The following is a 57516-nucleotide window of genomic DNA, read 5'->3' as shown; positions in this document are numbered from 1 at the left end:
ACGACGATCGAGTTCTTGCCGCCCAGTTCCAGCGCCACCCGCTTGAGCCCGTCACCCGCGGCGCGGGCGACCGCCCGTCCCGCCTCGGTGGAGCCGGTGAAAACGACCATGGCGACATGGGGATCGGCCACCACGGCCTCACCGGTGCCGATGCCTCCGGGCAGGACGTGGAGCAACCCCTCGGGCAGTCCGGCCTCCTCGAACAGCCGCGCCACGACGACACCGCCGGACACCGGTGTGTGGGGGTCGGGCTTGAGCAGAACGGCGTTGCCCAGCACGAGTGCGGGCGCCAGGGCCCGCATGGCGAACAGCAGGGGGGCGTTCCAGGGGTTGATGACGCCGACCACCCCCAGGGGGACCCGCCATGCGTAACTGGTCCGGGCGGGTGCCGACGGGCTCAGGATCTCGCCGCGGGGCAGCGACGCGAGGCCGGCGGCCTGCGCAAGCTGACTGAGTCCGGCCGCGATCTCGTAGTCGCCCTTCGCCGGGACGCCTCCGGACTCCCTGACGATCCACTCGCGTATCGCCCCGCGGTGGTCGCGCAGTGCCCTGGCGGCGCGGAGCAGGACCTCGGCGCGCTCCTGGGGTGCCGTCCCGGCCCAGGCCCGCTGGGCTCGGGCGGCCTGGGTCCCGGCCCGGGCGACATCCGCGGGTGCTGCCACACCCACCTCGGCCAGCCGCTCCCCCGTGGCGGGTTCGTCCACCGGCTGAACGCCGCCCTCGGACCGCCGCCAGCCGCCGCTGTAGATCTTCCCGGTCCATTCGGCCGCGTCCGGCCACGTCTCCTCGTCGGTGACGGTCATGGCACGACCCTCCAGACCCGATACATTGGTCTATCTTTTAGGTTTATGCCCTTATCGAGCATATATGGCTGACCATTCCCCCTAGGTTGCTCGTGGCCGGGCCGGGACGCACGGTGGAAGGACCGAAGTGAGGGCCGATGAACGCGATGACGGGTTCTGGCGCCGTCGGCGACGACCGGGCGGCGTGGCGGCCGGACGATCCCATCGACGAGTCGGCCACGGCGGGAGCCGGCGTGGACTCGCACGGCATCGTGACCGGGTGGAGCGAGGGGGCGCGGCGGCTGCTCGGATACCGGTCCACGGAGGTCATCGGCCGGCCCGCGGCGTCGTTGCTCGCACGGGAGCCGCCCGGCGAGACGCTTCGTGCCCTGAGAACGCTGCCGAGGTGGAACGGCACGGCGACTCTCCTGCACCGGGACGGCCACCACCTCGCGGTGAACCTGCTGGCCCACCGCCGCGAACCCGACGGCGGGAGGGAAGAGGACGGCGAGTGGCTCCTGGTCTCCCCCCTGGCCCGGCCGGCGTCACCGCTCCACGACGACGGGCTGGTGATGTGGGCGTTCACCCGGTCCCCGTTCACGACGGCGCTCTACGACACCGGCCTGCGGCTGCGGCGGGCGAACGCGGACATGGAGCGGGTGATCGGGCTGCCCGAAGCGGCGATGCGGGGGCTGCGCGTGTCCGAGATCGTGCTCGACCCGGAGAGCGACCGGACGGAACGGTGCATGCGGCGGGCCCTGGAGACCGGCGAAGAGCAGCATCTGCAGCAGTCCCTGCACCTGTCGGGCCATGAGAGCGAGAGCGTCTGGACGACGTTGCTCACCCCCGTGCGGGACGCCGAGGGAACGATACGCGGAGTGCTCCTGTCCGCGTACGACGTGACCGAGGAGCACCTGGCCCGAGGGCGTCTGGCCCTGCTCAACGAGGCCAGCATCCGCATCGGCAGCACCCTGGACCTCGCCCGGACCGCGCAGGAACTCGCCGATGTGGCCATCCCCCAACTGGCGGACTTCGTCACCGTCGACCTGCTTCCCGCCATCGAGGGCGGCGACGACCCGCGCGCCGGCCCGCCGCCCAGCCCCGTCATGCTGCGCCGGGTCGCCTACCAGTCCGTCCTGGAGGGCTGCCCCGAGGTCGTGGTGGAGCGCGGAACAGTGGCCGCGTACCCGGACGATTCGACCGCGGCCAGGTGCCTGACCACCGGCCGGCCGCTGATCGAGAACGTGACGGCTTCCGCGATGGACCGGGTGGCGAGCCAGACCCCGGACCGGGCCGAGCGGATGCGACGCTACGGCTTCCACTCCGTGCTGGCCGTGCCGATGCGCGCCCGCGGCATCACCCTTGGCGTGGCCACGTTCTCCCGCCACCGGCACCCGGAACCCTTCGAGCAGGACGACCTGCTCCTGGGCGAGGAGATCACCGCCAGGGCCGCCGTCTGCATCGACAACGCCCGCCGCTACAGCCGCGAGCGCCGCACTTCCCTCACTCTGCAGAGCAGTCTCCTGCCGCAGCGGATGCCCCCGCAGGCCGCCGTGGACGTCGCCTCCCGCTATCTCCCCGCCAGCGCGCAAGCCGGCGTCGGCGGCGACTGGTTCGACGTGATCCCGCTGTCCGGCGCCCGGGTCGCGCTCGTCGTCGGCGACGTCGTCGGCCACGGCATCCAGGCCTCCGCCGCCATGGGCCGACTGCGTACCGCCGTACGCACCCTTGCCGATGTCGACCTCCCGCCCGACGAGCTGCTGACACACCTGGACGACATGGTCATCCACCTGTCCTCCGAGGCCGAAAGCGCGGACGGCATCGTCGGCGACATCGGCGCGACCTGTCTGTACGCCGTCTACGACCCGGTCTCCCGGCGCTGCGCCATGGCTCGCGCGGGCCACCCCGTACCCGCGCTGGCGACCCCGGACGGCGCCGTGGTGTTCCCCGACGTCCCCGCGGGCCCGCCGCTGGGGCTGGGCGGCCTGCCCTTCGAGGTCACCGAGATCGAGCTGCCCGAGGGAAGCGTCCTCGCGCTGTACACCGACGGCCTCATCGAGGCCCGCGGCCGCGACATCGACGAAGGTCTCGACGCACTGCGCAAGGTGCTGGCCCGACCGTCGCCGTCCTTGGAAAGCGCCTGCGACAGCGTGCTCCAGACCCTTCTGCCGGACCACCCCGCCGACGACGTGGCGCTGCTGATGGCCCGTACCCGCGCCCTGGACGCGGCCCATGTCGCCACCTGGGACGTGCCGCCCGATCCCGCGGCGGTCGCCGAGGCCCGTAAGAACGCCGTCCGGCAGCTGGTCGCCTGGGGCCTGGACGACGCCGCCTTCGTCACCGAACTCGTCGTCAGCGAACTGGTCACCAACGCCATCCGTTACGGCGGCGCCCCCATCCAGCTCCGGCTCATCCGCGACCGCCACCTCATCTGCGAAGTCTCCGACGGCAGCAACACCAGCCCCCATCTGCGCCGCGCGCGCACCTCCGACGAAGGCGGCCGCGGCCTGCTCCTCGTCGCTCAGCTCACCCAGGGCTGGGGCACCCGCCAGACGTACACCGGCAAGACGATCTGGGCCGAACAGGCCCTCTGACCTCCCTGACCGGCCGTCAGCCGTTCGCCGCGGCCTTCTTGATCGCTTCGCGGATCCGGGAGTACGTACCGCAGCGGCAGACGTTCTCGATGGCGTCGATGTCGGCGTCGCTCGGGTGGGGCGTCCTCTTCAGCAGGGCCACCGCGGCCATGATCTGGCCCGGCTGGCAGAAGCCGCACTGCGCGACATCCCGTTCGAGCCATGCCTGCTGCACGGGGTGCAGCCTGTCGCCGTCGGCCAGGCCTTCGATCGTGGTGACCTCGCGGTCCGCGCAGTCCGCGACCCGCACGACACAGGGCTGGATCTCCTCGCCGTCGAGATGGCTCGTACAGGCACGGCACACGCCCACGCCGCAGCCGTACTTGGGGCCCGTGACGTTCAGCAGGTCTCGCAGGACCCACAGCACCGGCATGTCGGACGGGGCCTCGACGGTGACCGGCTTCCCGTTGAGGAGGAAGGAGTAGGAGGGCATCGGCACCCTTTTCGGAGGTCGGGTTCTCGGAGGTCGGGTCAGAAGTTGAGCGGGAAGCGACGGGGCCTGGAACCGGTGGCCCTGGCATAGGCGTTGGCGACGGCGCCGGCCGCGGCCGGGACGCCGAGTTCGCCCGCCCCGCCCGGTTCCCGCCGGGAGGGCATGATGTGTGCCTCGAAACGCAACGGGGCGTGCCGCTGGCGGGCGTAGTGGAAGTCGGCGTAGCTGCTCTCGCGGACGGCGCCCCGGTCGATGTGCAGACCGGCCCTCAGGACGGTGGAGATGCCGTCGATCGCGGTGCCCATGAGCTGGGCCTCAAGTCCGCGTGGGTTGACGGCCGTTCCGACGTCGGCCGCCATCACGACCTTGGTCACCCGAGGGTCTTTCGGGTCGGTGGCGTCGATCTCGACCAGGCAGGCCACACAGGAGCCGTACTCCTCGTGGACGGCGACGCCCTGTGCCTGGCCCGCCGGCAGGGTCCGGCCCCAGTCACCGGCGTCCGCGACCTTGTCGAGCACGGCTTTGACGGCCTTGTTCCTGAGGGTGGTGCGCCGGAAGGCGACCGGGTCCTTTCCCAAGCTCCTCGCGACCTCGTCGACGACGATCTCCTCCGCGGTCCGCATCGTCCCCGAGTCCACCGACCGCCAGGCGCCGAGGGGTATCGCCAGTTCGACCGATCCCGTGTTCCCGGACACACGGCCGAAGTTGTACAGGCCGCTGTCGCTGGGGAGCGGGCCGGAAGCAGGTGCGACGGCCGGCGTCACCCCGTTGCCGGCGTGCCCCTGTGCGGACAGGCCCTGCCCTTCGTACGACTCGCTCACCGAGGCCATCGCGTGGGTGAACGCCACCACCCTGCCCCGTGCGTGGCTGGCCCGGATCCGGTGGTGGCTGGCCGGGCGCATCCGGCCGTGCCGGATGTCGTCGGCGCGGCTCCACATCAACTTGACCGGGCGGCGGGCCGCCTTCGAGATGAGGGCCGCCTCGATCGCGGCGTCGTAGTTCAGCCGCCGGCCGAAGGAACCGCCGCCTCGTACGACGTGCACCTTCACCTTCGCAGCGGGCAGTCCGACCGCCGAGGCGATGCTCTCCCGTGCGTCCGTCGGTGTCTGGGAGGAGAACCAGATCTCGGCGTGGCCCGCACGAACGTCCGCCACCGCTGTCAGCACCTCCATGGGGGCGTGACTGACGAAGGCGAACTCGAACTCGCCCTCCGTCTGCGCCGATCCGCGCGGCGGGTTGCCGAGCCGTGGGACGGCGGCCCGCAGCCGCGATCGGATCGCGGCATCGGAGAGCGACGCGAGCGGGCCCGGTGCCCAGGTGATCCGCAGGGCGTCCCTCGCCTGGAAAGCGTGGTGGAAGGACTCCGCCACCACGGCGACCCCACCGGCGACCTTGACGACGGCGTGCACGCCCGGCATCGCGCGTGCGGCCCGGGAGTCGACCGAGACGGGCTTCCCGCCGAGCGTCGGCGGCCGGGCCACCACGGTCGGCTTCGCTCCGGCCACCGCCAGGTCCCCGGCGTATTCGGCCTTGCCCGTGACGATGTCCCGGGCGTCGATCCGGGTCGTCGGTCGCCCGATCACCCGGTGCCGGGACGCGGGCTTGGGTCTGCTCGACACGGCAGGGCGGGTGATCCGGGCGGCGCTCGCGGTCAGTGAACCGAAGGTGGCCGAACGCCCGTCCGGTGCGATCACCCTCGTGTTGTGGGTGCGCAGGAACCTCGCGGGAAGGTGCCAGCGCCTGGCCGCCGCGGTCACCAGCTTGGCGCGCGCCAGGGCGGCCAGCTCACGGGCCGGACCGTACAGCGACCTCACCGAACTCGAACCGCCCGTGTACTGGTTGCCCTTGGCACGGGCGTCGGCGAGCGGGATGTCGACGTCGGCGAGACGGGCGTCCAGCTCCTCGGCGATCATCATGGCGACCGCGGTGGTGACGCCCTGACCGACCTCGACGCGCGGCAGTCGTACGACGACCTTGTTGGCCTCGGTGACTTCGAGGACCAGCATCTCCTCGTCGGCGCCGGTCACCAGGACGTCGGAGGGCGGGCGCGGCGCGGCCGCGGTGGGCTCGACGCCCTCCGCCGGCGCAGCGTCACAGCCGAGCGGCGCGGCGACGGTCAGCGTGGATGCAGCGAGCGAGTAGACCACGAACTTCCTGCGGGACCACTGACGGGCCAATGACCGCTCCTCTCCGAGTATCCCGGGGGTTCAACCGGTAGGAGGGAGCAGCGCTGTCCGGGGTTGTCTGCGGGAGCCGAGCTCCCTGGACGATCTCCATCGCCCTGGACACGACCGACCGACAGGCCGCCAGCGCTCAACCCGTCACCGCCACGCACCGCGGTCCTACGATCACGCCGACGATGACGGCAAGCCCGGACGGGGACACGGAGAACGCAAAAGGCCCCCGGCACAGCTGGGGCTCTCTCGGTTTTTGCTGGTCAGAAGGCTTCTCCTCGCGTAGCGAAGAGTGGGGCGGGTGGGACTCGAACCCACGGCCGATGGATTATGAGTCCTCTGGGGATCTTGGCGGCCTTTGCGTTTCTGAGTTGATCCGTGGGCTTTCTGCAGGTCAGATGGGGTGACCTGGGGAGCTGAGCTTGCGGTCCATGAGCGCGAGGCCGTGGCTCAGTTGCTCGCGCCCGGTGGGTCTGACACGAAAATGACTCGTGGTTGAGCCGTCAGGCTGGGATGGGGTCGAAGCGGATGGTCAGGCCGAGGCTGTTGGCTACCTTGAGCATGCGGCGCATGGCGCGTTCGGGGTCGCGGCGGTGAAGTGGTCAGCTCCGGGGTCTCGGTAGGGCTCGTGGTCGTGCAGGACGTGCCAGACGGCGATCACGAGTTTGCGCATCACGGCGACGAGTGCGCGTTTGCCGCCGCGTCTGGCTGTGAGACGGCGGAGGAAGACTCCGAGGCAGGAGCCTTGTTCCTGAGGAGGTACGTCGCAGCCTGCACGATCCAGTACTCAGGCGTGTTCGGGCTGAGCATGGTGACGCCCACCCCCAGGCCGACGCCGCGCCGACCGAGCGCACCCATGTACTGCGAGACCAGGTCCCGCACCTGGGCGTAGGTCAGTCGCCGGTCGCCCGCGACGAACGCCTCCGACGAGCTGTGCCGCGTCAGCGACTGGACGATGAGGTCGCTCAGCGTCGCACCGGCCGAGGCCGCCGATGCCGGCGAGGAGCTCTGGGTGATGGCGGAGGGAGTCACCCTTCCAGCGTGGGCTCCCACACCATTGGGCTGCCACCGATGTTCCGCCAGGAACTACGGCTCCCCCGCCAACCTCTCACCCATGGGAGCTGCGGGAGGACCGAGCCGACGAGCGATAGCCCCCCGGTGTCTGACCGACCAGCCCGGTGAAGGCGTAGATGAAGCTGCTGGGGTTCGACCAGCCCAGCCGGATCGCCGTGTCGGTGACCGAGGCGCCGTCGCTGAGCTCGATCAGCGCCCGTTGAATGCGCAGCAGGGTGCGCCACTGACGGAAGCTCATCGACAGCTCGCTGCCGAACAGTCGGCTCAGGGTGCGTTCGCCGGCGCCCGTGCGGTGGCCCAGCTCGGCCAGGGTCGCCGGGCTTGCCGGGTCCATGTGAAGCAGGTCGGTGACCGCCTTGAGACGCCGGTCGATCGGCTCCGGGAGGCGCAGCGGCTCCTGTGCGGCGCGGGCGAGCTCGGCGAGTACGACGTCGATCAGCAGCCGCGCACGGGGGCTCTCCAGCGGCTCGCCCTCGCTCATCAGCGCCAGATAGGCCTCGCGCAGCAACGCGCTCGCCACGAAGACCGACGGCTCGGCCGGCAGCTGTCCGGTCAGCGTCACGGGCAGCGACAGCACCCGGATGTCCGTCTCGCCGTACGCCTTGCTGCTGTGCACCGCGAAGGGCGGCACCCACATGATCCGACTGGCCGGCGCCACCCAGGTGCCCACCTGGGTCGCTGTGACCAGGGCCCCACGCGCGGCGTAGCGGAGCTGGCCGTAGTCGTGGAAGTGCGCGGCCACGTCGGCGCCATGGGCCAGCGGCGCCGACAACGGCGCATCGTCGGTGCAGAAGCTCGGCTCGCCGCTGGGGTCGGACACGCGATCGAGGCTACCCGACACTGGCGGGTTATCGGGAGAACCTGGCGGGATGCCGGTGGTGCGCCTGGCGCCCGCAGACGCATCGTGGAGACATGTCACAACAGATCAAGCTCGAGGACGCCGCGCCCGCGTCGTCCTCCCCCCACCGCCGAGGTCAACACCGGACTCGTGTTCACCTCGCTCACGCCCTGAGTGAAGGGTGGCAGCGATGAGCACACAGACGACCGGCACGATCGCGGTCTTCGGCGCGACGGGGCGACAGGGCGGGGCGGTGGTCGACGCGCTGCTGGACCACAAGGCCACGGTGCGGGCCCTGGTCCGCAACCCGCAGTCCGACCGGGCTCAGGCGCTGACCGCCCGCGGCGTCGAACCGGCGGCCATCCGGACCGACGACCCGGCGTCGCTGGCCGCCGCGCTGACGGCGGTCGAGGCGTTCTACTTCATGACCCCGGAGGCGAACAACCTCGAAGAGGTCGAGACGGAGATCCGCATCGGCACCGCGCTCGTCGACGCGGCGGTCGCGGCACGCGTCCCGCACGTCGTGTTCAACTCGGTCTTCGGCGCGGACCGGGAGCGGGGTGTGCCGCAGCATGACTCGAAGCACTCGATCGAGGAGCACCTGAGGAAGTCCGGCCTCAGGGCCGCGATGGTTCGCCCGACCCCCTTCATGGAGGAGATGGCACCGAGCCTGGAGCACGGAGAGATCGTGCTGAGGCTGCCGCTGCCGGAGGACGTCGCCCTGAAGATGATCTCGGTCAGGGATGTCGGCCGGGTCGCCGCCGCGCTCCTGCTCGACACCGCGGTGGCACCCGGCGGAGCCGTCGAGCTCGTCGGCGACGAGCTGACGGGCCCTCAGGTCGCCGCGGCGTTCGGCGCGCGCGCCGGGCTGCCGGCACGTTACGAGGCCCTCCCGTTGAGCGTGCTTCCCAGCGACCTCGACAGGGCGATGTTCCGCCAGTTCGCGAAGGCGGCGGAACACCCGTCGGATCTTGCGGTGGTGCGGGCGATCGAGCCGGCCACCCTCGACCTGGCCGAGTGGATCCGATCCACCGGCTGGACCGCGCCCACAGACGTGGCTGGTTCCTGAGCCTCCGAGCCGGAACCAGTCGAAGTGCCGGTGCGGCCGCCACCGGTCCCGGCCAAGTTGATCTTTCACCTAGAGCGACGAGCACTGGAGCAGGACATGAAGGCGATCACCTACACCGAGTTCGGCGGCCCGGAAGTCCTCCGCCTCGAAGAGGTCGACGAGCCGCACGCCGGACCCGGGCAGGTGCGGCTGAAGGTCGTGGCGGCAGGGGTCAACCCGCTCGACTCCAAGATCCGCAACGGGTGGAGGCCGCACATCGCCCCGCCGTTCCCGGTGATCCCCGGCGTGGAGGCGGCCGGCGTCGTCGACGAGGTCGGCGAAGGCGTGACCGGCGTCGCGGTGGGTGACGAGGTCCTGGGCTGGACCGTCACCGGCGCATACGCCGAGCACGCGCTGGCCGTCGACTTCGGCCCGAAGCCCGGGGACCTCGACTGGGACCTCGCCGCGGCACTGCCCGTCGCCGTCGAGACCTCGGTCCGCGTGCTCGACGCCCTCGGCGTCGGGGAAGGCGACACGCTCCTGCTGCACGGAGCCGCGGGTGTGGCCGGCGCCGTCGGTGTTCAGCTCGCGGTCACCCGCGGCGCCACGGTCATCGGCACCGCCTCCCCCGGCAACCACGACTACCTGCGCTCGCTGGGCGCGATCCCGGTCGCCTACGGCGCCGGCCTCGCCGACCGGGTCCGCGAGGCCGCACCGCAGGGCATCGACGCCGTGTACGACGCCGCGGGGGCAGGCGACCTGGAGGTGTCGATCGACCTGCGCGGCGGCACCGACCGGATCATCACCATCGCCGATCCGAAGGCCCCCGAGCTGGGCGTCACCTTCTCCGGCCCCGGCGCCCCGTTCGGTTCCCGCCTCGGCGAGTACGCCCGCCTCGCAGCCGACGGCAAGCTCACGGTGCGCATCGCGCAGAGCCTTCTGCTGGAGGACGCCGCGAAGGCGCAGGAGCTGAGCGCGAGCGGTCACGCCGCCGGGAAGCTCGTCCTGCGGCCGTAGCTCAGCGCCCGGCCGGCTGGGGAGGCACGACGGCAGCGCACCGGCCAGTCGCCACGGTCCTGGCGACTGGCCAGCCCGTCCGCCTCCACCGGTCCTGCCTGCCGCACGGCCTCGAACTGGACACGCCGCCCGCTGTAGTGCTCCTCCACATGCGCGACCAACGCGGTTAGCAGCGGCTGGCGTTGCCTGACCAGAACTCGCCCGCGATCGCCCTGGCCAGCCCTTCGCGGGTGACGTAGTCAGTGTCGCCTTCCCGGCGCACGATGACCGAGGGCCCGAACGTGATCTCTGACCTGCTGCTATTTACGCGTCAGAGGCACGCGTGGTGGGGCGGGTGGGACTCGAACCCACGGCCGACGGATTATGAGTCCTTTGAGGATCTTGGCGGTCCTTGCCGGTCAACGCCGATCCGTGGCGTTTTTGCAGGTCAGATGGGGTAAGCCAGGTCAGTTGCCCTTGATCATTGTCGGCCTGTTCCTCTCCTTGTGTCCCCAACGTGTCCTCAACACGCCCTGTGAGGACGACAACGGAGGCGGAAGCGGCCTGAGTCGCCGGCTCGGGGGCGGGGTGCGAAGCCGGCCGCAACGGATTGCTCTTCCGAGTCGATCTGGGCCTGCAGGTCGGCCTCGGTCGCGAAGGTGGTCAGCTGGCCGCGGCCGACGTGCCGGAACCCGTGATGTGCGGCACACCGGTCTTCTTGTCGCGGACGATCGACACGTCGCTGCGGCCGGCCGGGGGCAGAGGCTCTGCCTCGGAGATGGGGGGGCAGAGCCTCTGTAACGACAGTCACGAGCCACGCGCCTGCAAGCAGCGCATCCGGAGCAGCCAGCCGTTCCAGACGCCTCGCTCGGCAGGCCTCTCCGTCGGCTGCGCGCGGGGATGGCAGGTCCGAGCCACCTGCCGGTACCTGCAGGCTGGCAGACCGTTGGGCAGACGGCTCCCAGTTCCCCCGTACCCGCGCTGGCCACCCCGGACGGCGCCGTCGTGTTACCCGACATACCTGCGGGTCCGCCGCTGGGGCTGGGCGGCCTGCCCTCCGAGGTGACCGAGACCGAGCTGCCCGAGGGAAGCATCCGCGCGCCGGCGCGTCCGGACAGACGGCGCCAAGCTTCTCATCGGGCCCCCGGTGTGGGACCGCTCAGCCCAGTGGCTGAGGATCCGCCCGGTCGAAGGGAGGGACATTCTCCGCTCGGGCCGGGCGTGGAGGCTGCTGGGTGAAGTGGCGGGCCGCGGCCAGGACAAGAACCGCCAGGGCGGCCGGTGCCGCGTAGGCGAGACGGAACAGGCCGGTGGAGCCGAGGAGCCCACTCACTGCGCCACCTGTGATGACACCGGCGTAGTTGAAGAGGTTCAGGCGTGCCAGGACCGCCGCCGAGGCCGCAGGACGCAGCCACGCGGCGGAGGCCAGGCACAGCGGAGCCAGCACGGACGCCCCCAGGCCCACCACCCCGGCCGCGAGAACGGCGAACGGCCAGCTCGGTGCCGTGGCCATGCCTGCCAGGGCACCTGCGACGAGCAGGGCAGCGGTGCGTACGACGGCGACCCCTCCGAACCGTTGCACGAGTCTGTCCGTGGCGACGCGACCGATGACTGTGCCGACCTGGTAGGCCGCATACGCCAGCGGAGCGACTGTGAGGGACGCGGCGAGGGTCCGGCGCAGGTAGACCGCCGACCAGGCCGAGACGGTGGAGTCGACGACGTAGACGACCAGGAGGACCAGGCCGAACGGGATGAGCCGGATCCACAGGCGGCGTCCCAGCGGCGGCTGCGTGGGGCTGTCCGCCGGCCCCGCGGAGGAAGAGGGCAGGGCATGCGTGCGCACGCAGACGGCGAGGAGCAGCACGATGCCGGCCTGCACGCTCAGGCCGGCGGCCACGGGCCACTCCAGCCGGGCAGCCCCGGCCGTGAGCAGGGCCGCGACCACGCCGCCCACGCTCCATGCCATGTAGAAGGAGCCGAAGACGCTGCGGCCGTAGGCGCGCTCGATCGCTGCTGCCCGGGTGTTGGCACCGACGTCCAGGGCACCGACTGCAAGCCCGAAGATGACGTACGCGCAGATGACGGTCGCCTCGTCGGGGGCCCACCCGATCAGAACCAGCGTGGCGCCGGCCGTCAGCACGGCTCCGCGCATCGTGGCGACGGGACCGGCGTGGCGGATCGCGGCCAGCCCCAGGAAGCTGCCGCCCCCAGCCGTCAGCGCCACCGCGACCATCAGGGTGGTCGTCACGAGCGGAGCCAGTCTCAGGTGTTCGGTGACGGCTGGGACGGTCGTGTAGACGGCAGCGACGGACACACCTTGCGCGGCGAACGCGAGGGTCGCACCCCTTCGGGCGCCGGTCTTGGAGACCGGGTGCCCGGCCCTCACCCGGATTGGAGCAGTGCAGGACATGATGCAGTCTCGCCTTCGTTCCTTTGGGGGCCGGACTGAGCAGTCGGGGACCAGCGAGGCGAACGCCGTGCGGGTTGCGGAAACCGTAGTCAGGCGCCGGGGGCAGCCTCAGGACACGAGAGGCCGTACAGGGGACTTCGGGGGCCACAGCGCGCGACCGGTGACGTCGGCTGCCTACGGTGGTCGCCGAGGAGAAAGTGAGTGCGATGTCCCCTGCCCCCGGCCCGGCAGATCTGCCCGGGACCAGCCGCAGCACATCGGCGACGATCCAGCCGAACATCCTGCGCTACCTGGTCGTGGTCGCCGACGAGCACGGCGTCGATCTGCGGCCCCTGCTGAAGCGGATGGGACTGGACGAGACGGTCATGCGCTCCGCCGCGCTGCGGGTGTCGTACCGGCAGGGCAGCGCGGTGATCCGTCGTGCGCTGAACCTGACAGGGGACGAGCACCTGGGGCTGAAGGTCGGCGCGGCGCAGCACCTGACCGCGTGGGGCCTGCTCGGCTTCGCCCTGATGGCCGACGACACGCTCCGCCACGCCATCGAGACCGGGGTGAAGTACCAGAACCTGTCCGGCGCGATGGTGGTGTGGTCGGCCGCTGTGAGTGAGGAGGACGACGCCTTCGTGCTGCGCGCCGACCTTCCCGATCCCGCCATGGACCCGGCCGTGGCTTGCTTCCTGAGCGAGGAGGCGTTCGCCTCCGTGGTCACCCTGTCCCGGCTGTCCGTCGGTCCGCTCTTCGCGCCGAGGGCGGTGGAGTTCTCGTTTCCGCCCCCGCGCCAACTGGACATGTACGAGGCCTTGTTCGGCTGTCCGGTCCGTTTCGGCGCCGCCGTCAACCGCTTGGTCATCGACCCCACGTGGGCGCGTACCCGGATGCCCGGCCGGGATCCCGTGAGCTACGCGTCGACGCTGGAGATGCTCGACGCGCAGCTGGCTTCCCGCCGTGACCAGCAGGATCTGCTGGAGGTGCTGGAGATCTCCGTCGCGCAGGGCCTGCCGTTGGTGCCTTCGTTCAGTGAGCAGGCGCGGCGGCATGCGACGAGTGAGCGCACGCTGCGCCGTCGGCTGGCCGAGTGCGGCACGACGTACGAGGCACTCGTCGAGGGAGTGCGCCGGGAACGCGTCGAGCAGCTGTTGCTCCGCCCGGAACTGACCCTGCGCGACATCTCCCGCCGCGCGGGGTTCTCCGACGAACGGGCACTGCGCCGCGCGGTACGCCGCTGGCACGGCACTTCCCCGGTCCAGCTTCGGGAGCGGATGCGTACGGCTCGCCTCTGAGGCCGGGGTCAGCGGGTGCGGATCCAGACCGCCTTCTCCCGGGTCCACTGCTCGAAGGCGTTGGTGGACTTCTCCACGCCCCCGAATCCGGACTGCTTCCAGCCGCCGAAGGGGGTGGTGATGTCGCCCTCGCTGTAGGCGTTCACGGAGATCACACCGGCCTCGATGCCACGTGCCAGCCGGAACGCCCTGTCGAGGTCGCGTGTCCATACGGACGCGGCGAGCCCGTACTCGGTGGCATTGGCCATACGTACCGCCTCGTCCTCGGTGGTGAAGGTCTGGACGGTGACGACGGGACCGAACAGCTCCCTGGTGAGGACGTCACTGCCGGCGGGGGCCCGGGTGATCACGGTGGGCGGGTAGTAGGCGCCGCGCGGGGGCAATCCATGGGGCAGTCCCCCGGTGTGGATCTGGGCTCCCCCGTCCCGGGCGGCCTCCACGGCTCCCGCGACCCGGTCGAAGGCGGCGTGGTTGATGAGCGGCCCGATCTGCGTGCGCGGGTCGGCCGGATGGCCGATGACGAGCTCTCTCGCCGCGGCCGTGAACCGCTCCAGGACCTCCTCGGCGATACTGCGGTGGACCAGAACCCGGGAGCCGGCCGTGCAGTTCTGCCCCATGGTCAGGAACGCGGCCTCGATCATGTTGTGGATCAGCTCGTCCCCGTAGGCGAGCGCATCGGGCATCAGTACCTGGGGACTCTTGCCGCCCATCTCCAGTGAGACGCGCTTGAAGTTGCTGTCGGCCGCGTCCTTGAGAATACGGCGGCCGGTCGCGGTGGAGCCGGTGAAGGACAGCGCCCCCACGAGGGGATCACGGGCGAGGGCTGCCCCGGCTTCGGAACCGTACCCGGGCAACACCGTGAGCACCCCGTCGGGCAGGCCGGCCTCGGCTGCGAGCGCGGCCAGGTACAGGGCGGAGCGTGGGGTCGCCTCGGCGGGCTTGACCAGCAGACAGTTGCCTGCGGCCAGGGCCGGTCCGACCTTCCAGGCGGTCATGGCCAGCGGGTAGTTCCACGGCAGGATCGCCGCGCCGACCCCGACCGGTTCGCGGCTCATGAGACCGAGACCGTCGGGCACGCTCGGCGCGATGCGGCCGAAGACCTTGTCGGCCGCCTCGGCGAACCAGCGGATCGTCTCGATCGCGCCCGGTACGTCGCCCGTACGGCACTCCGTGATCGGCTTGCCCGCGTCCTCGCTGTCCAGCCGGGCGAGCATCTCGGCGTCGCGTTCCATCAGGTCGGCCAGCCGCAGCAGCACCGCGGCGCGCTCCCGGACCGGCCGCCGCGACCACACCCCGGCGTCGTGGGCCCGCCGGGCCTGCTCGGCGGCCTTGGCGACGTCGTCGGCGCTCGAGGCGGGCAGGGTGGTGATCGGCTCACCGGTGGCGGGGTTGACGACCAGCAGCGTCTCGTTCGTGGTCATGCCTCCTCCACCAGCTCCCAGCGCCCCTCTGTCCAGCGGACCAGTCCGCGTCGGCGGAGTTCCTCCAGATAACGGGCCATGCCGCGGTCACCGCGCTTGCGGAACAGCGGGAAGACCCGGGGCAGCAGGTTCGGCATGAGCATCGCGAACCGCACCAGACGGGACTCACCGGGCCGGGGGTAGGCCTCCAGCCGGGGCTTGTCCAGCAGGCTCACCACGGCCGCGACGACGTCGGCGGGCTGCTGGGGCCGGTCCTGGAACTGCATGGAGTTCCCGCCGTCCACGGCCTCCTGGCGCAGCATCCGGGTGTCGGTCGCCGACGGGAGCACCGACCCGGCCAGAATGCCTCTGCTCCTCAGATCGAGCCCGATGGCGAGCATCGCGCCACGCAGCCCGAACTTGGAAGCGGTGTAGATCGGGGTCTCGCCCAGCGGGAAGATCCCGCCGAGGGAGACCGTGGTGACCACCCGGGCGTCTCGTGAAGCCGTGAGAAGAGGAATGGCGATCCGGGTGGCGACCAGCGGTGAGATCAGGTTGAGGGTGATCTCCCGCTCGATGCTCTCGACGCTGCGGACGTCGAAGCGTTCCGCGCTGGTCATACCGACGTTGTTGACGAGAACGTCGAGGCGACCGTGGGCATCGGAGACCCGTTCGAAGAGGCGCTCCACCTGGGCGCGGTCCATCAGGTCGCATCCGATACCGGTGTGCCCGGCGCCTGAAAGCCCGGCGGCGACCTTCTCGGCCCGGGCCTCGTCGATGTCGACGACGACGCAGCGGGCGCCGCCGGAGGCGAAGCGACGGCACAGAGCACTCCCGATGCCGCCCGCACCGCCGGTCACCAGCATGACCTTGTCGGTGAAGTCGAACCCGCTCATGCCGCAGCCTCCGCGCGTCGCAGGGACCGTGCCGGGGGCGGTTGGCCCTCGGTACGCCAGCCCATGTCCCCCGCGACCTTGCCCAGGTACTTCACGAAGGCCCCGCTGTCGACGTAGCCGGTGTGGCGGGGCGAGTCGACGAACCGCAGCCCACCGGACAGATCCGGGCGGTCTGAGCGGATCATGCGGGCGAAACGCTCCGCGTTCGGCAACCGGTGCCGCGCGTCATGGACGTACCCGGCGATCAGTTGCGCCTGGGAGTCGAAGAGCTGGTACGCACCGGAGTTGGTCTCGACGAAGCCGATGCCGAACAAGCCCTCGTGCTCGCGCGAGAACGACGACAGGTACAGGTCCGGGTGCTGCTCGTCGCCGAAGTACCGCTGCGCGACCGGAACTTTGTGGACGTAGCCCGTGGCCAGGAGGATGAGATCGAAGTCGTCGCTCGTACCGTCGGTGAAGTGCACTGTTCGACCCTCGGTGCGGGCGATCCCGGGCTTGGCCGTGATGTCACCGTGCTGGAGGTGGTGGATCAGCATCGAGTTGATGGCCGGGTGGGTCTCGAACAGCTTGTGGTCCGGCTTCGGCAGTCCCAACCGCGTCGGGTCGCCGTTGAGGATCCGCAGGAGGGCGCCGAAGACGCGCTGCGCCAGCCACATCGGCAGGTGCGGCCCACTGTGGGCGAGGGTGTCCACCGGCCGGCCGAACAGGTGCTTGGGAATGAACCAGTACCCGCGCCGCATGCTGATCACCGCGTGGTCCGCGGTCCGGGCCGCGTCGCACGCGATGTCGCAGCCGGAGTTCCCGGCACCCACCACCAGGACACGCTTGCCCCGCAGTTCCTCCGCGCTGCGATAGCCGACGGTGTGCCGGACCTCCCCGCTGAACTCCCCCGGCAGTTCGGGGACGTTGGGGTGCCACTGCGAGCCCGTGCACACGACGACCTGCCCGTGCACGCTTTCCCGCCCGTCGGCCCGGGTGACCGTCCACGTTCCGTCGGCGTTCTTCTCGACGTTCTCCACCTCGACGCCGAACTCGACGCGGTCCGTCAACCCGTAGGCGTCGGCGAAGGTCCGCAGGTACGACAGGATCTGCCGGTGGGGCGGGTAGTCCGCGAAGTGGTCGGGCATCGGAAAGCCACCGAAGCCCGACAGCGTCCTGCTGGAAATGAAGTGGGCCGACTCGTACATGGGGCTGCCGGGATTGTCGATGTCCCAGATGCCGCCGGGCCCGGTGTGCCGCTCAAGGTGTGTGTACGGCAGATTCCGCTCCGCCAGGGCCCTGGCGACTGCCAGCCCAGCAGGTCCCGCCCCGATCACGCACGTGTCGAACTGGTTTTCCTTCACGGGCCCGCCTCCTCGTTCATCCCTCTTCACGGGTGTTGGAGGAAACGTATGCACCCGCCGCTCCACGGAAACTGACCCACGCGGCCACGGACCGGACCTCAGCGGCCGCACACGCCGGCCAAGCTTCTGCTGACGTTGCCGGCCGTCGCGGACGTCCTGGTGGCCGCGGGCTACTGGTCCTCGGTGAGCGGCAGTTCCAGATGTGTCCAGGCGGGCGTCTTCGCGTGGTACGGCCAGTGACAGCAGCAGTGCCTCGCTGCAGAGCGGGCCGGCGAACCGGACACCGAGCCGCGCTCATGGCGCAGACCACCCGCTGCTGCTGGGCGCCCGAGAGCTGGGAGGGGCGGTGGCCGAGGCGGTCGGCCAGACCGACGGTCGCCACCACCCGGTCCAGCCATGCCTGGTCGGGCTTTCGTCCGGCGATGGCCATAGGAAGAGTGATGTTCTCTAGCGGGCGAGCCCAAGGTCCACCAGAGGGCTCCTCGCTCCGACCGACCGCAGTCTGGTGGAGAGGGCCGCGCGGCCACCCTTCGCAATACCTGCGTCCTCACAGCGTCCTCAAATTCGCCTCCGGCTCCCTCCCGGAGGCCGTTGGCGCGACTCGACCACACCACGGTCCGACACATTCACGCAGGTCAGCGCAGTGTCGAACCATCGCCGACGCAGGGACCCTGAACTCATGAGCAGCGGATCCAATCCGTTGAGCCCGAGTTGGGGTTCCGGCACCTCAGATGGGACGTTCCCGCAGGTCGCAGCCCTGCACAGGTGGGGCGGGTGGGACTCGAACCCACGGCCGACGGATTATGAGTCCATTCAGGATCTTGGCGGTCCTTGCCATTTCCCGTCGATTCATGGCGTTCTTGCAGGTCACGCGAGTGCATCCCTGTCGGCCTTGCACGGTCCTTGTCGGTTGGTTCCGGTCCTTGTGGTCCCTATGTGGTCCCTGCGGTTCCTCTGAGATGCCTGTCCGGCACGGAATCCTCCGTGCCGGACAGGCATCTCAGTCATCTCTTCCGGTGCTCTCGCTCGGCAGGAAGGTATGCCGTGCCCAGAGGCCCAGCATTACTGTTCCACCGAGCAACAGCGATACCGGGTCGTAGGCAAGAGGAGTCAACGCATATCCGAGCGCCGTGACGGTGCAGACTGTCAGGACAATGAACTCGCTCCCCGACCGCAGCATCGGCCGACCTGCGACCAGTACGCTCCCCCCGCCGGGCACCCAGGGTCCGACAGCGATTGCCAGCAGTCCCGCGGTAACGCAGACGTCGCCCAGTTGGAATGACATCGCCTCGGAGCCATGTGGGCCGCCGATCATCCGCAGTCGCAGGGTGTCGCCGATCAGCATGAGGAACAGTCCGACGATCGCTGCCCACACAGTGGCCTGCTGGTCGCACCGTACGAGACGTCGCAGGACGAGCAGAAAACTGAGGGACACGACTTCCGAGGCCCAAAGGACGCCGATCATCCCCGTCTCCGGCCGCCAGCCATCATCGGCTCTCCCCAGGAATACCCATCCGGCCATGAACACAGCCCCGGCCATGACGGCCCCATCAAGCACGCGCCGCAGCCACGCGTGCCGACCGGTACCGGCATCGGCGGCGACCACCAGACCGGCCATCCCCAGACCGACCGCGATCGTCACTCCGGTGACCACCGCCAAACCGGCCAAGCCTCGTGAGTCCACTCCCTGCGCCGGTTGAGCCCACAGCGCGGTAGTCGCGGCCCGATAGACGCCCCCGGCGGTCGTAGATCCCGCCAACAGCAGCAGCCGCTTCCGCACCCGCCCACTCGCGCCCCAGACACGGAGCAGCAGAGAGAACGTCAACACCCAGCAGCTGATGGACGGTCCGAGGGACATCATCCGCGCCGCCAGACCCTCGCCTGCCCACCATCCGGGGCAGTCGGCACTGTTCCAACAAGACATTCCACAGCGGCCGCGCTCCAGACACTTGCCCTGGCCCAATGGCAGCAACTCGTCTGGATCGTGAGCCCGTCCGACGGCTTCCCCAACCTCAACATGCAGGTACGCCTTTCAACCGGCGCCGGCCGTCAGGACCTCCCCCACGGCCGTCGGCCCCGTACACAAACCGTACGAGACTCACCACCAGCACCAGGCGGAAAAGTCAGCTGACTCACTCATGTTGCGTAAAGAGAGAACAGCCCGCGGCCACAGTCTCAGTGAGCTTCTGGACACCACCACCAGCCAGAACCGGCTGAAGGCTCCCAGCGCAGAAGGCACCTCGGCATCGTGGACTGGCTCACGGCCCGCCGCGACTCCATCGGCCCGGGGCGCAACGACTACCCGCCGGCCCGTGGACTTCAGTTCCCGCAGCCAACTGGTGCTCGGTCGGCTGTCGGATGCGGACGAGGCCGTTGCCGCCCCCGGTACCGTGCTCCTCGTCCGTGATCTGACCCTGCGTCTCGTCCAGCCGTTGCTGGTGCACGCCCTCACTGATGAAGTCCTCCAAAAATCCCCAGGGCTGCTCGCGTTCCAGCGTTGTTCAAGGCTGCTTTGCCCCGGGGTGCGTTCATGGGCGGTTCGGGCAGTCAGTCGCGCGCCGGGTCGTACTCCAGCCATCGGCTCTGCCCTGCTTGCGCGGCGCAGGCGGCGGTGAGGCCGTCCAGCCCAGGGTGTCCGTTGCCTGTGCGCCACAGCAGCGACCAGGCGTACAGCGGTGCGGGGTTGACGAGGGGGAATAGAACGCAGCCCGGGGACCCCCGGCAGCGGCACGTCGGCGGGGAGCAGCGAGAAGCGTCGCGGGTCCTGCGCCACATCGGCGAGGAAGTGGGTAAGGCCCAGGTTGACGCTCGCGGCTCTGTCCTGGATGTCGAATCGGTCGGCGAACTGGTGGAGGAAGTGGAGCCGCTCCAGCTCACCGGGTGCCAACAGCAGGCTGCCGCGCAGCTGGCCTCCAGGCAGCCGTTCGTCCGCTCGACCAGACCCTTCAGTCCGGGTCGCGGGGCCCGGCAAAGGATCACCTTGCAGGCCAGCAGGCGCGAAGGCTTCCAAGAGGTTCAGCGGGGCTGGAGACCGTGCAGCAGCAGACGCACCAGGTCCTCAATGCCGCCGAGTTCCGCCTGCGGGTCGGCCGCGTCCTGGGTCGCGAACGCGGCGGTGCCGTGCAGGGCGGCGCCCACGGCGAGCGCGAGACGGGCGGGGTCCCCTCGATGATCTCGCCGCGCCCCTGGGCGTCCACCATGACCCGCTCGAAGGGCTGCGATGCCCGATGGGCGAGGCCGACAACCTCCTCGGGGGCGTCAGGGCTGTGCCTGCGGGCGATCATGGGCTCCACCACGGCTTGTCGGTGGCGAAGGTGACGTAGGTCCGCGCAAGGACAGTGAGGCGAGGCTGGACCGGGAGGGTGGGATCGCCTGCGCCTTCGAGGGTCCGCGTCAGCCGCTCGTGGCGGTCGAGCACCAAGGCATCGAGCAGCGCCTGCTTGTCCATGAAGTGGCGCCCCGGCGCCGCGTGACTGACACCGATGTCCCGGGCCAGCTCACGTAGCAACAGTGACCCCACCCCTTTCTCGCGCAGGGTGCGCTCGTCGCGGTACAGGACCCGGAGCGCGGCCGGCCGGCGGCGGATTCCGTGCGCGGCAGCACCGAGGTGCGCCGCCTGGACCTGGCGGACCTGCTGCTGCCGTACGTCACGGACCGGGTGGTCACGCTCTCGCCCTCGCGACCCACACAGCGAATCCGTTCGCCCGCGCCATTGTGCCGATCACGGACAGGTTCTTCGCCCAGGACGACAAGGACGGCGCACTGCCGACCTGTGCAAGGCCGCTGACCGTGGAACTGCGGGCCGCTACCGCCGCCCACCTCCACAACGAACTCGAAAGCGGGATACTCGTCCCGTATAGTTAATCGGGATAGCCATCCCGCTTACGGATGGCCGCCCATCCCCACAGGAGGTTTACGCCATGAGCAAGGCCTGGTTCATCACCGGTTCATCGCGCGGCTTCGGCCGCGAGTTCGCCCTCGCCGCCTTGAAGCGCGGCGACCAGGTCGCGGCCACCGCCCGCGACACCGACTCCCTGAAAGATCTGGTCGCCGCCCACGGCGAGGCGATCCTTGCGCTGCCTCTGGACGTGACGGACAAGGCCGCCGCCACCGAGGCCGTCCAGCGGGCGCACGCGCACTTCGGCAGCCTGGACGTCGTCGTCAACAACGCCGGCTACGGCCTGTTCGGCGCCGTCGAGGAACTGACCGAGCGGCAGGTCCGCGACCAGATGGAGACCAACTTCTTCGGCGCCCTGTGGGTGACCCAGGCCGCGCTGCCCCTGCTGCGCGAGCAGGGCAGCGGCCACATCGTGCAGATCTCCACCATCGGCGGCGTGACCACCTACCCCAGCCTCGGTGGCTACCACGCCTCCAAGTGGGCCTTGGAAGGGCTGACCGAGTCCCTGGCCAAGGAGGTCGCCGCCTTCGGGATCAAGGTCACCCTGGTCGAGCCCGGCGGCTTCGCCACCGACTGGGCAGGCGCCTCCGCCAGCTTCGCCGCGCAGCTGCCCGCCTACGACGGGTTGCGCGCGGCCCTGGCCGAGGGCTGGCGCGACGCGAAGCTCGGCGACCCCACCGCGGCCGGACCGGCGCTTCTGAAGATCGTCGACGCCGACATCCCACCCCTGCGCGTCTTCTTCGGCACCGACGGATTGGACATGATCCCCCACGTCTACGCCGAGCGCCTCAAGACCTGGCAGGACTGGGCCCACGTCTCCACCCTGGCCCAGGGCAACCCGGCCTGAACCGAGCGGCGGTACGCGTCTGACCGTGGACCCTTACCGGTAGGGCACACCAGTCACAGCAGGGTCAGTGGCGCGCGTCGCCAGGCGCGAGCAGGCTGGTCAGCTCCAAGATCGCCTCGGTGATGGCTTGAAGTAGCGGCGGACGTTCTCCGGCTTCTTGTGCCGTGACTTCGCCATCAGCATCAGCAGCGAGGCTCCCTGCTCGTCGAGGTGGGTCAGGGCGGAATGGCGGTACTCGTGCAGGTCCCAGCCGGTGCCCGGCCCGCGTACGGCGGTGCGTTCGTCCAGCAGGCGCGGGCCTGGCCCTAGGAGAGGCGGGCCAGGCCGGTGTCCGGGCACACGTCGCGCGGGCTGACCACCTCCCTGGGCCAGGGCGGCGGTGGGTGATGAACACCGGGCCTTGGGTTCGGCCGCGCAGCAGGCGGGGCAGGAGCCGGGCGGTGTCGGCGTCCCGGTAGGCAGTCTCCAGCACGAAGTCCTCCCGCGCTTGGCCGCGGCGGCGGGCCTTGCTCCGGGCGCCTTTGACCTTCACGGGACAGCGGCGCCCGGCGAAGTCCAGGTTCGGTGCGGGAGTGGATCTTGATCATCCTCTGCACCGAGTCAAGTCACGCGATCCCTGCAGGCAGGGGCCGAGCAAACGAGGGCGCCCGTGCCATTGTGCCGAGCCCGAGCAAGCTCCTCGCTCAGGACGACAAGGACGGCGCACTGCCGACCCTGTACGCGGCGACGCAGGACCTCCCGAGCGCGAGCCACGCCGGCCCCGACGGTCGAGGCGAGCCGAAGGGTGCCCCGACCCTCATATGCCGCACGGCCGCGGCCGTGCGGCCCGGTGGCTGCCCGTCACCTGTGGACGGCGCTGGCAATGAAGGGCCACTGACCGTGGAGCCGCGGGCCGCTACCGCCGCCCATCTCCACAACGAACTCGAAAGCGGGATACTCGTCCCGTATAGTTAAGCGGGATAGCCATCCCGCTTACGGGTGGCCCATCCCCACAGGAGGTTTACGCCATGAGCAAGGTCTGGTTCATCACCGGTTCATCGCGCGGCTTCGGCCGCGAGTTCGCCCTCGCCGCCCTGGAGCGCGGCGACCAGGTCGCGGCCACCGCCCGCAACACCGGAACGCTGACCGACCTGGTCGAGCGGTTCGGTGACGCGGTGCTGCCGCTGCGTCTGGACGTCACCGACCGTGCGCAGGTGTTCGAGGCGGTCGCGGCGGCCAAGGAGCGGTTCGGCCTGCTGGACGTGGTGGTCAACAACGCCGGTTACGCCCTGGTCGGCGCCGTGGAGGAACTCGGCGAGCAGGAACTGCGCGACGAGCTGGAGACCAACGTGTTCGGCGTCTTCCACGTCACCCAGGCGGTACTGCCCGTCCTGCGTGCGCAGGGCAGCGGCCACATTGTCCAGATCTCCTCGGTCATGGGGCTGACCACCATGGGCGGCGCGGGCGGCTACAGCGCCTCCAAGTGGGCCCTGGAAGGCATGAGCGAGGCACTCTCCCAGGAAGTCGCGCCCTTCGGCATCAAGGTCACGGTGATCGAACCCGGCGGCTTCGCCACCGACTTCAAGAACTCGTCGGTCTTCACCGCGCACCGCCAGGACACCTACGACCCCCTGCACGCGTCGCTGACCGAGATGAGCGCCGCCGCCCAGATGCCCGGCCCCGAGGGTGTCGGCGGTGCGATCCTCCAGCTCGTCGACGCCGAGGAGCCACCGCCTCGCGTGCTCTTCGGCGAGCAGCCCACGCAGTGGGTGCCCGCGGCGTACCAGCAGCGCCTGGAGACCTGGGCCGAGTGGGCGCACGTGTCCAAGGCCGCGGAAGGCAAGTAAAGGACTTCCGGCCCTCGGGCCATGACACGCCCACTCCACGGCGTGTACCCGTACCGCCGGCGCATGAGAGAGCCTGGGCGGCACACCCGCCCGGGCCCCCTCACCGGCAGGCGGGCAGGTCCTTCTCCAGCGAAGCACCTTCGGATGCCTCCCGTCCGGCGGCCCGCGCAACTCGCCCCGTACGACCAACACCAGCGCAACCCAGGAGCGGGCCGGCCGGGCCCACCCGTCCCACACCACCGAGGCCCACTGAAGGAGCACCCGTCATGCCCACCACCAAGCGTCGCGCACTGATCATCATCTCGTCCGGCCGCCAGCTGCCGCTGATCGAGCCGACCGGGGTCAAGTCGATCTCGACCGGGTTCTTCCTGGTCGAGATGGCTCAGGTGCTCAAGGAGTTCGAGAACGACTACGAGTTCACCTTCGCCACCCCCGACGGCGACGCCCCGCAACTCGACATCAACGGCATGGCCCTGTCCATGCACTACATGGAGAAGATCGGCGCCAAGACCCTCCCCCTGCGCATGCAGCAGCGCCGCCGCTCGTTCGACGTCAACAGCTTCCGGCAGCGCCACCCCGAGCTGGTCGCCCGCCGCGAGCAGGAAGTCCGGCTGCTGGAGCGGCACATCGGCCGGATCCCGGTCTCCGAGCTACTGCCCAACAGCGAACCGGAGCTCGCCGAGTACCGCCCCGAACTGATCCGCCGCCTCGACAAGCTGCCCGAGGCCACCTTCCACTCACTGCAGGAACTCGTCCAGCGCCACCGCGATGCGGCCGATGCGTTCACCTTCGCCGACTTCGACTTCATCCACACCCCCGGCGGTCACGCCCCCATGGTCGACTTCCGCGACAACCCGTGGCTCGGCGAAACCCTCCACACGGCCCGGGAGAACGGCGTCACCATCTCGTTGATCTGCCACGCGCCCATCGCGGTGACCTCCACCCGCCAGCGCATCGACGCGCAGGGCGCCGTTTACTCCGTGAAGGACAACCCGTTCCTCGCCGCCACCATCGCGACCGTCCCCAAGATGGGCGAGCTGTTCGCGCTGAGTTTTCTCTACCCGCACGTCCCCGGCAGCAAGACCCGGCTCCCCTACTTCGTCGACGTGGCCATCAAGGAAGCCGGCTTCACCGTCGCGTCCTCCCTCAACATGGCCGCCCCGCAAACGGCTTACGAGCCGTCCGTGCGGCTGCTCACCGGCAACGGCCCCCAGGCCATCGACAAGCAGACCGCCGAACTCCGCAGCATCCTCACCCACAGCCCCGCTGCCCGCCCGACCAGCAACAAGCAGGCGAGCGCGTAGCGGCGACCACACGCTGTGCCAGCCAGGCAGCCGACGACACGGTCGAACAGACGGGACAGGTACGGAGGCGGGCCGATACGGCCCGCCTCCTGAGTTCCGCCAGCAGATACGCCTCGACGATCCGGACGTCCTGCGGCACCGTGCGATGCCGGGCTGTCGCTCCGGCAAGACAGCCACCGTCCCCGGACCCGGAAGCACACGACCAGTGGCGCGCCCTGCTGGAGGTCCGGCCCGACGAGCCACTGTGGACCTCACTGAGCAGTGTGCATCGTGACGTTTCTGGTCACGGGTGTGGTGTGCGTGGGGTTCGGGGTACTCATGCTGGTCGTGGGCGGATGACTTCGGTGAAGATCGTCGGTCACCGGGAAATTTCGCGGTTCGTGAGGACTAGCAGGGCCCTGACCAGGGCGGTCGCACACGCCTGGTCAGTGCGGACCTTGCCGAGCACGCGCCAGTTCTTGAGGTGCGCGAAGCCGTGCTCGACCGGGGCCCTCACGGCCGCCAGCGCCTTGTCGGACAGCCTCTGACCACGCGTCAGGGGCCTGTTCCGTGCCGCCTTGTAGCCGCTGATCACCGCCGGTCCGGTGTCCGGGCGGTGTCGTCCCGTCCGACGAATCCCGGGTCGGCGACGGCTCCGGGTCTGGCCGTTCGCAGCTTCTGCGTGAGCTGGCCGTGCCACGCACGTGGCCGAGCCCAGACTGTCGGCCTCATCGGCGGGATGCCGGGTGAGCGGCGGCAAGGGCGGTATCGATCAGGAGCTCCGCGATGGATCGGGCACAAGCAGCGGTCTGACCGCTGTTGAGCGCGACGGCGCGGGCGGCCCCGCCGTCGTAGAGCAGGGCGAGCTGCTCGCCGAGGGTTTCCGGGGCAGCGATCCCGGCCTGTCGTGCGATGACCGCGAGGCGGCGGGCGAATTCCCTCTTGTGCGCCGCGGCCAGCTGGTGCACGGGGTGGTCGGGGTCGGGCACCTCGACGCTGGCGTTCAGGAACGGGCAGCCTCGCAGCGGAGCGGTCGGCTCCGGCGGCTCCCAGTCGAAGACGGCGAGGAGCTGCGCTCGCGGGTCCAGCGCCGGCCCGTCGGGAGGCCCAAGGGGCGGGAGGTCGCTGTCCTCCAGCGCGTGCAAGTACGCCTGGACGAGCTCGTCCTTGCTGGGGAAGTGCGTGTACAGGGTGCGCTTGGAGACGTTGGCGACGATCGACAGCTGGTCCATTCCGGTCGCGTTGACCCCCTGGGCGGTGAACAGCTCGGTCGCCGCTTTGAGGATCCGCTCGCGGGCGCCGCGACCGCGGCGCCGCCGTACGGGGATAGGTTCGGTCATGACTTAAGGATACCGATCGTTTTACATAGCCCGACACGCGTGCTACGGTCCCCTTAAGTAAACCGAACGTCTTACTTAGTCGGTGGGCCGAGGATGCGCAATCGTCGCCGCGCACCTCCACCGGCAAGTGCGCCAAACAGGAAAGAGAACCAGGTCATGAGCACGTTTCTGGCAGACAAGGCCGACGATCTGACCGTGGAGAGCTCCTCCGCGACGTTCACCTACCGGCGACTGGGCCCACAGGGGGGCACCCCGCTGGTCCTGCTCAACCGCTTCCGCGGCACCCTCGACTGGTGGGACCCGGAGTTCCTGGACCTCCTGGCCGCCGACCACGACGTGATCCTGTTCGACAACGTCGGCACCGGCTACACCGACGGCACCCCGAGTGACTCCATCGAGGGCTTCGCTGATGGTGCCATCGAGTTCATCGAGGCCCTCGGCCTCGCCCAGGCCGACCTGCTCGGCTGGTCCCTGGGCGGCATCGTCGCCCAGCACGTCGCCCTCAAGCGTCCCGACCTGGTGCGCAAGCTCATCGTCGCGAGCAGCACCCCCGGCGGCCAGGTGCCCGGCGTGCCGGAGCTGACCGAGAAGGTCCTCGGCATCGCGACCAAGCCGAAGGCTGACGCGGACGACATGATCTACCTGCTCTACCCGGAGACCGAGGCGGCTACCGCCGCCGGCCGGCGGCACATCGCCCACGTCTCCACCCGGTTCCCCAACGGGCGCCCCTATGTATCCGAAGAGGCGGCCGCGGGCCAGCTCACCGCCCTGGCCAAGAGCGGGTCGACCCCGTGGGCGCAGGTGCAGGCCGGCTTGGAAGCCATCACGCAGCCCGTGCTGTACGCCAACGGAGTGAACGACGTGATGATCCCCGCCCTGGCCTCCTACGTCGCAGTCCAGCACCTGCAGAACGCCACCCTCGTCCTCTACGCCGGCGCAGGCCACGGCTTCCTCTTCCAGCACGCCAAGGAGTTCGTCACCCAGGTGACCAACTTCCTCGCCGAGTGAGACCCGTGCATCGTGAAGTTGCAGGTCACGGGTCTGGGGTGAGGGGCGGTCGGGATACTCGCATCGTCTGACCTGTCGGTCGAAGCCGTTGTCGGGTTCTGCTGCGCCGACCGCCTGGCCGCTCCCACGAGGCCCAGGCCGAGCGGGAGGAACTGGTGATCGCCGAGCGGGTCCTGAACCGGCTGGCCGAGCAGGACCGGGTCACGGCCGTAGCCCCGCCCCGGGTGGCGGGGCGGGGCTGTGCTGCTGACCCTGCACCGCGGCGAGAATCCTGACGAGGCCGCGCCGCCCGCCGCAGGCCGCTGCCAGCAGGACGTAACCAGCGGGCCCTCGGCGGCAGTTGAGTTTGGTGTGAAAAGCCAACAGTACCGTTGAGGGCCCTGACGGCCTTGTCTGCACCGCCCGCCTTTCCCTCTCGAGCGCCACTTTGAACTATCTCGCCGACCTGATACGCGGCCACTTGAAGAAGATCGGCTCCCAGTGGCGGACCCTGCCCGCCGGGAAGATCGCGGGCATCGTGCTCACAGTGCTGCGCTCTGACCAGCGACCCGGCGACCGGCCTGCGCACCTGGGTCCTGGGCCGCGCCCCCGGACGACGACCCACTGATGGCACCCTGCAACTGAAGCAAGCGGCCGCCGCTTCCCCGATCCTCGACGCGGTCGGCAGACGCCGCTACCTCTGGGCGCGCAGCCCCGCGCACGCCAGGTCGATCATGCGCTTGCGCGCCTCCGGGTCGGTGCCCTGCTGCTCCCGGGCCAGACAGCCGACCATGAGCGCCTTGACGTCGGCAGCCACGACGTCCGGCCGCACGGCACCGGCCTTCTGCGCACCGACGAGCAGCTCCTCTTCCACGGCCAGCAGATTGTGCTCGGGGGCCAAGGCCACCGAGTGGACGTCGAAGCCTGTCCCGCTCATCGCCTGCGCAAGACCGAGATTGACCGCGCTGTGCTCGACCATCAGGGCGAAGAACTCGAAGAACGCTGCGCCCGGATCACGGGTCGCAGCCAGTTGCCGGGCCCGGTCGACGATTTCGGCCACCAGATGCAGCACGATCGCCTCGTACAGCGAGTCCTTCGTCGGGAAATGGCGACTGACCGTCCCTGTGCCCACACCGGCCCGCCGGGCGATCTCCGCCACCGGCACCGACAACCCCTCGGCGGCGAACGTCTCCAACGCCACCTCCAGGACGCGCTTGCGGTTGCGCTCGGCATCAGCACGCATCAAAGACCCTCAGACTTCCGACCAAGCGGGACGACTGTCCCGATTATAGTGGACCGGCCCTCCAGCCGACCGCCACAGAAACCGGATCGCAGTCCCGCATGGTGAATCCGGGCACTATCCCGATTGGGGGAGGCGCCCGTGGCCATAGGAGGCTTACGGCATGAGCAAGGTCTGGTCCGTCGCCGGTTCCTCGCGCGACATTGGTCGCGAATTCGCCGTCCCTGCCCTGGAGTGCCGCGAACCGGTCGCCGCCCCGCTACCCCGGATACCGGCACGGTGACGGAGCTGGCCCGGTGGCGTGGTGCCGCCTCCACCCACACAGCCGGCGTGCGGTTACCTGATCTCGAATGTCCGTCAAAGCGGATCAAGCTCACACCAGGTGTGCCCTCAGCAAGCTGGCCGCCGACGCTCCTGGACGACATCACGGGTCGAGCGACACGAAGGCGCCAGCGTCTCCACAGCACGGTGAACAGCCGACGTCGCCCTTGCATCGCTCACGCACCCGCCGTGCCGGTATCTGCAGAGCCTCTACTGTCGGCCGGCAGCCCCGTGGACCGCAGCCCATGCCGCGCAACCAGCGGATGAATTGCCTCGGAAACACCGTCGGCCTGGACACGGCCGCGCCGCCCCGGCCCCCGTACGGCCCCTGGGTCCTCACATCGGCCCACAGGGCAGTCGCCCGGACCGCGAGCGACACCCTCGATCGTCTACTCAGCCGCAGGTCAGCGACCCAGGGCGGCTTCGCCGCCCGCCGTGGGGCGGGTAAATGGGCGCGCCGAGCACCCCGTGGCCCTTGATCAACACTGCATCGCGGGGGCGGCAACGCAGGAGGCGGAGGTCAGCTGGTCAGCTACCTGCGGTTTTGCCCAGGCCGGTTGGTATTTACGCGTCAGAGGCGTTGATCGATGTCAGCCCTGTACGGTCCTTGTCGATCCGCGCCTGTCCTTGTGGCCCCTGTACGGCCCCTGAGCATCTTTGAGAGCCGGTTCGAACCCGCACCGGCCGAGGTCCGCCCAGCTCGGTAACGGGGGTCGAACTCGCCGGCAGCGGATTTTCATTCCACCGCACAGAGGCTCCGCCTCGGCACGAGAGGCGAATCCTCTGTGGCCGTTGTTGCAGGCCAAAACGCTGTCCGTCAGCTGTCCGGCCCTACTTCTTCGATCCTGGGTGGACGGCGTGTTCGAGGAGTTCGGGTTCCATTTGTCGGCACGGCTGTGGCCGGCGGTTGAACGAGGTCCAGGGGCAGGCGGTGGTGGTTGGATGTCTCGCTGACCGCGGCAGCACTTCCCGCCGGTCCGGATCGCCGTCGGTCAGCGTTTCAAGGACCGTGAACATGCCCTTCACGCATCACCCGCCTCGGGCCGCTCCACCAAGACGGTGGGCGCCGGTGATCGCGCGTCGGCGGGCCTGGGCGGACTCGACCAGCTTGAACACCATCGCGAGTGCCGCGGCCGGGCCGCTTTCCACCACAGCTACACCCCAGGTTGTACACAGCCAACGACCATGGTTGCAGGCGCAGTTCAACCCACGGTTGGGCGATGAGCAACGGCCCCTCCAGCTACCTTTCCATGCGTCCGGGCAACAACGCCCGGGAAACGCGCTTCGGCAGGCGCCAGGGCCCTGGGGCCCCGTCCCGCCGTCCACTCCGTCCTGGTTTCAAGGAGACCAGACTTCCCTGTGTGCCGGCGGCACCACGAATCGGGCTCGGCTCGCAAACGGCGTCCCAGGACGTTCGCTCAGGCCCTGCCTCTACCTGAGTGAAATCGCCCGAGCCACCCGCGACCGCACACGGCGCGCACATCTCAATCAGCAGCCAGGGCGCCCCGGAGAACCGGACGGCCACTCCTTGTGAGCCGCAACTGACAAGCCACCATCAGCCACATCCGGCCCTCCCGGGCCGCCTAACAAACTTACGGAGACCATCATGCGCATCAACATGCGCCGCGCCACCCTCAGCGCCGGATCCATCGCCGCCGCAGTCGTCCTCGCCCTGCCCGGCAACGCCTTCGCCGTCACCAAGTTGTCGCAGTCTGCCGCGGCATCCCAGCTCAGCGCCGCCGGCGTCACGCACTCCTCCAGCGGAGGCTGCACCACCCGCTCGAACAGCACCTGCACCTCGTACGACCAGATCAACCAGGCCACGGTGGATGGACTGACGACCCTCAAGAGCGCCAGCGGTTGCACGATCAACGTCACCGGCGGCACCGAGGTCGGCCACGCGTCCGGCACCTACAGCCACTACAACGGCTACAAGGCGGACATCAACCCGAACACGTGCATCACGAACTACATCCACTCCAGCTTCACGCAGATCTCCACCCGCAGCGACGGCGCGGCGCGCTGGCGCTCCTCGGCCGGCAACGTCTACGCCCGCGAAAGCAACCACTTCGACATCACCTACTGCGGCGGCTCCGCGGCCTGCACAAACGCGGCCAGCGCCTGACCCGCCCCGCTCCGGCTCCACCATCTGACCCGTGCAACCCCTTCCGCCCTGCCATCGAGGAGATCTCGTGAAGTCCAGTACGAAGTCGAAGCTGTCCGTCGCCGTGACCGCGGCGGCCCTGGTCGCCGGCGGCCTGCTCGGCGCCCCGGCCGCCTCAGCCGCCACCAGCTGCCTCGGCTCCACCTGCAATGGCCTCAACCCGGCCAACACCACCTGTCAGAACGATGCCCGCACCGTGCAGACCGGCGCGTTCCGTGGCGTGGAACTGCGCTACAGCCCGTCCTGCCGGGCCGCTTGGGGTCGCTTCCCCAACGCCCCCAAGAACTCGAAGCTCGAGATTAAGAACAGCCAGGACAAGAAGTACACGACCAACGGCCCCTCTGGCGGCGGCACTTTCTTCAGCGTGATGATCAACGACAAGGACGTGACGGCTTGGGCATGCGGTTACTGGGATACGCAAGGTGAGTGCACGGGCGGCTACTGATCAGCCGCCGACGCCGCCTCGCGGCCACCCTCGGCAACGGCACCCCGCTCGCCGCCGGACTCCTCTAACGCGCGGTGTGGGGCCGGATCCGGTACACGCCGGAGAACGCCCGCATCCTCATCGACAACAGCCAGAGCAAGAAGTACACGACCGATGGCCCGTCCGACGGCGGCAGATTCTACAGCGTGATGGTCAACGACAGAGATTTCACGGCCAACACCGCCTGTACCAGCGGGTGCCCAGCACCAGTTCGGACTTCTGCGAATGCTCGGGGTGCTACTGATGGTCCGTCGCACACTGCCGGTCCTCGCCGCCGTCGCGCTGCTGGCGGGGGCCCTCTCGGCCCACGCCGGTCCGGTGGCGGCTGCCCCCGCCACCGGCTCCTCCTCCCCCGGCTGCTCGTACCCGTACGTCTGCTTCTCCCTCGGAGAGAGCGATGCGGAGCGGTTCGAGGACGTCACCTCCGGCAGGCAGGCCATCCTCGGGCCCATGGGCAACGTCAACAAGCCCCGCGTCACCGACTCCCCGAAGCGCAAGGTCTGGTCCCTCACCCGAGGCGACCCACCTACGCCTCCACCTCCCCCTCTACAGAGAGTCTCGCAACCATGCTGAAGTTCTGCGGCACCAAGCGGAAGGTTCTCGTCACCGGAGCTGCCTTGGCCGGTGCGCTCGCCCTGGCCGCCGGGCCGGCCCATGCCTCCTCGAGCAACGTCTCCGGCCAGGTCGGCGGAAGCTACACGTACTACGGGACCGGGCGGACGATCACAGCCAACGGTTCGAACATCTACCTCCAAGTCACCAACACGCCCGGCGTGGCCATGAGGGTCATGTGGTACAAGTGCGACAACCGCTCCGTGCACGGCTCAGGCGTGGAGGTCGGCGACGGGCGGCGGCACCTGATCGGCTCCAACTTCAAGTCCGGCACGGTCTTCTGCCTGGCTGCTGCCGCAGACCTCAGCGAGACGAAACTCAACTGGAGCGGCACCCTCAACTGGAACCTCACCTCCTGACGGGCTCACGGGCCGGTGTTTCCGGTGGCGTTTTCGTCGGCGCTCTTCTGCCGCCCCGAGGCCAGGGCTTCGGCGTAGCCGTAGAGCGTCCGTTTCGTGATCACGTGAGGCCCGGGAGGACGAGCGGGCGGTCCGCGTTGCGGGCGTTGTGTCGCCGGGCGGCGGTGATGTTGGACGCGCCGGTCAGTCGCAGGGCTCCGATGCGAGGTTGCGCCAGGTGGCCATCACGCGGGGCACGTGCCGGTTCGCAGATGCGAGGCGTCATCGGCGAACGCCGTGTCTCTGACGTGAGGCAGAGCCTCGTTGAGACGGCGTCGGCCCCGCTTCGACGGCGTCGAGGATCATCTCCCATCTCACCGCGCCAGGCCGCGAGGGCCCGCCGACGGTCTCGCTCCTTTGTCGCTCCCGGGCACCTTTGACGACATGGCAGTTCCAACACCTCAGGTGTTGTCCGTGCCCCAGGCTGCGGGGCCGCGGGAGATCAGTCCGGTCTCGTACGCGAAGACCACCGCTTGTGCCCGGCTGTTCAGCGTGAGCTTGCTCATGCAGCGGTGGACGTGTGTCTTTATGGTCGCCGTGCTGAGCACGAGTCGCTGGGCGATGTCGGAGTTGGACATGCCCGCCCCGACCAGCCCGAGGACTTCTAACTCCCTGGGGGTCAGCGTGTCCAGCCCGGAGTGCGCCTCAGGGGCGGCCGGGCGGGGGGTGTAGGTTTCGATGAGTCCTTTGATCACTGGGGCGCTGAACAGCATGTCGCCGGCGTGCACGGTGTCGATGGCGGCGAGCAGCCGGTCCGGCGGGGTGTCTTTGAGTAGGAAGCCGCAGGCACCGACCTTCAGTGCGCCGTAGACGTACTCGTCGAGGTCGAAGGTGGTCAGGACGAGGATCCTGGGGAGCGGGGGCGCAGCCTGGGCAAGGATGCGCTCGGTGGCGGTGATCCCGCTGATGCCCGGCATCCGAATGTCCATCAGGATGACGTCGGGTCTGGTCCGCGCTGCGAGCTCGATCGCCTCCTCTCCGTCCTGCGCCTCGCCGATGACGTCGATTCCCGGTGCGGCCCGCAGGAGTGCGACGAGTCCCGAGCGGATGAGGAACTGGTCGTCCACAACGAGCACTGTGGGCATGCGTAGTTTCCGCCTTCCTCGCTGCTGCCCGGCCGGTAGCCGAGACGCTTGTTCACCTGCCGCGGGACACCGGAACGGTCAGCTCGACTTCGAACCCGCCCTGCGGGCCGGGGCCGGCGGTCACCGTCCCGCCGTAGATACCGGCCCGCTCACGCATGCCGATCAAACCATGACCGGCGGGCCCCGCGGTGGTACCTGCCAGAACTGGTTTCCGTCCGTCGTCGGTCACGCGGACACGGACCGCGGCCTCGTCGTAGTGCACCCTGACGCTCGCGTTCGCCGCCGGCGCGTGCTTCATGACGTTGGTGAGAGCTTCCTGGACGACCCGGTAGACGCACAGGTCGACGCCTGGCGGCAGAGCGAACGGGACACCCGTGATCCGGACGTCGACGGAGACACCCGCGGCGATGACACGCCGGGCCAGCTGGTCCAGCCGCCCGAGTCCGGGGGCCGCGTTGTGGTCGGCCGTCTCCTCCTGGGCGCGCTCGGTCCCTTCCCTGAGCACGACCAGCATGCGGCGCATTTCCGCCATCGCCTCGTGGGCGCTGCCCGCGATGGTCTCCAGCGCCTCGCGGGCCGTTCTCGGATCGGAGGTGAAGACGTATCCGGCCAGGCCGGTCTGCACGGAGATCGCAGACACGTGGTGGGCGACCACGTCGTGCAGTTCACGGGCTATGCTCATGCGCTCGGCCATGACGGCCCGCTGGGCCTTCTCCTCCTGCTCCAGACGCAGTTGCTCGCTGAGCACCGCGAGCCGCTCGCCGCGCTCCGCGAGCCGGCGGGACCGGTCGCCGGTCACCCACAGGACGGCGACCGTCACGGTCACGAAGACCACACTGAGCGGGCCGATCCCGGGCTCGGCGAGCCGCGTGCCCCACAGCAGCACGAGCAGCGACCCCGCGGCGCACTTCGCCACGACCCTGCGCGGGCACCGCGCCGCGACGGTGTAGAACGCCAGGCCCAGTCCGCAGACAACGACCACGTGGTAATAGCCCAGGGTGACATAGCACAGCGTGCAGGCCGCCGTGCTGACAAGCACGGTCAGGGGAGCCCGGCGGCGCACGGCCAGCGGAAGATAGACCAGGGCGATCAGCACGTAGGCCCATACATCGGTTTGCCGCCAGTAGCCCTGCGAGTTCGGCCAGTTGCGCAGCATGGTGCCCATGATGCCGAGCGACACCACCGCGTAGACGGTGTCTGCCACCTGTGGGAAGGCCCGGCGAACCACCCCGCCCCACGTGCGCTGCGCGAACATCGTCCGAGCGTAGGCCCCAAGCGATCGCTCCACCCCGCTTTCCACCACAGCTACACCCCAGGTGGTACACCGGCAGCCGGTCCGGGCGGGCTCCCGGCATTCGCTGGGCGACTGGGCCAACTGGGTAGCCCCCCTGGACCTGCCGGCCGTCAAGCAGCGAAGGCTGATGTGCGCGCTTCCCGGGCCGGAGGTCAGCTTGGACGACTCGTGGTTCCGGATCTCCGCGCAAGTCAACGAGCACTGTGGGCAGGCGTGGTGTCGCCTTCCTCGCTGCTGCCCGGCCGGTAGCCGAGACGCTTGTTCACCTGCCGCGGGACACCGGAACGGTCAGCTCGACTTCGAACCCGCCCTGCGGGCCGGGGCCGGCGGTCACCGTCCCGCCGTAGATACCGGCCCGCTCGCGCATGCCGATCAAACCATGACCGGCGGGCCCCGCGGTGGTACCTGCCAGAACTGGTTTCCGTCCGTCGTCGGTCACGCGGACACGGACCGCGGCCTCGTCGTAGTGCACCCTGACGCTCGCGTTGGCCGTCGGCGCGTGCTTCATGACGTTGGTGAGAGCTTCCTGGATGACCCGGTAGACGCACAGGTCGGTGCCGGGCAGCAGAGCGAACGGGGCACCCGTGATCCGGACGTCGACGGAGACACCCGCGGCTTCGACGCGCCGGGCCAGCTGGTCCAGTCGCCCGAGTCCGGGGGTCGCGGTGTGGTCGCCCGCTCCTTCCTCCTCCTGGGCGCGCTCGGTCCCTTCCCTGAGCACGACCAGCATGCGGCGCATTTCCGCCATCGCCTCGTGGGCGCTGCCCGCGATGGTCTCCAGCGCCTCGCGGGCCGTTCTCGGATCGGAGGTGAAGACGTATCCGGCCAGGCCGGTCTGCACGGAGATCACGGACACGTGGTGGGCGACCACGTCGTGCAGTTCACGGGCTATCTTCATGCGCTCGGCGATGACCGCTCGCTGGGCCTTCTCCTCCTGCTGCAGGCGCAGTTGCTCGGTGAGCACCGCGAGGCGCTCGCCGCGCTCCGCGAGCCGGCGGGCCCGGTCGCCGGTCACCCAGGCGACGGCGACCATCACGGTCACGAAGGCCACACTGAACGGGCCGCTCCCGGGCTCGGCGAGCCGCGCGCCCCACAGCAGCACGAGCAGCGATGCGGCGGCGCACTTCGCAGCGACCCTGCGCGGGCACTGCGCCGCGACGGTGTAGAGCGCCAGGCCCAGTCCGCTGACAACGACCACGTGGTAGTAGGCCAGGGTGAAGTAACACAGCACACAGGCCGTCGTGCCGATGAGCACGGTCAGGGGAGCCCGGCGGCGCACAGCCAACGGAAGATAGACCAGGGCGATCAGCACGTAGGCCCATACATCGGTTTGCCGCCAGTAGCCGTGCGGGTCGGGAAAGTTGCGCAGCGCGGTACTCGAGATCCAGACCGACACCACCGCGTAGACGGTGTCCGCCACCTGCGGGAAGGCCCGGCGAACCGCCCTGCTCCACGTGCGCTGCGCGAACATCGTCCGAGCGTAGGCCCCAAGCGATCGCTCCACCCCGCTTTCCACCACAGCTACACCCCAGGTGGTACACCGGCAACCCCCCTGGTTGCAGGCGCAGTTCAACCCACGGTTGGACGAATGGGAGCGGCCCCTCCAGTTAGCTTTCCCTCTACCGGCGGCACCACGGCATCGCAGCTCCCCACCATGTGGTGAGCCGCGATTGGCCGCGTGGTCCGCAACACCGAGGAAAGGAAACCCAAAAGTGTCCAGATCGAAGATCCGAACGAGGCCGCGGTGACCCGCTGCGTGATCGCCCTGGGCGGTTTCGCCACAGCCACTCCGGCTTCCGCAGCGCCGTCGGCGCCGCACGGCGCGCGGGCCGGCGTTGTGCCGGCAGCCATCGCCCCGTCCTTCACCGGACGAAGCGATTACTGCGACAGCTAGGTGTGCGGAAGCGGCACGTTCACCGACTCCGACTCCAAAGACACCTCGCCGGTGCCATGTCGGTGAAATCCCCTGCAACAAGGGTGTGACCAGCGGGCGTATCCGCCTTGTCACCGAGGCGCCCAACGACAAGCGGTACGGCGGCTGGCACACGACCCAATCGTGCGGCCAGTACGCAGTCTTCGGGAATCTCGCGTGGACCCAGAGCAAACCGATCTACGCCTGGGCCATTCAGGAGAACCGAAGCGGCGGCGGTACCGCAACCAGGTCCTGGGTCTTCCTCTAACGTCACGGGGGAAGCCTCAGCGGGGCCCTTCCCCCGTGATCTGTGCGGTTCAGGCGTGAGCGGGCCCTGCCAGTGTCATGCGGCGGCCGCGAGTTCGGTGGGGAACGCAGTGTGTTCGTCGAACAGCTTGCGGTGCTGTCGGCATGACGCGGGGCTGAGGCGCTGCGGGCCGGAAGCTTGGCAAGCCGGAAGGATCGGGTACGGCCAGGCACACGGGGCCGATTCTGGTCATCGGCGCTACCGGGCAACAGGGTGGCGCGACCGCTCGGTACCTGCTCGAACACGCTCGGCAATACACGCCCTGGTGAGGGGCGGCGCGTTTTCCGGACAGGCGTCTGACCGTCTATTTCACGCGACTATTCGCAACTTTGCATACTCGGCATGGACTTCACGAGGGGGGCGGTAACCCACCGCCGAGCGGAGGCGTTTGCGATTGCAGCGGTCCAGCTGGGCCTGGATGCGCCGGTGGCCGTAGGTGCTGGCGGACAGATCGAAGGCTCTCTTGACGAGACCTTGGGGACCCACTGACCCGGACGACCCGCGAAGCGAACCGCCCGCCACCGTCCAGCTGGAGGATTCTCAGGGCAGGCCCTGAGGCGGCGAAAGGGAAGCACGACCTCCATGTCTGCGTGCCTCACGGCTACGCAGGAACGGGAGTTCAGCGATCTCCTCGCCGCATCATCACATTGGTTGGTCGCACATTCGGACCACATGACTGCACACGGGGGATGACCATGCGTACTGCGCACAAGAGCTGGAAGACCTACGCCCTGGGAGCCACTGCCCTCACCGCCCTCCTCTCCGCCACGGCCTGCGAGCCGGACGGCACGAACAACGGCACGGGCGCCATCACCCCGTCCGCCACCCCGAGCGCGACCGCCTCCACCCAGCCCGGCGGGGGCGCCGGCACAGGTGGCAGCTCGCAGGACTCGGGTGGCAGCTCGCAGGACTCGGGCGGCGGCTCGGGGAACTCCGGTGGGTCGAGCAGCACCGTCGGCAAGAGGGCCACCGCCTGCAGCGACGCGAACATCTCGGTCGCCACGACGATCTACCCACATGACTCGGTCCGGCACCTCCTCCTCACGGCCACCAACACTGGCGACAAGGAATGCACTCTCTACCGCTACCCGATCGTCCGCTTCGACAACGGTCGCGAGGATCAGGTCAGCCCGATGGAGTCCGAGATGAAGGCAGTCAAGATCGGGCCGGGCAAGAAGGCGTACGCGGGCATGCTCCTCTTCCGTACTGGCGCGCCGACCAAGGCCGTGGAGACGATGACCGTCAGCCTCCAGGGCCGCGTCTCCAACGCCGATCCGGACAGCGGGCCGATCGAGGTCCCGCTGCCCGACGAGGCCAACTTCCTGAACATCGACGACAACCCCGCGGTCTCGTACTGGAACGTCAGCCGTAAGGAGGCCGAGAACTACATGTTCAAGGCCGCCGGCGGCAACTGACCCTCGCCCGAAGACCGCTCCCGGCCTCCAACAGGTCGCAGCGACCACGGCTTGCGGCGTCCTCGGTCTGCCCCTCGACCGACGACGCCGCGTACCGGCCGCTCGCGTGCTCTCCCCGGGAGCGGAGGTGACCTGTCTGAGACGCGTTCGTCGAAGCCGCCGACTGTCACAGCGACAGTGAGCAGGCATCTGGAACACACTCAGTTACCGGCGGTCCGTAACCCGAGCAGCTGGATGAGACCCGTCTTCGACCGCCCCTACGTCCTGACCGCATGAACCGCGGAGCACCACACGAGAAGACCGAGTGACCGCTCGGGGCCGTTTCCTCTTGGGGCCGTTTCGTTGACGCCTTGGCCATCTCAAGGATGCGCTCTCAGCGGTGCTGCCACCACTCAACTCAAGGTCTGAAACCCGCACGCACGCGGCCAACCCCCCTGCCGACGCAGCAGACGCGCCGGCCTCTGCGCCGCTTCCCCGGCACTCGACTGACCGCGCCGTGGATGACAGCCCCATCCCTCCACAACAGTCAAATGCGACAATTTTCGGCCCAGGGACACCGCCGGCGTGGACACGTCCGCGTCGTCCCGGCCCCTGCCGGGCCCCTGGATCTTCGCATCGAGCCTCAAGGCGGTCACCCCGGAGGCCGGCAACAACTTTGGTCGCCACTCCACCGCAGGTCAGAGCGGTTGGAGCTCCCCCGAGCGCCGCCCGACTCCGAACCCACGAGCCGCGGATTCAGTCCGTTCAGGCAAAGTTGACGCTCCGACACCCAAAAATGAACGTTTCCGCAGGTCACAGCCCTGCACAGGTGGGGCGGGTGGGACTCGAACCCACGGCCGACGGATTATGAGTCCGCTGCTCTAACCGGCTGAGCTACCGCCCCATAGCGGCGTGTCGCGTACATGTGTGCGCGCCGTCTGCCGCAGCATAGCCGCTCATACGATCTCCTGCTTCGCAGGGGCGACTTCGCATGCCCTTGAAGACTCCCCTGTGACCTGCGCAGTTCCGTCTGACATGAAAAAGGACCCCACCGGGGGCCCTCCTTCGTCCTGCTCTCCCGACTGGACTCGAACCAGTAACCTGCCGGTTAACAGCCGGCTGCTCTGCCAATTGAGCTACGGAAGATCGAAGCTCCCCCGACTGGACTCGAACCAGTAACCTGCCGGTTAACAGCCGGCTGCTCTGCCAATTGAGCTACGGAGGATTGCCTCGTTGCATCGAACGTACCTCCCTGGGTATTCGCCAGGGGGCGGGCGCTCGCTGCGACACATACATTAGCGCAAGCAGGGGGGTGCTCCGCCAATCGGTTCCCCTGACACCGATACAGACACCGACGCAGACACCGATACCGACACCGACGTCGCACCGGAGACCTACGCAAGGAAGGGTGGCCGCCATGCGCTACAAGCTCACGTTCGTGGTCGGACTGACTCTGGGTTACGTGCTGGGCACCCGTGCCGGGCGCGAGCGCTACGAGCAGTTGAAGAAATCCGCCCGTCAGGTCGCCCAGAACCCAGCCGTCCGCAACACCGCGGAGACCGCGGCCCAGCAGGGCCGCCAGTTCGCCGGCAAGGCGTACCACGTGGTCAGTGACAAGGTGGGCGACCGGGTGCCGGAGTCCGTGACCCAGCGGGTGCGCTCGCTGCGGGATCGCAACACGAACGGCACCGCCGAGGACGACTGGGGCACAAGCCCCACCTGAATCAGGCGTGACACAACCCACACGCGGGCGCGGGACCGGAGGCACCGGTCCCGCGCCCGCGCGACTGGGCGCACCGTTGCGACGCTACGCCCATAGAATTTCCGCCATGGGGATAGTCGCCGGGTTGGACAGCTCGCCCGAATTCACTCGCATCGTCGTCTGCGACGCCGACAGCGGTGCCGTGCTCAAACAGGGGTACGCGCCCCACCCGGTCGAGGGCCGTCCATCCGACGTCGACCCCCAGGCGTGGCTCCTCTCCCTCGGCGAAGCCGCCGGTGGCGGTCTCCTGGAGGGCGTACAGGCCATCGGCGTGTCCTCGCAGCAGAACGCCGTCGTGCCCCTCGACGCCCAGGGCAACACCGTGCGCCCCGCCATGGTCGGCGGCGACAAGCGCGCGCAGGTCGCCGCGGCCGACCTCGTCGACGCGCTCGGCGGGCGCGAGGCGTGGGCGCAGGCGGTGGGGTGTGTGCCGCAGGCCGCGCAGCCCGTGACCAAGCTGCGCTGGCTGAACAAGACCGAACCCGACGCCGCGCTGCGCACCGCCGTTCTCCTCCAGGCGCACGACTGGCTGGTGTGGCAGCTGCTCGGCAGGCCGGTGAGACGGACCACCGACCGCGGTGGCGCCTCCGGCACCGGCTACTGGTCCGCCGCGACCGGCGCCTACCGCGCCGACCTCGTGGAGCTGGCCCTCGGCCACCAGGCGATGCTGCCCGAGGTGATCGGCCCGGCGGACGCGGCCGGTACGACCCCGGAGGGGCTGCTGATCTCCGCGGGCACCGGCGAGACCATGGCCGCCGCCTTCGGCCTCGGGATCGGGCTCGGGGACGCCGTCGTGTCGCTGGGCGCGTCCGGGTCCGTGATGGCCGTGCACCACGAGGCGCTCGTCGACAACACCGGGATGATCACCTCCCTGGCCGACGCGACCGGCATGCACCTGCCCGTCGTCACCACCCTGAACGCCGTACGGACCCTGCGCGGGGCCGCCGAGATGCTCGGCCTCGGCGATCTGGAGAGCCTGTCGGACCTGGCCATGAAGTCGACACCGGGCGCCCACGGGCTCGTACTGCTGCCGTATCTGGAAGGCGAGCGGACGCCGAACCTGCCGCACACGGCGGGGACCCTCACCGGGCTCAGGCGGGAGTCGATGAAGCCGGAGCACCTGGCGCGGGCCGCGTTCGAGGGGATGCTGTGCGGGCTCGCCGACGCGCTCGACGTGCTGCGCGGCCGGGGGGTCGAGGTGCGACGGGTCTTCCTGCTGGGGGCCGCCGCCGAGCTGTCCGCCGTACAGGCCGCCGCGCCCGCGCTGTTCGGCGCGCAGGTCGTCGTGCCGCAGCCGGCGGACTACGCGGCGATCGGTGCCGCCCGGCAGGCGGCGTGGGCGCTCGGGGTGTCGCAGGGCACCCTCGACCCGCGCACCCCGCCGATGTGGCAGGGCCCGGCCGGACAGGTCCTGGAGCCGGGCGAGGAGCTGGCGGTGGGGCAGGCGGTGCGGCAGCAGTACGTGTCGGTGCGGGAGCAGACGTATCCCGGCGCGTTCCGCTAGACAAGGATCCGGAAGGTAAGACACCGGTATGAACGCACCCTACGGCGACCCGCAAGGCTGCACGGAGCACTGCTCTCGGCTTAATCGGTTGAGGTAACGCGGGTGGAGTGTCCGACGATAGGGGCCAGGGGCAACCACTCGCCCCGTCGCCGACTCCGAGAGACGTAGCGTGCTCATACGACTTCTGCGGACCTATCTCAGGCCCTACAAGAAACCCATCGCCCTCCTGGTGCTGCTGCAGTTCCTCCAGACCTGCGCCACCCTCTACCTGCCCACGCTCAACGCGGACATCATCGACAACGGTGTCGTGAACGGCGACACCGGCTACATCCTGAGCTTCGGCGCTCTGATGATCGGCATCTCGCTGGCGCAGGTGGTGTGCAACATCGGGGCCGTGTTCTACGGCGCCCGGACCGCCGCCGCGCTCGGCCGGGACATGCGGACGGCGGTCTTCGACCGGGTGCAGTCGTTCTCGGCGCGCGAGGTGGGCCACTTCGGTGCGCCCACGCTGATCACCCGTACCACCAATGACGTGCAGCAGGTCCAGATGCTGGCCCTGATGACGTTCACCCTGCTGGTGTCGGCGCCCATCATGTGTGTCGGCGGCATCGTGCTGGCGCTCGGTCTGGACGTGCCGCTGTCCGCGGTGCTGGTGGCCGTGGTGCCGACGCTGGGCATCTGCGTGACGTTGATCGTACGGCGGCTGCGGCCGCTGTTCCGGTCCATGCAGGTGCGCCTCGACACCGTGAACCGGGTGCTGCGCGAGCAGATCAGCGGCAACCGGGTCATCCGGGCGTTCGTTCGGGACGAGTACGAGGAGGGGCGCTTCCGGAAGGCGAACACCGACCTGACGGAGATCTCCCTCAAGACCGGCAACCTGCTCGCGCTGATGTTCCCCGTGGTCATGACGACGGTGAACCTGTCGTCGATCGCGGTGGTGTGGTTCGGTGCCCACCGGATCGACAGCGGCGGCATGCAGATCGGCGATCTGACCGCGTTCCTCGCCTATCTGATGCAGATCGTCATGTCCGTGATGATGGCCACCTTCATGTTCATGATGGTGCCGCGCGCGGAGGTGTGCGCCGAGCGCATCCAGGAGGTCCTGGACACCTCGTCGAGCGTGGTCCCGCCGACGGCGCCCGTCACCGAGCTTCGGCGGCACGGGCATCTGGAGTTGCGCGGTGCGGGCTTCCGCTACCCGGGCGCGGAGGAGCCGGTGCTCAAGGCGATCGACCTGGTGGCCCGGCCCGGCGAGGTGACCGCCGTGATCGGCTCTACCGGCAGCGGCAAGTCCACCCTGCTGGGGCTCGTCCCCCGGCTGTTCGACGCGACCGACGGCGAGGTGCTCGTCGACGGCACCGAGGTGTCGACCATCGATCCGAAACTGCTGGCCAAGACCGTCGGACTCGTGCCGCAGAAGCCGTATCTCTTCGCGGGCACGGTCGCCACGAACCTGCGCTACGGCAATCCGGACGCCACGGACGAGGAGCTGTGGCACGCGCTGCAGGTGGCGCAGGCCAAGGACTTCGTCGAGCGGCTGGAGAACGGGCTCGACTCCCCCATCGCCCAGGGCGGCACCAACGTCTCCGGCGGTCAGCGGCAGCGGCTCGCCATCGCGCGCACGCTCGTGCAGCGGCCGGAGATCTACCTCTTCGACGACTCCTTCTCCGCCCTCGACTACGCGACCGACGCGGCCCTGCGCGCGGCGCTCGCCGAGGAGACCGCGGAGGCGACCGTCGTGATCGTCGCCCAGCGGGTGGCCACCATCCGCGACGCCGACCGGATCGTCGTCCTCGACGAGGGCCGGGTCGTCGGCACCGGCACCCACCGCGCGCTGATGGCGGACAACGAGACCTACCGGGAGATCGTGCTCTCCCAGCTCACGGAAGCGGAGGCTGCCTGATGGCCGGGCCCATGGGGCGCATGATGGCGGGCGGCGGTCCCGAGACCCGGTCGATCGACTTCAAGGTGTCCGGCAGGCGGCTGCTCGCCCAGTTCAAACCGGAGCGGCTCACCCTCTACGCGATGCTGTGCTGCGTCGTGGTGAGCGTCGGCCTCAACGTGGCCGGGCCGAAGATCCTCGGCGAGGCCACCGACCTGGTCTTCGCGGGCATCATCGGCCGGCAGATGCCCGCCGGCGCCAGCAAGGAGGAGGTCCTCGCGGGGATGCGGGAGCGCGGCGAGGGTCAGGTCGCCGACATGCTCCGCAGCACCGACTTCACCCCCGGCGAGGGCATCGACTTCACCGCCGTGGGGCATGTCCTGCTCTTCGCGGTCGGGGTGTTCCTCGTCGCGGGACTGCTGATGGCGGTCGCGACGCGGCTGGTCAACCGGACCGTCAACCGCACGATGTTCCGGATGCGCGAGGACGTGCAGACGAAGATGTCGCGGCTGCCGCTGTCGTACTTCGACAAGCGCCAGCGCGGCGAGGTCCTGTCCCGCGCCACGAACGACATCGACAACATCGGCCAGACCCTCCAGCAGTCGATGGGCCAGCTGATCAACTCGCTGCTCACCATCATCGGGGTGCTCGCGATGATGTTCTGGGTGTCCTGGCTGCTGGCCCTGGTCGCGCTGGTCACCGTGCCGCTGTCGTTCGTCGTCGCCACGCGCGTGGGCAAGCGCTCGCAGCCGCACTTCGTGCAGCAGTGGCGCTCCACCGGCAAGCTCAACGCCCACATCGAGGAGATGTACACCGGGCACACCCTGGTGAAGGTGTTCGGCCGCCAGGACGAGTCGGCCGCGCAGTTCGCCGAGCAGAACGAGGCGCTGTACGAGGCCGGGTTCAAGGCGCAGTTCAACAGCGGGGTCATGCAGCCGCTGATGATGTTCGTCTCGAACCTCAACTACGTGCTGGTGGCGGTCGTGGGCGGGCTGCGGGTCGCGACCGGTTCCCTGTCCATCGGTGACGTGCAGGCCTTCATCCAGTACTCCCGGCAGTTCTCGATGCCGCTGACACAGGTCGCGTCGATGGCGAACCTCGTGCAGTCGGGTGTCGCCTCGGCCGAGCGGATCTTCGAACTCCTCGACGCGGAGGAGCAGGAGGCCGACCCGGTCCCGAGCGCGAAGCCGGAGGAACTGCGCGGGCGGGTCGCCCTGGAGCACGTCTCCTTCCGCTACGACCCCGACAAGCCGCTCATCGAGGACCTCTCCCTGAAGGTCGAACCCGGGCACACGGTCGCGATCGTCGGCCCGACGGGAGCCGGGAAGACCACCCTGGTCAACCTGCTCATGCGGTTCTACGAGGTCTCGGGCGGCCGGATCACCCTCGACGGCGTGGACATCTCGACGATGTCCCGGGACGACCTGCGCGCCGGGATCGGCATGGTCCTCCAGGACACCTGGCTGTTCGGCGGCACGATCGCGGAGAACATCGCGTACGGCGCCGCACGCGAGGTCACCCCGGGCGAGATCGAGGAGGCGGCCCGGGCGGCCCACGCGGACCGGTTCATCCGCACCCTGCCCGAGGGCTACGACACCGTGATCGACGACGAGGGCAGCGGGGTGAGCGCGGGCGAGAAGCAGCTCATCACCATCGCCCGGGCGTTCCTGTCGGACCCGGTGATCCTGGTCCTCGACGAGGCGACGAGTTCGGTGGACACCCGTACCGAGGTCCTGATCCAGAAGGCGATGGCCAAACTGGCGCACGGCCGCACCTCGTTCGTCATCGCGCACCGTCTGTCGACGATCCGGGACGCGGACACGATCCTCGTCATGGAGAACGGATCGATCGTCGAACAGGGCACGCACACGGACCTGTTGGAGGCCGACGGGGCGTACGCGCGCCTGTACAAGGCGCAGTTCGCGCAGGCGGTGGCGGAAGTGGACTAGCGGGAAGGGGTCGTCGGGAAACGACCCCTTCCTCAGTCCAGGTATCCCCTCAACTGGTCCGCGAAGGCATGGTCGCGCAGCTTGTTGAGCGTCTTCGACTCGATCTGGCGAATCCGTTCCCGTGTGACGCCGAAGATGCGGCCGATCTCCTCCAGCGTGCGGGCCCGGCCGTCGGCCAGTCCGTACCGGAGTTGGACCACCTTGCGTTCACGCTCGCCCAGGGTGGACAGCACCGCTTCCAGGTGCTCCCTGAGCAGCAGGAAGGCCGCCGACTCGACCGGAGAGGCCGCGTCGCCGTCCTCGATGAGGTCGCCGAGGGCGACGTCGTCCTCCTCGCCCACCGGGGCATGCAGGGACACCGGTTCCTGGGCCAGGCGCAGGACCTCGCTGACGCGTTCCGGGGCGAGGTCGAGGTGGGCCGCGACCTCTTCCGGGGTCGGTTCGTAGCCGCGTTCCTGGAGCATGCGGCGCTGGACGCGGACGACCCGGTTGATCAACTCGACGACGTGGACCGGGACTCGGATCGTCCGGGCCTGGTCGGCGAGGGCCCGGGACATGGCCTGGCGGATCCACCAGGTGGCGTAGGTGGAGAACTTGTAGCCGCGGGCGTAGTCGAACTTCTCGACCGCCCGGATCAGGCCCAGGTTGCCTTCCTGCACCAGGTCGAGCATGGTCAGGCCGCGGCCGACGTACCGTTTCGCGACGGACACGACGAGCCGCAGGTTCGCCTCGATGAGGCGGCGCTTGGCCATCCGGCCCAGAACGACCAGGCGGTCCAGGTCGAGCGCCAACTGGCTGTCCAGGTCGGGAGTGTTGAGCAGTTTCTCCTCGGCGAACAGGCCGGCCTCGACCCGGCGGGCGAGGTCGACCTCCTCGGCCGCGGTGAGCAGCGGGATGCGGCCGATCTCCCGCAGGTACTGGCGGAACAGGTCCGAGGACGGGCCGCCGGTGTCGACCCGGCCGCGGGGCGGCTCGGGCGGTTCGACCGGCTCGGTCTCCACGTGCTCCAGGGCTTCCGCGGGCGGGGCGTCCGGTTCCGCCTCGGGGTGGTGCGCGACACGGTTCTGCGGGGGCACCGCGACGAGGACGTCGGGCTCGGCGTCCTGCTCTGTCGTGTCGTCGGTACTGTTCTCGGTCTGTGCGAGGGTCTGGGTCTGCACGGGGGCGACCTCCAGGATGATCGCTGCCAAGGAGGGCGGCAGCGGTACTTCGGGGGCGGAGTCGGCGGCCTCGCCGCTGTCCGTCCCGTACGCGATGAGCGGAACCGCGGGGGTCTGGGACCCGCTGGGGACGGATCGGCCGCGCTCCGAGGACTCAGGCACCGGAACCCAGTGTGTAGTACGACACATCGCCGCCACGAGGGGCGTGCGGTGACTTTTTGCAATCGGGTCGTGACCGCGCAGTTACTCCGCCGTACGCGTCGCTAGAGGGCGGCGGCCCCATGCTCCCGTAGTGCCTGGCCGTACTGCTGGAGGACCCACAGTTCGTTCTGCACGGCGGCCAGGTGGGCCGGGTCGCCGCCGCTGCCGAGGCGGACCAGGGTGCCCTGGATCTCCTGGATGCGGCGGTCGACGGCGCGGCGGCGGACCGTGACCAGCTGATCGCCCGCGTAGTTCTCGTCGACCGTCTTGCGCATGATCGCCTCGACGGCCAGCTCCGTGACCATCGCGCGGACCGTGTCGTCGGGGGCGGCCTCGCGGACCCGGACGAGGTAGTCCTGGGAGTCCTGGACGCCGTACTCCGCGCCGCCCGCGTCCATGATGGCCTGGCGTACGGCCGCGTAGGGCGGAGCGGTGAACTCGTCGATGCCGTACGCGTCGAAGGCCGGGGAGACCAGCTCGGGGCGCTGGAGCGCGAGCTTGAGCAGCTCGCGCTCGGTGGCGTAGACGGGGTTGCGCAGGGTGAGGGCGGGGCCGGAGACGGCGGGTCGGTGCGCTCCGTCGTACGACGGCTGCGGGCCGCGGCCCGAGGGGGCCGGGCCCTTGCCGCCGCGGTCGCGGGCCCACCGGGCCAGCTGGGCCACCCGCTTGACCACGAATTGGGTGTCGAGGATGCCGAGCATGCCGGCGAGCTGGACGGCGACCTCGTGCTGGGCACCGCTGTTCTTGATGCGGGCGACGATCGGGGCGGCCTCGTCCAGGGCGGCGGCGCGGCCGGCGGGGGTGTCGAGGTCGTAGCGGACGACGATCTGGCGCAGCGCGAACTCGAAGAGCGGGGTGCGGGGTTCGACCAGGTCGGCGACCGCCTCGTCGCCCTTGGCCAGGCGCAGCTCGCAAGGGTCCATGCCGTCGGGGGCGATCGCGATGTAGGTCTCGGCGGCGAACTTCTGGTCGTCCTCGAAGGCGCGCAGGGCCGCCTTCTGGCCGGCCGCGTCGCCGTCGAAGGTGAAGATCACGCGGGCCGAGCCGTTGTCCATCAGCAGCCGGCGGAGGATCTTGATGTGGTCACCGCCGAAGGCCGTGCCGCAGGTCGCGATGGCGGTGGTGACGCCGGCGAGGTGGCAGGCCATGACGTCGGTGTAGCCCTCGACGACGACCGCGCGGGACGCCTTGGCGATGTCCTTCTTCGCGAGGTCGATGCCGTAGAGGACCTGGGACTTGCGGTAGATCGCCGTGTCGGGCGTGTTGAGGTACTTGGGTCCGTTGTCCGCCTCGTAGAGCTTGCGCGCGCCGAAGCCGACGACGTCTCCGCCGATGTCGCGGATGGGCCACATCAGGCGGCCGCGGAAGCGGTCGATGGGGCCGCGACGGCCCTCCTGGGCGAGACCGGAGAGCAGGATCTCCTTGTCGCTGAAGCCCTTGCCGCGCAGGAAGCGGGTGAGGTGGTCCCAGCCCTGGGGGCTGTACCCGACGGAGAAGTGCGCGGCGGCGGCCTGGTCGAAGCCGCGCTCGGCGAGGAACTGGCGGCCGGCGTCGGCCTCCGGGCTGGTGGCCAGCTGCTCCATGTACCAGTCGGCGGCGATCTTGTGGGCCTCGACCAGACGGATGCGCTCGCCGCGCTGGTGGGAGGGGTTGTAGCCGCCCTCCTCGTACCGCAGGGTGATGCCGGCCTGGGCGGCCAGGCGCTCGACCGACTCGGAGAAGGTGAGGTGGTCGACCTTCATCACGAACGTGATGGTGTCGCCGCCCTCCTGGCAGCCGAAGCAGTGGAAGAGACCCTTGCTCGGACTGACCTGGAAGGACGGCGACTTCTCGTCGTGGAAGGGGCACAGGCCCTTGAGGTTGCCACCGCCCGCGTTGCGCAGCTGGAGGTACTCGGACACGACGGCGTCGATCGGGACCGCGTCCCGTACCGCCTTCACGTCCTCGTCGTTGATCCGTCCTGCCACGCGTGAAGTCTACGGGGAGGTACTGACACCTACGGGACGAGGCTGACGAGTGGAACGTGCGGGTCCGCCAGCGCCTCCGTGTCCACCTGAGCCCCGGATCGGATCAGTGCCTGGATCGGCTCCGTGACGTCCCACACGTTGACGTTCATCCCGGCCAGCACACGGCCCTGCTTCACCCAGAAGGCGATGAACTCCCGCTTCGCGGCGTCTCCCCGGATCACCACTTCGTCGTACGAGCCCGGGGGCGCCCAGCCGCTGTACTCCATCCCCAGGTCGTACTGGTCGGAGAAGAAGTAGGGCACGCGGTCGTACGTCACCTGGCGGCCCAGCATCGCGCGCGCCGCCGCCGGGCCGCCGTTGAGGGCGTTGGCCCAGTGCTCGACCCGCAGCTGGTTGCCGAAGAGGGCGTGGTGGAAGGAGGCCACGTCGCCGGCCGCGTAGATGTCCGGGTCGGAGGTGCGCAGTTGTCCGTCCACGGCGATGCCGCCGCCGTGCGCCCGGTCCGCGAGTTCCAGCCCGGCCGCCTCCGCGAGGGCGACGCGGGGGGCCGCGCCGACCGCCGCGAGGACGTCGTGCGCGGGGTGTTCCTCGCCGTCGTCGGTGCGGGCCGCGAGGACCATGCCGTCCTGCCCGACGATCTCCGTCAGTCGCGCCCCGAAGTGGAAGCGGACGCCGTGCTCGCGGTGCAGCTCCGCGAAGACGTTGCCGAGCTCGGGGCCGAGGACCGAGTACAGCGGGGTGGACGAGGAGGCGACGACGGTGACCTCGGCGCCGTACTCCCGGGCCGCCGCCGCGACCTCCAGACCGATCCAGCCGGCGCCGGCGATCACCAGGTGGCCGTTGTCCCTGCCCAGGGCGGCCAGGACGCCCTTGAGGCGCTCGGCGTGGGCGAGGCGGCGCAGGTGGTGGACGCCCGCGAGGTCGGTCCCCGGGATGTCCAGACGGCGGGGTTCGGCGCCGGTGGCGAGCAGCAGCTTGTCGTAGCGGACGGCGGTGCCGTCCTCGCCGAAGCGGACCGTCTTCGCCGTACGGTCGATGGCGTCCACGGTCTCGCCGAGGTGCAGTTCGATGTCGTTGCGCGCGTACCAGGCGGGCTCGTGCACGAAGACGCTGTCGCGCTCCTCCTTGCCGAGGAGGTAGCCCTTGGAGAGCGGCGGGCGCTCATAGGGGTGGTCGCGTTCGTCGCAGATCAGTATCACGCGGCCGGTGAAGCCCTCCGTCCGGAGCGTCTCGGCCGCCTTCGCACCGGCGAGACCTCCTCCCACGATGACAAAAGTCTGATCCGCGTCGACCACTTGGTTCCTCCTCGTAAGCGTGCCGCCACATGGGAGCGTCCCGCACGGAGTGTGATGGGGGAAGAGGGAGTGACCCGATCAGGCCACGGAGGGTCACATTCGGACTCGTTTCATGTCACTCCCGTCTCCTCCGCACAACTTGTACCCCGCAAGCATCACAGGTGACCCGTGAGACGTGCGTGAAGCGAACGCGCGGACGCGTCGGTGAGGGACCCGATCTGGTCGACGATCACCCGCTTGCGCGCCCGGTCGTCGGGCGCCCGGTCGAACAGCGCGCGGAACTGGGGGTCGAGTCCGTCCGGGGCGCGGACGGTGAGCGCCTCGGCCAGTTCGGCGACGACGATCCGCTGGTCGGCCCGCAGCCGCTCCTGCTCGGCGCGCTGCATGACGTACCGGTCGGCGACGGCCTTGAGGACCGCGCACTCCAGGCGGGTCTCGTGCGGTACGACGAGTTCGGCGTCGTACCTCGTGAGTCTCCCGGTGCCGTAGCGCGCGCGGGTGGCGGCCTCGGCGGACAGGCAGAAGCGGCCGATGAGCTGGCTGGTGGCGTCCTTGAGGCGGGCCTGAGCGACGGCCGAGCCGTCGTAGCCGTGCGGCCACCAGGGTTCCTCCTGGAGCCGGTCCAGTGCGGCGGCGAGTTCGGCGGGGTCGGTGTCCTCGGGGACGTACCTCCCGAGAGCGACCTCGAAGACCGCCCGGCGTTCCGGTTCGGCGTGCAGGCAGCTGGGGTCGATGTGGCCCGCGTGCAGTCCGTCCTCGACGTCGTGGACCGAGTAGGCCACGTCGTCGGACCAGTCCATGACCTGGGCCTCGAAGGTGGTGCGGGTGCCCGGGGCGTCCTTGCGGATCCAGTCGAAGACGGGGCGGTCGTCCTCGTAGACGCCGAACTTCCGGGTCGCCCGGGCTCCGCGGGTCCAGGGGTACTTCGTGGCCGCGTCGAGGGTGGCCCTGGTGAGGTTCAGTCCCACCGAACCCTCTTCGGTGAAGCGCTTGGGCTCGAGTCGGGTCAGAAGCCGCAGGGACTGGGCGTTGCCCTCGAAGCCGCCGCAGTCGTCGGCGAACTCGTTGAGTGCCTGTTCGCCGTTGTGGCCGAAGGGAGGGTGGCCGAGGTCGTGGGCGAGGCAGGCGGCCTCCACCAGGTCGGGGTCGCAGCCGAGGGCCGAGCCGAGTTCCCGGCCCACCTGGGCGCATTCCAGGGAGTGGGTGAGACGGGTGCGGGGGCTGGCGTCCCACGCCTGGCTGAGGGTTCCCGGTGTGACGACCTGTGTCTTGCCGGCGAGCCTTCTGAGGGCGGCCGAGTGGAGGATGCGGGCGCGGTCGCGCTGGAAGGCGGTGCGGCCGGGGCGCTTGTCGGGTTCTGGGGCCCAGCGTTCGGTTGACTGCGGGTCGTACGGCATGTCTCGACAGTACGGGCAGCGACTGACAATTCGCCGATCCGTCTGCCGGGTGCTGTCATCCGGCGAGTGCGGGCAGTTCGTGGCTGGTCGCGCAGGTTCCCGCGCCGCTCGGGTGAGCCACCTGGTCGTAGCGGTGGATGATCAGGTCGGCCATGGCCGGGTGGGTGCCGAGCGGGGCCGCCGCCACCCACGGGGCCTTCTCCGCGCACTGCCTGGCGAACAGGCCCGGTGCCGTGAAGTACGAGGCCACCGCGATCCTGTGGCGGCCCCTTGCCGTCAGGGCCCGGATCGCCGTGTCGACCGTCGGGGTCGCCGCGGAGGCGTAGGCCGGGACCACCGGGACTCCCAGTCGGTCCGCCAGCAGCTTTGCCGTGCGGCGGGTGTCGAGTGCCGACTCCGGGTCGCGGGAGCCGGCCGCCGCCAGGACCACGGCGCTCTCCCGCCGCAGCTCCTCGTCCGTCCGTGCGGGCCAGCCCGCCTCGACCAGGCGGGCGTGGAGGGTGTCCACCAGGAGGGGGTGCGGGCCGAGCGGGGCCGCCACGCGCGTGCGTGCCGGGCAGGCCGCCGCCATTTCCGGGATGTCGCGCTTCACGTGGTAGCCGCGGGAGAGGAGGAGCGGGACCAGGACCGCCGCGGCGTCGCCGAGTTTCGCCAGCGTGTCCGGGAGCAGCGGCTCGTTGAGCTCGATGTGGCCCAGGCGCACCGGCAGGTCGGGGCGCTGCTCGCGGACCTGGTCGAGGAGTTCGTGAACCGTCTTCAGGGTGCGCGGGTCACGGCTGCCGTGGGCCACCAGGACGAGCGCGGGCGGCTCGGCGCGGCGCCTGTCGTCGAGGGAGACGAGACGGGGCTGGCTGCTGATCCGGTTCATGGATCGATGGTCGCGGCCGGAAGTTGCCTCCCCGTTTCCTGGCAATGACGCGTCCTTTCCAACGGTTCACGCGGGCGCGCAGCAGGATGTGAGGTGCCATGACCTGGCAATTCACCCTCGGGAGTGAGCCTGGTCACGCGTCGGTGGACGAACCGATCGGCCTGACGGCACGTCTCTGCTTGTCGAACAACCGACCGAGAGGGGTCGTCCGATGCGACTGCCGAGGGTACGTGGACTGCGCGGACCGCGCCTGCCACGCACGCGTGCCGGGCGGCGCAGGCTCGTGCAGGCCGTGATGGCGGGGTGTGTGCTGGCACTGCTTCCGTCGACCTGGATGTACGTCGTGACGGGCGACCGGCTGCGGACGACGGCCGACGTGCCGCGCACCGAGGTGGCCGTCGTCTTCGGTGCCGGGCTGTGGGACGGCGAGCCGTCGCCGTATCTCGCGCACCGGCTCGACGCGGCGGCGAAGCTGTACCGGGAGAACCGGATCGAGGTCGTCCTCGTCACCGGCGACAACAGCCGCGAGGACTACGACGAGCCAGACGCCATGCGCGCGTACCTGACCCGGCACGGCGTCCCGGACACCCGGATCGTCAGCGACTACGCCGGCTTCGACACCTGGGACTCCTGCGTCCGGGCCAGGAAGATCTTCGGCGTGCACCGGGCCGTGCTGATCAGTCAGGGGTTCCACATCCGGCGCGCGGTCGCCCTCTGTCAGGCGGCGGGAGTCACCTCGTACGGCGTCGGCGTCGACGCCAGGCATGACGCCACCTGGTACTACGGCGGCACCCGGGAGATCTTCGCGGCGGGCAAGGCGGTCCTGGACGCGGTGGTCCGGCCGGATCCGCGGTTCCTGGGGCCGAAGGAGCCGGGGGTCACGAACGCGCTGGCGTCGGCGCGCTGACCGAGCGGGCGGCGAGGGCCGGGGCCGGGGCGCGACGGCCCCGCCCCCGGGCACGTTTCACCGTCCGGTGAAGCGCGGGGCGCGTTTCTCCAGGAACGCGGTCATGCCCTCCTTCTGGTCGGCGGTCGCGAACAGGGCGTGGAAGACCCGGCGTTCGAAGCGGATGCCGTCACGCAGACCGGTCTCCAGGGCCTGGCGCACACACTCACGGGCCGCCCTGACCGCCGTACGCCCGTACGAGGCGATCGTCGCGGCCGCCTCCAGGGCCTCCGGCAGGACCCGGTCGTCCGGTACGACCCGGGAGACGAGGCCGCAGCGTCCCGCCTCCCGCGCGTCCATCGTGCGTCCGGTGAGGATCAGGTCCATGGCCTTGGCCCCGCCGACGAGTCGGGTCAGGCGCTGGGTGCCGCCGATGCCCGGGATCACGCCGAGCTTGATCTCCGGCTGTCCGAAGACCGCCGACTCCCCCGCGACGACGAGGTCGCACATCATCGCCAGTTCGCAACCGCCGCCCAGCGCGGGGCCGTTGACGGCGGCGATCTTCGGGGTGCGCAGGTCGGCGAACTCCTCCCACGCGGCGAAGTAGTCCTCGGCCGCCATGTCCACGGCCGACTTGCCGGCCATCTCCCTGATGTCGGCGCCCGCCGCGAAGACCCGCTCCGAACCGGTGACGACGAAGCAGCCGACCTCCTGGTCCTCGTCCAACGGGCGCAGGACCTCCAGGAGTTCGGCCAGCAGCTCGGAGCTGAGCGCGTTCAGGACGTGCGGGCGGTGCAGTCGCACGGTCACGACGCCGCCGTGCCGTTCGAGCTTCAGGTTGTTCATCGGCCTTCCCTTCTAGGAGTCCCAGATCGCGCCGTACGCGGGGATCCCCCGCCGCTCCAGACCGTGCACCACCTGCCAGGTCAGCTTCTTGTTGGAGATGCAGATGACGGCTTCGGCCCCGAACTCCCGGTAGGCCTCGTGGGCGAGGCGCACCATGTCGGGCTTGCCGTGCCGGGAGGTGTCCCAGACCAGCGCGTTCGGCTGGACGGCGAGGATCTCGTCGACGAGGTCGTCGCCGTAGGTGGCGCGGGGGTCGCGGGTCGCCCAGACCAGGCGGGAGGGGACCTCGGCGGCAAGGAGATGGGGCAGACAGGGGCCGATGCCGCTGCCGGTCGCCACGTAGACCACCTTCTTGAACAGGACCTCGATGTTGGCGACTCCGGCGGTCGTGATGCCCTTGACCCAGACCTTCGACGGCAGGTCGTCGATGAACGCCCCCGTCCAGTCCCCGGCCCGGGAGATGGTGAGCCGGAAGCCGGGTTCGCCGGGCGCGGGGACGTTGGCGAAGGAGTGCCATTCCTTCAGCGGGCTGCGGCTGATCGCCGTGGAGGAGCCCGCGAAGGGGGTCTCGCCGTGGTCGAAGCGGGCCAGCACGACGTGGGAGGAGGGGCGTTCGAGGCGTACGGGCACCTTGCGCAGCCGCAGCCAGGGCAGGGCGACGCTGAAGGTGACGACCGCGAGGACGGTCACCTCGAAGGGGCCGGGGGCGGCGAGGAGTGTGTGCGTCCAGAAGAGGGCCAGGGCCGTCCAGCCGCCGAAACGGTGGATCTTCTCGAAGTGGTCGTGCCGGCGGGACCGGAAGGGCGGCAGGGCCGTGGCGACGATGAGGGCCAGGAGGGCCAGCAGGGTCCAACCGACCGCCATGAGGGGGCGGTTGCGGGTTCCGATCGTCAGGGCCAGGAACCAGGCCGTGCCCGCCAGTGCCCCGCCCACGTGCAGGCCACCGAAGTGGTAGACCTTCCCGAGCGTCCAGCGGATCCTCAGGGGCCAGCTCGTCGGAGCCGAAGTCGCCAGCCGGAAGAGGAGGTTGACGACGTACTGCTGGCGGACGACGACGGCGAGGGCCAGGTTGACGAGCGCCGCGTGGCCCATGGTCCGTGCCGAGGGAGTCCAACTCGTGCACAGAAAGACGAGGTTGGCCGTGAAGACCAGGGCCGCCAGCCGGTTGTAGTGCATCAGGCGGGGGTGCTTGAGCAATCGGCGGGGCCCCGGGACGAGCGGGGGCAGGTCGAGTTGCCGCCGGTTGAGCGATGTGGTCATCGGACCGCTCCCTGAAGAGTCGCCCGATCGCCTTCCAGAGCCATCCGCAGCAGCGCCTCCTTGTCGACCTTGCCCCGGTCCGTCTCCGGCAGGACTGGCAGGGGCATGACACTTTCAGGGACGCAGTAGTACGGCAGCACGTCCGCGACGGCCCTCCGTGCCCGTTCGGGGTCGACGTCGGCCGGGCAGACGAAGGAGACCAGGGTGCGGGCGTCCCGTTTCAGGGTCACCGCACGGGCGCAGCCCGCCACGGACTCCAGGACCGAGGAGACCGAGTCGAGCTCGACGCGGAAACCCCGGACCTTGACCTGGTCGTCGGTGCGGCCGAGGTGTTCGAGCTCACCGTCGGGGGTCCAGCGGCCGAGATCGCGGGTGCGGAACATCCGGTGGTCGCCGCCGAGGAAGGGGTCGGGGGCATAGCGCTCGGCATTCAGCGCCGGGTTGTCCAGATAGCCCGCCGAGACGCCGTCGCCGCCCGCCCACATCTCGCCGACCGCCCCGATCGGCAGCGGGCGACGGTCGGCGTCGAGGACGTAGACCGTGTTGTTGGGGGTGGGACGGCCGATGGTCAGCAGCGGGGCCGACGGGTCGTGACGGCTCATCGTGTTGACGATGGTCGTCTCGGTCGGGCCGCAGCAGTTGTAGAAGGCGGCCCTGCGCGCCCAGCGGTCGGCGAGGGGGCGCGGGCAGGGCTCTCCGGCGACGGCGACCGTCCGCACCCGCCGGCAGAGCGCCGGGTCGATGCCGGACAGGACGGTCGGGGTGGCGATCAGGACGTCGGCCGTGCGGGCCGTCGCGGTGATGTCCCGGCCGCGGATGACGAGGGTGCCGCCGCGGGTGAGGCAGCCGAGGATCTCCCAGGCCGCCATGTCGAAGGCCACGTTGAGGAGGTGGGCCACGCGGTCGCCGGGCCGGATGCCGAGGCCGCCGGGTTCGGTGAGGAGGAGGCCCGCCACGTTGCGGTGGGTGACCTTCACGCCGTTGGGGCGGCCCGTGGTGCCGGAGGTGAACAGGACGTAGCAACCGTCGTCGGGGCGCGCGGTGGGCGGGGGCGCGGCCGGTGGCTCGTACGGCAGCGGTTCGTCGAGGGTGATCACCTGGGGAGCTGCGGGGACGCGGGCCGCGTGCTCGGCGACGGTGAGGACGATCCTGGTGCGGGCGGCCCGGACCACGTGGGCGAGCTGGGCCGGCGGTGTGAGGCCGATGTCCTGGGGGACGTAGGCGGCGCCCGCCTTCAGGATGCCGAGCAGACCGACGAGCATCGGGACGGAGCGGCGGACGAAGAGCCCGACGTGGTCGCCGGGGCGGACGCCCTCGCGGACCAGACGGGCGGCGACGGCGTCGGCGTACCGGTCGAGCTCACCGTAGGTGATCCGCGCGCCGGCGTGTTCCGCCGCCACGGCACGGGGGGTCGCGGCCGCCCGGCGCTCGATCGCGCGGTGGACGAGCGGGTCGGGGACGGGAACGGTGGGTCCGTGGCCGTAGGCCCGGAAGAGCTGCTGGTCGCGGGGGACCAAGTGGCGCAGAGACATGCTGGCGGAACCTCCTGGCTGGCTTCTCGCATCACGGTGTGCCTGGCGCCAAGCTGGATCCGCTTTCGACTCTAGTCCCGGTTTTTCAACTCTCAACGATGTGTGATCGGCCAAGCACGCGACGGAATGCGCCACATGTGGCGTCTTTCACATCGCAGGCAACTTCCGTGCCGCGCGGCGGCGACTGTCAGGTGGGCACGTGCGTGCCTCACCGTTTCAGGGCGCCGATCGGGAGGTCGCCGTCTTGGGCGCGTAACAAAGGGTCGTCCCCGGCGTAACACGGCCGACGCACGCTGAGGAGCATGCCG

At 69.9% G+C, this 57516-nt stretch carries 47 protein-coding genes, 4 tRNA genes and 3 pseudogenes (2 of these 54 cut by a window edge); 20 read left to right on the top strand and 34 right to left on the bottom strand.

The features are described 5' to 3' along the window. Positions 1-803, bottom strand: the 5' portion of a protein-coding gene (locus tag RKD20_RS30220) for an aldehyde dehydrogenase family protein (protein WP_424880455.1). 661 nt of this gene lie to the left of the window's left edge; 803 of the gene's 1464 nt are visible here — the first part of the coding sequence; its start codon is at positions 801-803; its stop codon lies beyond the left edge, outside the window. A 137-nt stretch (positions 804-940) separates the two neighbouring features. On the opposite strand from RKD20_RS30220, the gene RKD20_RS30215 reads away from it, so the two are divergent. After that, positions 941-3376: a SpoIIE family protein phosphatase gene (locus RKD20_RS30215; protein WP_424880454.1), complete on the top strand. Its 2436-nt coding sequence runs from the start codon at positions 941-943 to the stop codon at positions 3374-3376. Positions 3377-3392: 16 nt separating this feature from the next. Here RKD20_RS30215 and RKD20_RS30210 read toward each other — a convergent pair whose 3' ends face one another. From RKD20_RS30210 to RKD20_RS30195, 4 genes are all read right to left on the bottom strand, one after another. After that, positions 3393-3848: a (2Fe-2S)-binding protein gene (locus tag RKD20_RS30210; RefSeq protein WP_424880453.1), complete on the bottom strand. Its 456-nt coding sequence runs from the start codon at positions 3846-3848 to the stop codon at positions 3393-3395. 38 nt (positions 3849-3886) lie between these two features. Next, a complete protein-coding gene (locus RKD20_RS30205) occupies positions 3887-5995 on the bottom strand; it encodes a molybdopterin cofactor-binding domain-containing protein (RefSeq protein WP_424883360.1) in 2109 nt (702 codons plus the stop codon). Between the two features lie 699 nt (positions 5996-6694). Further along, positions 6695-7054 (bottom strand): AMP-binding protein, encoded by a 360-nt coding sequence (locus RKD20_RS30200; RefSeq protein ID WP_424880452.1) that lies wholly within the window; start codon positions 7052-7054, stop codon positions 6695-6697. 76 nt (positions 7055-7130) lie between these two features. Beyond that, positions 7131-7916 carry an AraC family transcriptional regulator gene (locus RKD20_RS30195; RefSeq protein ID WP_424880451.1) on the bottom strand — a complete coding sequence of 262 codons (786 nt, stop codon included), beginning with the start codon at positions 7914-7916 and terminating at the stop codon, positions 7131-7133. Between the two features lie 208 nt (positions 7917-8124). Here RKD20_RS30195 and RKD20_RS30190 point away from each other — a divergent pair, with 208 nt between their 5' ends. Beyond that, on the top strand, positions 8125-9003 hold the full coding sequence (locus RKD20_RS30190) for an NmrA/HSCARG family protein (protein WP_424880450.1): 879 nt from the start codon (positions 8125-8127) through the stop codon (positions 9001-9003). A gap of 96 nt (positions 9004-9099) precedes the next feature. Then, positions 9100-9999, top strand: a complete 900-nt coding sequence (locus tag RKD20_RS30185; RefSeq protein WP_424880449.1) for an NADP-dependent oxidoreductase — start codon at positions 9100-9102, stop codon at positions 9997-9999. Between the two features lie 535 nt (positions 10000-10534). On the opposite strand, the pseudogene RKD20_RS30180 reads toward RKD20_RS30185, so the two are convergent. Continuing rightward, a pseudogene (locus tag RKD20_RS30180) lies at positions 10535-10749 on the bottom strand (hypothetical protein); the annotation flags it as partial. A gap of 388 nt (positions 10750-11137) precedes the next feature. Continuing rightward, entirely contained in the window at positions 11138-12226 is a 1089-nt protein-coding gene (locus RKD20_RS30175; protein ID WP_424880448.1) for an MFS transporter, read from the bottom strand. Between the two features lie 368 nt (positions 12227-12594). Here RKD20_RS30175 and RKD20_RS30170 point away from each other — a divergent pair, with 368 nt between their 5' ends. Then, positions 12595-13668 carry an AraC family transcriptional regulator gene (locus tag RKD20_RS30170; protein ID WP_424880447.1) on the top strand — a complete coding sequence of 358 codons (1074 nt, stop codon included), beginning with the start codon at positions 12595-12597 and terminating at the stop codon, positions 13666-13668. 8 nt (positions 13669-13676) lie between these two features. Here RKD20_RS30170 and RKD20_RS30165 read toward each other — a convergent pair whose 3' ends face one another. The 8 genes and pseudogenes from RKD20_RS30165 to RKD20_RS30130 form a co-directional block, all read right to left on the bottom strand. After that, positions 13677-15089, bottom strand: a complete 1413-nt coding sequence (locus tag RKD20_RS30165; RefSeq protein ID WP_424880446.1) for an aldehyde dehydrogenase family protein — start codon at positions 15087-15089, stop codon at positions 13677-13679. Further along, positions 15086-15964 carry an SDR family NAD(P)-dependent oxidoreductase gene (locus tag RKD20_RS30160; RefSeq protein ID WP_424880445.1) on the bottom strand — a complete coding sequence of 293 codons (879 nt, stop codon included), beginning with the start codon at positions 15962-15964 and terminating at the stop codon, positions 15086-15088. The genes RKD20_RS30165 and RKD20_RS30160 overlap by 4 nt, the downstream gene beginning before the upstream one ends. After that, a complete protein-coding gene (locus tag RKD20_RS30155; protein WP_424880444.1) occupies positions 15961-17307 on the bottom strand; it encodes a flavin-containing monooxygenase in 1347 nt (448 codons plus the stop codon). Before RKD20_RS30155 ends, RKD20_RS30160 begins: the two co-directional genes overlap by 4 nt. A 277-nt stretch (positions 17308-17584) precedes the next feature. Beyond that, positions 17585-17773 (bottom strand): annotated as a pseudogene (locus RKD20_RS30150) (ABC transporter ATP-binding protein); the annotation flags it as partial. 300 nt (positions 17774-18073) lie between these two features. Beyond that, positions 18074-18150 (bottom strand) — tRNA-Ser (locus tag RKD20_RS30145). A 157-nt stretch (positions 18151-18307) separates the two neighbouring features. Further along, positions 18308-18976 carry a hypothetical protein gene (locus tag RKD20_RS30140; RefSeq protein WP_424880443.1) on the bottom strand — a complete coding sequence of 223 codons (669 nt, stop codon included), beginning with the start codon at positions 18974-18976 and terminating at the stop codon, positions 18308-18310. A 1346-nt stretch (positions 18977-20322) separates the two neighbouring features. Next, positions 20323-20445, bottom strand: a complete 123-nt coding sequence (locus RKD20_RS30135) for a hypothetical protein (RefSeq protein WP_356263189.1) — start codon at positions 20443-20445, stop codon at positions 20323-20325. Between the two features lie 142 nt (positions 20446-20587). After that, positions 20588-20755 carry a hypothetical protein gene (locus RKD20_RS30130; protein ID WP_424880442.1) on the bottom strand — a complete coding sequence of 56 codons (168 nt, stop codon included), beginning with the start codon at positions 20753-20755 and terminating at the stop codon, positions 20588-20590. A 472-nt stretch (positions 20756-21227) separates the two neighbouring features. On the opposite strand from RKD20_RS30130, the gene RKD20_RS30125 reads away from it, so the two are divergent. Continuing rightward, on the top strand, positions 21228-22052 hold the full coding sequence (locus tag RKD20_RS30125; protein WP_424880441.1) for an SDR family oxidoreductase: 825 nt from the start codon (positions 21228-21230) through the stop codon (positions 22050-22052). A gap of 64 nt (positions 22053-22116) precedes the next feature. Here the strand turns inward: RKD20_RS30125 and RKD20_RS30120 are convergent. After that, positions 22117-22614 (bottom strand): annotated as a pseudogene (locus RKD20_RS30120) (site-specific integrase); the annotation flags it as partial. A gap of 445 nt (positions 22615-23059) precedes the next feature. Between RKD20_RS30120 and RKD20_RS30115 the strand changes: the two are divergent. Continuing rightward, complete coding sequence (locus RKD20_RS30115; RefSeq protein ID WP_424880440.1) at positions 23060-23878, top strand: SDR family NAD(P)-dependent oxidoreductase; 819 nt, start codon at positions 23060-23062, stop codon at positions 23876-23878. 266 nt (positions 23879-24144) lie between these two features. Beyond that, positions 24145-25182 (top strand): hypothetical protein, encoded by a 1038-nt coding sequence (locus RKD20_RS30110; protein ID WP_424880439.1) that lies wholly within the window; start codon positions 24145-24147, stop codon positions 25180-25182. Between the two features lie 358 nt (positions 25183-25540). On the opposite strand, the gene RKD20_RS30105 is transcribed toward RKD20_RS30110, so the two are convergent. Together RKD20_RS30105 and RKD20_RS30100 are read right to left on the bottom strand one after the other, a co-directional pair. Then, positions 25541-25756 (bottom strand): transposase family protein, encoded by a 216-nt coding sequence (locus tag RKD20_RS30105; protein ID WP_424880438.1) that lies wholly within the window; start codon positions 25754-25756, stop codon positions 25541-25543. Positions 25757-25889: 133 nt separating this feature from the next. After that, positions 25890-26501, bottom strand: coding sequence for a TetR/AcrR family transcriptional regulator (locus RKD20_RS30100; RefSeq protein ID WP_424880437.1), 612 nt, complete (start codon positions 26499-26501; stop codon positions 25890-25892). 156 nt (positions 26502-26657) lie between these two features. Here RKD20_RS30100 and RKD20_RS30095 point away from each other — a divergent pair, with 156 nt between their 5' ends. Further along, the gene (locus RKD20_RS30095) at positions 26658-27509 is read left to right on the top strand and encodes an alpha/beta fold hydrolase (protein WP_424880436.1); all 852 of its coding nucleotides are present in this window, start codon (positions 26658-26660) and stop codon (positions 27507-27509) included. A 673-nt stretch (positions 27510-28182) separates the two neighbouring features. On the opposite strand, the gene RKD20_RS30090 is transcribed toward RKD20_RS30095, so the two are convergent. Further along, complete coding sequence (locus tag RKD20_RS30090; RefSeq protein WP_424880435.1) at positions 28183-28731, bottom strand: TetR/AcrR family transcriptional regulator; 549 nt, start codon at positions 28729-28731, stop codon at positions 28183-28185. Between the two features lie 1347 nt (positions 28732-30078). After that, a complete protein-coding gene (locus RKD20_RS30085; RefSeq protein ID WP_424883507.1) occupies positions 30079-30201 on the bottom strand; it encodes a hypothetical protein in 123 nt (40 codons plus the stop codon). 454 nt (positions 30202-30655) lie between these two features. Here RKD20_RS30085 and RKD20_RS30080 point away from each other — a divergent pair, with 454 nt between their 5' ends. The 4 genes from RKD20_RS30080 to RKD20_RS30065 all read left to right on the top strand — a co-directional run bounded on the left by RKD20_RS30080 (position 30656) and on the right by RKD20_RS30065 (position 32668). Beyond that, positions 30656-31174 (top strand): hypothetical protein, encoded by a 519-nt coding sequence (locus RKD20_RS30080; RefSeq protein ID WP_424880434.1) that lies wholly within the window; start codon positions 30656-30658, stop codon positions 31172-31174. Between the two features lie 67 nt (positions 31175-31241). Continuing rightward, positions 31242-31658, top strand: a complete 417-nt coding sequence (locus RKD20_RS30075; RefSeq protein ID WP_424880433.1) for a DUF2690 domain-containing protein — start codon at positions 31242-31244, stop codon at positions 31656-31658. A gap of 282 nt (positions 31659-31940) precedes the next feature. Next, on the top strand, positions 31941-32270 hold the full coding sequence (locus RKD20_RS30070; RefSeq protein WP_424880432.1) for a hypothetical protein: 330 nt from the start codon (positions 31941-31943) through the stop codon (positions 32268-32270). Beyond that, on the top strand, positions 32264-32668 hold the full coding sequence (locus RKD20_RS30065; protein ID WP_424880431.1) for a hypothetical protein: 405 nt from the start codon (positions 32264-32266) through the stop codon (positions 32666-32668). Before RKD20_RS30070 ends, RKD20_RS30065 begins: the two co-directional genes overlap by 7 nt. Before the next feature lie 440 nt (positions 32669-33108). Here RKD20_RS30065 and RKD20_RS30060 read toward each other — a convergent pair whose 3' ends face one another. From RKD20_RS30060 to RKD20_RS30050, 3 genes are all read right to left on the bottom strand, one after another. After that, entirely contained in the window at positions 33109-33792 is a 684-nt protein-coding gene (locus RKD20_RS30060; protein WP_424880430.1) for a response regulator, read from the bottom strand. A gap of 52 nt (positions 33793-33844) precedes the next feature. Further along, positions 33845-35047 carry a sensor histidine kinase gene (locus RKD20_RS30055; RefSeq protein WP_424880429.1) on the bottom strand — a complete coding sequence of 401 codons (1203 nt, stop codon included), beginning with the start codon at positions 35045-35047 and terminating at the stop codon, positions 33845-33847. Positions 35048-35348: 301 nt separating this feature from the next. Then, positions 35349-36557: a sensor histidine kinase gene (locus RKD20_RS30050; protein WP_424880428.1), complete on the bottom strand. Its 1209-nt coding sequence runs from the start codon at positions 36555-36557 to the stop codon at positions 35349-35351. 207 nt (positions 36558-36764) lie between these two features. Between RKD20_RS30050 and RKD20_RS30045 the strand changes: the two genes are divergently transcribed. Both RKD20_RS30045 and RKD20_RS30040 read left to right on the top strand, forming a co-directional pair. Beyond that, positions 36765-36980 carry a hypothetical protein gene (locus RKD20_RS30045; RefSeq protein ID WP_424880427.1) on the top strand — a complete coding sequence of 72 codons (216 nt, stop codon included), beginning with the start codon at positions 36765-36767 and terminating at the stop codon, positions 36978-36980. A 1014-nt stretch (positions 36981-37994) separates the two neighbouring features. Beyond that, positions 37995-38720 carry a DUF4232 domain-containing protein gene (locus tag RKD20_RS30040; protein WP_424880426.1) on the top strand — a complete coding sequence of 242 codons (726 nt, stop codon included), beginning with the start codon at positions 37995-37997 and terminating at the stop codon, positions 38718-38720. Between the two features lie 809 nt (positions 38721-39529). Here RKD20_RS30040 and RKD20_RS30035 read toward each other — a convergent pair. The 3 genes from RKD20_RS30035 to RKD20_RS30025 all read right to left on the bottom strand — a co-directional run bounded on the left by RKD20_RS30035 (position 39530) and on the right by RKD20_RS30025 (position 39924). Continuing rightward, positions 39530-39603 (bottom strand) — tRNA-Ile (locus RKD20_RS30035). Between the two features lie 169 nt (positions 39604-39772). Beyond that, positions 39773-39845, bottom strand: a tRNA-Asn gene (locus tag RKD20_RS30030). A gap of 6 nt (positions 39846-39851) precedes the next feature. Next, positions 39852-39924 (bottom strand) — tRNA-Asn (locus tag RKD20_RS30025). Positions 39925-40116: 192 nt separating this feature from the next. Between RKD20_RS30025 and RKD20_RS30020 the strand changes: the two genes are divergently transcribed. The 4 genes from RKD20_RS30020 to RKD20_RS30005 all read left to right on the top strand — a co-directional run bounded on the left by RKD20_RS30020 (position 40117) and on the right by RKD20_RS30005 (position 45796). Next, positions 40117-40422, top strand: a complete 306-nt coding sequence (locus RKD20_RS30020; RefSeq protein ID WP_402260278.1) for a YtxH domain-containing protein — start codon at positions 40117-40119, stop codon at positions 40420-40422. A gap of 106 nt (positions 40423-40528) precedes the next feature. Next, the gene (locus tag RKD20_RS30015) at positions 40529-41965 is read left to right on the top strand and encodes a xylulokinase (RefSeq protein WP_424880425.1); all 1437 of its coding nucleotides are present in this window, start codon (positions 40529-40531) and stop codon (positions 41963-41965) included. 169 nt (positions 41966-42134) lie between these two features. After that, positions 42135-43868: an ABC transporter ATP-binding protein gene (locus RKD20_RS30010; protein WP_424880424.1), complete on the top strand. Its 1734-nt coding sequence runs from the start codon at positions 42135-42137 to the stop codon at positions 43866-43868. Further along, complete coding sequence (locus tag RKD20_RS30005; RefSeq protein ID WP_424880423.1) at positions 43868-45796, top strand: ABC transporter ATP-binding protein; 1929 nt, start codon at positions 43868-43870, stop codon at positions 45794-45796. The genes RKD20_RS30010 and RKD20_RS30005 overlap by 1 nt, the downstream gene beginning before the upstream one ends. A 32-nt stretch (positions 45797-45828) precedes the next feature. Here RKD20_RS30005 and RKD20_RS30000 read toward each other — a convergent pair whose 3' ends face one another. From RKD20_RS30000 to RKD20_RS29980, 5 genes are all read right to left on the bottom strand, one after another. Then, on the bottom strand, positions 45829-47118 hold the full coding sequence (locus RKD20_RS30000; RefSeq protein WP_424880422.1) for an RNA polymerase sigma factor: 1290 nt from the start codon (positions 47116-47118) through the stop codon (positions 45829-45831). A 101-nt stretch (positions 47119-47219) separates the two neighbouring features. Beyond that, positions 47220-49124 carry a DNA primase gene (gene dnaG / locus RKD20_RS29995; protein WP_424880421.1) on the bottom strand — a complete coding sequence of 635 codons (1905 nt, stop codon included), beginning with the start codon at positions 49122-49124 and terminating at the stop codon, positions 47220-47222. 29 nt (positions 49125-49153) lie between these two features. Next, positions 49154-50419: an NAD(P)/FAD-dependent oxidoreductase gene (locus tag RKD20_RS29990; protein ID WP_424880420.1), complete on the bottom strand. Its 1266-nt coding sequence runs from the start codon at positions 50417-50419 to the stop codon at positions 49154-49156. Positions 50420-50574: 155 nt separating this feature from the next. Further along, complete coding sequence (locus tag RKD20_RS29985) at positions 50575-51816, bottom strand: deoxyguanosinetriphosphate triphosphohydrolase (protein ID WP_424880419.1); 1242 nt, start codon at positions 51814-51816, stop codon at positions 50575-50577. A 55-nt stretch (positions 51817-51871) separates the two neighbouring features. Continuing rightward, positions 51872-52684 carry a sirohydrochlorin chelatase gene (locus RKD20_RS29980; protein ID WP_424880418.1) on the bottom strand — a complete coding sequence of 271 codons (813 nt, stop codon included), beginning with the start codon at positions 52682-52684 and terminating at the stop codon, positions 51872-51874. A gap of 211 nt (positions 52685-52895) precedes the next feature. Between RKD20_RS29980 and RKD20_RS29975 the strand changes: the two genes are divergently transcribed. Continuing rightward, a complete protein-coding gene (locus RKD20_RS29975) occupies positions 52896-53591 on the top strand; it encodes a SanA/YdcF family protein (RefSeq protein ID WP_424880417.1) in 696 nt (231 codons plus the stop codon). A gap of 57 nt (positions 53592-53648) precedes the next feature. On the opposite strand, the gene RKD20_RS29970 is transcribed toward RKD20_RS29975, so the two are convergent. The 3 genes from RKD20_RS29970 to RKD20_RS29960 are packed head-to-tail and all read right to left on the bottom strand — an operon-like array spanning position 53649 to position 57208. Continuing rightward, a complete protein-coding gene (locus RKD20_RS29970) occupies positions 53649-54416 on the bottom strand; it encodes an enoyl-CoA hydratase-related protein (RefSeq protein ID WP_424880416.1) in 768 nt (255 codons plus the stop codon). 12 nt (positions 54417-54428) lie between these two features. Further along, positions 54429-55676 (bottom strand): hypothetical protein, encoded by a 1248-nt coding sequence (locus RKD20_RS29965; protein ID WP_424880415.1) that lies wholly within the window; start codon positions 55674-55676, stop codon positions 54429-54431. After that, complete coding sequence (locus tag RKD20_RS29960; RefSeq protein WP_424880414.1) at positions 55673-57208, bottom strand: amino acid adenylation domain-containing protein; 1536 nt, start codon at positions 57206-57208, stop codon at positions 55673-55675. The genes RKD20_RS29965 and RKD20_RS29960 overlap by 4 nt, the downstream gene beginning before the upstream one ends. Positions 57209-57510: 302 nt before the next feature. Between RKD20_RS29960 and RKD20_RS29955 the strand changes: the two genes are divergently transcribed. Further along, positions 57511-57516, top strand: the 5' end (the start) of a protein-coding gene (locus RKD20_RS29955; protein WP_424880413.1) for a molybdopterin oxidoreductase family protein. Its footprint extends 2097 nt past the window's final position; the window shows 6 of its 2103 coding nt (coding positions 1-6); the start codon lies at positions 57511-57513; its stop codon lies beyond the right edge, outside the window.

It is taken from the genome of Streptomyces sp. SLBN-8D4, assembly GCF_049739545.1.
Lineage (GTDB): Bacteria > Actinomycetota > Actinomycetes > Streptomycetales > Streptomycetaceae > Streptomyces > Streptomyces canus_C.
The sequence above is the reverse complement of the archived record's forward strand: the minus strand, read 5'-3'. Positions and strand labels throughout refer to the sequence as shown.

Excerpts from the sequence above, each read along its gene's own strand:
- RKD20_RS30005 (WP_424880423.1), top strand. The coding sequence starts at position 43,868 with ATGGCCGGGCCCATGGGGCGCATGATGGCGGGCGGCGGTCCCGAGACC.
- RKD20_RS30185 (WP_424880449.1), top strand. The coding sequence starts at position 9,100 with ATGAAGGCGATCACCTACACCGAGTTCGGCGGCCCGGAAGTCCTCCGC.
- RKD20_RS29985 (WP_424880419.1), bottom strand. The coding sequence starts at position 51,816 with ATGCCGTACGACCCGCAGTCAACCGAACGCTGGGCCCCAGAACCCGAC.
- RKD20_RS30095 (WP_424880436.1), top strand. The coding sequence starts at position 26,658 with ATGAGCACGTTTCTGGCAGACAAGGCCGACGATCTGACCGTGGAGAGC.
- RKD20_RS30055 (WP_424880429.1), bottom strand. The coding sequence starts at position 35,047 with ATGTTCGCGCAGCGCACGTGGGGCGGGGTGGTTCGCCGGGCCTTCCCA.
- RKD20_RS29980 (WP_424880418.1), bottom strand. The coding sequence starts at position 52,684 with ATGAACCGGATCAGCAGCCAGCCCCGTCTCGTCTCCCTCGACGACAGG.
- RKD20_RS30070 (WP_424880432.1), top strand. The coding sequence starts at position 31,941 with ATGGTCCGTCGCACACTGCCGGTCCTCGCCGCCGTCGCGCTGCTGGCG.
- RKD20_RS30165 (WP_424880446.1), bottom strand. The coding sequence starts at position 15,089 with ATGACCACGAACGAGACGCTGCTGGTCGTCAACCCCGCCACCGGTGAG.
- RKD20_RS30090 (WP_424880435.1), bottom strand. The coding sequence starts at position 28,731 with ATGCGTGCTGATGCCGAGCGCAACCGCAAGCGCGTCCTGGAGGTGGCG.
- RKD20_RS30130 (WP_424880442.1), bottom strand. The coding sequence starts at position 20,755 with ATGGACAAGCAGGCGCTGCTCGATGCCTTGGTGCTCGACCGCCACGAG.
- RKD20_RS30040 (WP_424880426.1), top strand. The coding sequence starts at position 37,995 with ATGACCATGCGTACTGCGCACAAGAGCTGGAAGACCTACGCCCTGGGA.
- RKD20_RS30015 (WP_424880425.1), top strand. The coding sequence starts at position 40,529 with ATGGGGATAGTCGCCGGGTTGGACAGCTCGCCCGAATTCACTCGCATC.
- RKD20_RS30020 (WP_402260278.1), top strand. The coding sequence starts at position 40,117 with ATGCGCTACAAGCTCACGTTCGTGGTCGGACTGACTCTGGGTTACGTG.
- RKD20_RS30050 (WP_424880428.1), bottom strand. The coding sequence starts at position 36,557 with ATGTTCGCGCAGCGCACGTGGAGCAGGGCGGTTCGCCGGGCCTTCCCG.
- RKD20_RS30100 (WP_424880437.1), bottom strand. The coding sequence starts at position 26,501 with ATGACCGAACCTATCCCCGTACGGCGGCGCCGCGGTCGCGGCGCCCGC.
- RKD20_RS30215 (WP_424880454.1), top strand. The coding sequence starts at position 941 with ATGAACGCGATGACGGGTTCTGGCGCCGTCGGCGACGACCGGGCGGCG.
- RKD20_RS29965 (WP_424880415.1), bottom strand. The coding sequence starts at position 55,676 with ATGACCACATCGCTCAACCGGCGGCAACTCGACCTGCCCCCGCTCGTC.
- RKD20_RS30065 (WP_424880431.1), top strand. The coding sequence starts at position 32,264 with ATGCTGAAGTTCTGCGGCACCAAGCGGAAGGTTCTCGTCACCGGAGCT.
- RKD20_RS30110 (WP_424880439.1), top strand. The coding sequence starts at position 24,145 with ATGCCCACCACCAAGCGTCGCGCACTGATCATCATCTCGTCCGGCCGC.
- RKD20_RS29970 (WP_424880416.1), bottom strand. The coding sequence starts at position 54,416 with ATGAACAACCTGAAGCTCGAACGGCACGGCGGCGTCGTGACCGTGCGA.
- RKD20_RS30160 (WP_424880445.1), bottom strand. The coding sequence starts at position 15,964 with ATGAGCGGGTTCGACTTCACCGACAAGGTCATGCTGGTGACCGGCGGT.
- RKD20_RS30170 (WP_424880447.1), top strand. The coding sequence starts at position 12,595 with ATGTCCCCTGCCCCCGGCCCGGCAGATCTGCCCGGGACCAGCCGCAGC.
- RKD20_RS30190 (WP_424880450.1), top strand. The coding sequence starts at position 8,125 with ATGAGCACACAGACGACCGGCACGATCGCGGTCTTCGGCGCGACGGGG.
- RKD20_RS30115 (WP_424880440.1), top strand. The coding sequence starts at position 23,060 with ATGAGCAAGGTCTGGTTCATCACCGGTTCATCGCGCGGCTTCGGCCGC.
- RKD20_RS29960 (WP_424880414.1), bottom strand. The coding sequence starts at position 57,208 with ATGTCTCTGCGCCACTTGGTCCCCCGCGACCAGCAGCTCTTCCGGGCC.
- RKD20_RS30060 (WP_424880430.1), bottom strand. The coding sequence starts at position 33,792 with ATGCCCACAGTGCTCGTTGTGGACGACCAGTTCCTCATCCGCTCGGGA.
- RKD20_RS30125 (WP_424880441.1), top strand. The coding sequence starts at position 21,228 with ATGAGCAAGGCCTGGTTCATCACCGGTTCATCGCGCGGCTTCGGCCGC.
- RKD20_RS30080 (WP_424880434.1), top strand. The coding sequence starts at position 30,656 with ATGCGCATCAACATGCGCCGCGCCACCCTCAGCGCCGGATCCATCGCC.
- RKD20_RS30210 (WP_424880453.1), bottom strand. The coding sequence starts at position 3,848 with ATGCCCTCCTACTCCTTCCTCCTCAACGGGAAGCCGGTCACCGTCGAG.
- RKD20_RS29975 (WP_424880417.1), top strand. The coding sequence starts at position 52,896 with ATGCGACTGCCGAGGGTACGTGGACTGCGCGGACCGCGCCTGCCACGC.